This window comes from Streptomyces gottesmaniae, from assembly GCF_031845845.1.
In the GTDB taxonomy this organism is placed as follows: Bacteria; Actinomycetota; Actinomycetes; order Streptomycetales; family Streptomycetaceae; genus Streptomyces; species Streptomyces akebiae.
The window spans coordinates 57672-113683 of record NZ_JAVRFJ010000013.1; the positions used below are offsets into that span (position 1 = coordinate 57672).

At 71.8% G+C, this 56012-nt stretch carries 53 protein-coding genes (1 of these 53 only partly in view); 21 read left to right on the plus strand and 32 right to left on the minus strand.

Features of this window, described 5'->3' with window-relative positions; genetic code table 11:
* From RM704_RS16610 to RM704_RS16630, 5 genes are all read right to left on the minus strand, one after another.
* Positions 1-769, minus strand: the 5' portion of a protein-coding gene (locus RM704_RS16610; protein WP_033527170.1) for an NADH-quinone oxidoreductase subunit B family protein. 320 nt of this gene lie to the left of the window's left edge; 769 of the gene's 1089 nt are visible here — the first part of the coding sequence; its start codon is at positions 767-769; its stop codon lies off the left edge, out of view.
* Positions 770-832: 63 nt separating this feature from the next.
* Complete coding sequence (locus RM704_RS16615; protein ID WP_033527204.1) at positions 833-2674, minus strand: enoyl-CoA hydratase-related protein; 1842 nt, start codon at positions 2672-2674, stop codon at positions 833-835.
* A gap of 172 nt (positions 2675-2846) precedes the next feature.
* Positions 2847-3104, minus strand: a complete 258-nt coding sequence (locus tag RM704_RS16620; protein ID WP_033526075.1) for a hypothetical protein — start codon at positions 3102-3104, stop codon at positions 2847-2849.
* Positions 3091-3405: a DUF6400 family protein gene (locus RM704_RS16625; RefSeq protein WP_033526076.1), complete on the minus strand. Its 315-nt coding sequence runs from the start codon at positions 3403-3405 to the stop codon at positions 3091-3093. The genes RM704_RS16620 and RM704_RS16625 overlap by 14 nt, the downstream gene beginning before the upstream one ends.
* A 109-nt stretch (positions 3406-3514) precedes the next feature.
* Entirely contained in the window at positions 3515-4132 is a 618-nt protein-coding gene (locus RM704_RS16630) for a TOPRIM nucleotidyl transferase/hydrolase domain-containing protein (protein WP_033526077.1), read from the minus strand.
* Between the two features lie 161 nt (positions 4133-4293).
* On the opposite strand from RM704_RS16630, the gene RM704_RS16635 reads away from it, so the two are divergent.
* A complete protein-coding gene (locus tag RM704_RS16635) occupies positions 4294-4860 on the plus strand; it encodes a hypothetical protein (protein ID WP_157856666.1) in 567 nt (188 codons plus the stop codon).
* Here RM704_RS16635 and RM704_RS16640 read toward each other — a convergent pair.
* From RM704_RS16640 to RM704_RS16650, 3 genes are all read right to left on the minus strand, one after another.
* Positions 4855-5823 (minus strand): TIGR01777 family oxidoreductase, encoded by a 969-nt coding sequence (locus tag RM704_RS16640; RefSeq protein WP_033526079.1) that lies wholly within the window; start codon positions 5821-5823, stop codon positions 4855-4857. The genes RM704_RS16635 and RM704_RS16640 overlap by 6 nt on opposite strands.
* 133 nt (positions 5824-5956) lie before the next feature.
* Positions 5957-6406 carry a hypothetical protein gene (locus RM704_RS16645; protein WP_033526080.1) on the minus strand — a complete coding sequence of 150 codons (450 nt, stop codon included), beginning with the start codon at positions 6404-6406 and terminating at the stop codon, positions 5957-5959.
* A gap of 115 nt (positions 6407-6521) precedes the next feature.
* Positions 6522-7211, minus strand: a complete 690-nt coding sequence (locus tag RM704_RS16650) for a M24 family metallopeptidase (protein WP_033526081.1) — start codon at positions 7209-7211, stop codon at positions 6522-6524.
* A 254-nt stretch (positions 7212-7465) separates the two neighbouring features.
* Here RM704_RS16650 and RM704_RS16655 point away from each other — a divergent pair, with 254 nt between their 5' ends.
* Positions 7466-9316: a rhamnogalacturonan lyase family protein gene (locus RM704_RS16655; RefSeq protein ID WP_311590737.1), complete on the plus strand. Its 1851-nt coding sequence runs from the start codon at positions 7466-7468 to the stop codon at positions 9314-9316.
* Between the two features lie 35 nt (positions 9317-9351).
* Here the strand turns inward: RM704_RS16655 and RM704_RS16660 are convergent, their stop codons facing one another.
* Positions 9352-10317 carry a D-2-hydroxyacid dehydrogenase family protein gene (locus tag RM704_RS16660; protein WP_192829604.1) on the minus strand — a complete coding sequence of 322 codons (966 nt, stop codon included), beginning with the start codon at positions 10315-10317 and terminating at the stop codon, positions 9352-9354.
* 112 nt (positions 10318-10429) lie between these two features.
* Between RM704_RS16660 and RM704_RS16665 the strand changes: the two genes are divergently transcribed.
* Complete coding sequence (locus RM704_RS16665) at positions 10430-11653, plus strand: MFS transporter (protein ID WP_033526082.1); 1224 nt, start codon at positions 10430-10432, stop codon at positions 11651-11653.
* A 281-nt stretch (positions 11654-11934) separates the two neighbouring features.
* Here the strand turns inward: RM704_RS16665 and RM704_RS16675 are convergent, their stop codons facing one another.
* Positions 11935-12621 (minus strand): helix-turn-helix domain-containing protein, encoded by a 687-nt coding sequence (locus RM704_RS16675; RefSeq protein ID WP_311590738.1) that lies wholly within the window; start codon positions 12619-12621, stop codon positions 11935-11937.
* A gap of 63 nt (positions 12622-12684) precedes the next feature.
* Between RM704_RS16675 and RM704_RS16680 the strand changes: the two genes are divergently transcribed.
* Positions 12685-13488, plus strand: a complete 804-nt coding sequence (locus RM704_RS16680; RefSeq protein WP_033526084.1) for an NAD(P)H-binding protein — start codon at positions 12685-12687, stop codon at positions 13486-13488.
* A 197-nt stretch (positions 13489-13685) separates the two neighbouring features.
* Here the strand turns inward: RM704_RS16680 and RM704_RS16685 are convergent, their stop codons facing one another.
* Entirely contained in the window at positions 13686-15227 is a 1542-nt protein-coding gene (locus RM704_RS16685; protein ID WP_033526085.1) for an AMP-binding protein, read from the minus strand.
* Between the two features lie 410 nt (positions 15228-15637).
* On the opposite strand from RM704_RS16685, the gene RM704_RS16690 reads away from it, so the two are divergent.
* Together RM704_RS16690 and RM704_RS16695 are read left to right on the plus strand one after the other, a co-directional pair.
* Complete coding sequence (locus RM704_RS16690) at positions 15638-16747, plus strand: ligand-binding sensor domain-containing protein (RefSeq protein ID WP_078937016.1); 1110 nt, start codon at positions 15638-15640, stop codon at positions 16745-16747.
* Between the two features lie 224 nt (positions 16748-16971).
* The gene (locus tag RM704_RS16695; RefSeq protein ID WP_033526087.1) at positions 16972-17817 is read left to right on the plus strand and encodes a class I SAM-dependent methyltransferase; all 846 of its coding nucleotides are present in this window, start codon (positions 16972-16974) and stop codon (positions 17815-17817) included.
* A gap of 57 nt (positions 17818-17874) precedes the next feature.
* On the opposite strand, the gene RM704_RS16700 is transcribed toward RM704_RS16695, so the two are convergent.
* Together RM704_RS16700 and RM704_RS16705 are read right to left on the minus strand one after the other, a co-directional pair.
* A complete protein-coding gene (locus RM704_RS16700; RefSeq protein WP_033526193.1) occupies positions 17875-18402 on the minus strand; it encodes a GNAT family N-acetyltransferase in 528 nt (175 codons plus the stop codon).
* Between the two features lie 89 nt (positions 18403-18491).
* A complete protein-coding gene (locus RM704_RS16705) occupies positions 18492-19163 on the minus strand; it encodes a hypothetical protein (protein WP_033526088.1) in 672 nt (223 codons plus the stop codon).
* Between the two features lie 134 nt (positions 19164-19297).
* Here RM704_RS16705 and RM704_RS16710 point away from each other — a divergent pair, with 134 nt between their 5' ends.
* On the plus strand, positions 19298-20134 hold the full coding sequence (locus RM704_RS16710) for a hypothetical protein (RefSeq protein ID WP_033526089.1): 837 nt from the start codon (positions 19298-19300) through the stop codon (positions 20132-20134).
* A gap of 164 nt (positions 20135-20298) precedes the next feature.
* Here RM704_RS16710 and RM704_RS16715 read toward each other — a convergent pair whose 3' ends face one another.
* From RM704_RS16715 to RM704_RS16740, 7 genes are all read right to left on the minus strand, one after another.
* Positions 20299-20604, minus strand: a complete 306-nt coding sequence (locus RM704_RS16715; RefSeq protein WP_311590767.1) for an alpha-L-rhamnosidase N-terminal domain-containing protein — start codon at positions 20602-20604, stop codon at positions 20299-20301.
* Positions 20605-20747: 143 nt separating this feature from the next.
* Complete coding sequence (locus RM704_RS45700) at positions 20748-21035, minus strand: glycoside hydrolase family 78 protein (RefSeq protein WP_498076435.1); 288 nt, start codon at positions 21033-21035, stop codon at positions 20748-20750.
* On the minus strand, positions 20939-21355 hold the full coding sequence (locus RM704_RS45705; RefSeq protein ID WP_498076433.1) for a glycoside hydrolase family 78 protein: 417 nt from the start codon (positions 21353-21355) through the stop codon (positions 20939-20941). The genes RM704_RS45700 and RM704_RS45705 overlap by 97 nt, the downstream gene beginning before the upstream one ends.
* A 114-nt stretch (positions 21356-21469) precedes the next feature.
* Entirely contained in the window at positions 21470-24616 is a 3147-nt protein-coding gene (locus tag RM704_RS16725; RefSeq protein ID WP_033526090.1) for a family 78 glycoside hydrolase catalytic domain, read from the minus strand.
* Positions 24617-24713: 97 nt separating this feature from the next.
* Positions 24714-25985, minus strand: a complete 1272-nt coding sequence (locus RM704_RS16730; RefSeq protein WP_033526091.1) for an ABC transporter substrate-binding protein — start codon at positions 25983-25985, stop codon at positions 24714-24716.
* Positions 25986-26040: 55 nt separating this feature from the next.
* Positions 26041-26862, minus strand: a complete 822-nt coding sequence (locus RM704_RS16735; protein ID WP_033526092.1) for a carbohydrate ABC transporter permease — start codon at positions 26860-26862, stop codon at positions 26041-26043.
* Complete coding sequence (locus tag RM704_RS16740) at positions 26859-27806, minus strand: carbohydrate ABC transporter permease (RefSeq protein WP_033526093.1); 948 nt, start codon at positions 27804-27806, stop codon at positions 26859-26861. The genes RM704_RS16735 and RM704_RS16740 overlap by 4 nt, the downstream gene beginning before the upstream one ends.
* A gap of 379 nt (positions 27807-28185) precedes the next feature.
* Here RM704_RS16740 and RM704_RS16745 point away from each other — a divergent pair, with 379 nt between their 5' ends.
* On the plus strand, positions 28186-29229 hold the full coding sequence (locus RM704_RS16745; protein ID WP_033526094.1) for a LacI family DNA-binding transcriptional regulator: 1044 nt from the start codon (positions 28186-28188) through the stop codon (positions 29227-29229).
* Positions 29230-29457: 228 nt separating this feature from the next.
* On the plus strand, positions 29458-29952 hold the full coding sequence (locus RM704_RS16750) for a MarR family winged helix-turn-helix transcriptional regulator (protein ID WP_033526095.1): 495 nt from the start codon (positions 29458-29460) through the stop codon (positions 29950-29952).
* 31 nt (positions 29953-29983) lie between these two features.
* Here the strand turns inward: RM704_RS16750 and RM704_RS16755 are convergent, their stop codons facing one another.
* Positions 29984-31192, minus strand: coding sequence for a serine hydrolase domain-containing protein (locus RM704_RS16755; RefSeq protein ID WP_078937017.1), 1209 nt, complete (start codon positions 31190-31192; stop codon positions 29984-29986).
* Between the two features lie 122 nt (positions 31193-31314).
* On the opposite strand from RM704_RS16755, the gene RM704_RS16760 reads away from it, so the two are divergent.
* Positions 31315-31770 carry a hypothetical protein gene (locus RM704_RS16760; RefSeq protein ID WP_033526096.1) on the plus strand — a complete coding sequence of 152 codons (456 nt, stop codon included), beginning with the start codon at positions 31315-31317 and terminating at the stop codon, positions 31768-31770.
* 147 nt (positions 31771-31917) lie between these two features.
* Here RM704_RS16760 and RM704_RS16765 read toward each other — a convergent pair whose 3' ends face one another.
* Together RM704_RS16765 and RM704_RS16770 are read right to left on the minus strand one after the other, a co-directional pair.
* Positions 31918-32886: an alpha/beta hydrolase gene (locus RM704_RS16765; RefSeq protein WP_033526097.1), complete on the minus strand. Its 969-nt coding sequence runs from the start codon at positions 32884-32886 to the stop codon at positions 31918-31920.
* A 537-nt stretch (positions 32887-33423) separates the two neighbouring features.
* Complete coding sequence (locus tag RM704_RS16770; protein ID WP_033526098.1) at positions 33424-34443, minus strand: LacI family DNA-binding transcriptional regulator; 1020 nt, start codon at positions 34441-34443, stop codon at positions 33424-33426.
* Between the two features lie 259 nt (positions 34444-34702).
* Between RM704_RS16770 and RM704_RS16775 the strand changes: the two genes are divergently transcribed.
* From RM704_RS16775 to RM704_RS16785, 3 genes are read left to right on the plus strand one after another with little or no spacing between them, the layout of a single operon-like run.
* Positions 34703-35980: an MFS transporter gene (locus RM704_RS16775; protein ID WP_063774463.1), complete on the plus strand. Its 1278-nt coding sequence runs from the start codon at positions 34703-34705 to the stop codon at positions 35978-35980.
* Positions 35977-36750: an alpha/beta hydrolase family protein gene (locus RM704_RS16780; RefSeq protein ID WP_033526099.1), complete on the plus strand. Its 774-nt coding sequence runs from the start codon at positions 35977-35979 to the stop codon at positions 36748-36750. The genes RM704_RS16775 and RM704_RS16780 overlap by 4 nt, the downstream gene beginning before the upstream one ends.
* Positions 36747-39422 (plus strand): alpha-L-rhamnosidase, encoded by a 2676-nt coding sequence (locus tag RM704_RS16785; protein ID WP_033526100.1) that lies wholly within the window; start codon positions 36747-36749, stop codon positions 39420-39422. Before RM704_RS16780 ends, RM704_RS16785 begins: the two co-directional genes overlap by 4 nt.
* A gap of 6 nt (positions 39423-39428) precedes the next feature.
* On the opposite strand, the gene RM704_RS16790 is transcribed toward RM704_RS16785, so the two are convergent.
* Together RM704_RS16790 and RM704_RS16795 are read right to left on the minus strand one after the other, a co-directional pair.
* Entirely contained in the window at positions 39429-40427 is a 999-nt protein-coding gene (locus RM704_RS16790) for an alpha/beta hydrolase fold domain-containing protein (protein WP_078937019.1), read from the minus strand.
* A gap of 217 nt (positions 40428-40644) precedes the next feature.
* Entirely contained in the window at positions 40645-41646 is a 1002-nt protein-coding gene (locus RM704_RS16795) for a LacI family DNA-binding transcriptional regulator (protein WP_033526101.1), read from the minus strand.
* 161 nt (positions 41647-41807) lie between these two features.
* Between RM704_RS16795 and RM704_RS16800 the strand changes: the two genes are divergently transcribed.
* A complete protein-coding gene (locus RM704_RS16800; protein WP_438828924.1) occupies positions 41808-42128 on the plus strand; it encodes an oligopeptide/dipeptide ABC transporter ATP-binding protein in 321 nt (106 codons plus the stop codon).
* Positions 42125-42964, plus strand: coding sequence for an ATP-binding cassette domain-containing protein (locus RM704_RS16805; RefSeq protein WP_033526102.1), 840 nt, complete (start codon positions 42125-42127; stop codon positions 42962-42964). The genes RM704_RS16800 and RM704_RS16805 overlap by 4 nt, the downstream gene beginning before the upstream one ends.
* On the opposite strand, the gene RM704_RS16810 is transcribed toward RM704_RS16805, so the two are convergent.
* Both RM704_RS16810 and RM704_RS16815 read right to left on the minus strand, forming a co-directional pair.
* Positions 42943-44466 (minus strand): glycoside hydrolase family 43 protein, encoded by a 1524-nt coding sequence (locus RM704_RS16810; protein WP_033526103.1) that lies wholly within the window; start codon positions 44464-44466, stop codon positions 42943-42945. The two genes, RM704_RS16805 and RM704_RS16810, sit on opposite strands and share 22 nt — an antisense overlap.
* A gap of 88 nt (positions 44467-44554) precedes the next feature.
* Complete coding sequence (locus RM704_RS16815; RefSeq protein WP_192829605.1) at positions 44555-45622, minus strand: LacI family DNA-binding transcriptional regulator; 1068 nt, start codon at positions 45620-45622, stop codon at positions 44555-44557.
* 194 nt (positions 45623-45816) lie between these two features.
* Here RM704_RS16815 and RM704_RS16820 point away from each other — a divergent pair, with 194 nt between their 5' ends.
* Complete coding sequence (locus tag RM704_RS16820) at positions 45817-47520, plus strand: cellulase family glycosylhydrolase (protein ID WP_033526104.1); 1704 nt, start codon at positions 45817-45819, stop codon at positions 47518-47520.
* Here RM704_RS16820 and RM704_RS16825 read toward each other — a convergent pair.
* The 5 genes from RM704_RS16825 to RM704_RS16845 all read right to left on the minus strand — a co-directional run bounded on the left by RM704_RS16825 (position 47509) and on the right by RM704_RS16845 (position 50817).
* Entirely contained in the window at positions 47509-47964 is a 456-nt protein-coding gene (locus RM704_RS16825) for a PfkB family carbohydrate kinase (RefSeq protein ID WP_311590743.1), read from the minus strand. The genes RM704_RS16820 and RM704_RS16825 overlap by 12 nt on opposite strands.
* 88 nt (positions 47965-48052) lie before the next feature.
* Positions 48053-48445: a VOC family protein gene (locus tag RM704_RS16830; RefSeq protein WP_033526106.1), complete on the minus strand. Its 393-nt coding sequence runs from the start codon at positions 48443-48445 to the stop codon at positions 48053-48055.
* Entirely contained in the window at positions 48442-48747 is a 306-nt protein-coding gene (locus tag RM704_RS16835) for an ArsR/SmtB family transcription factor (protein ID WP_033526107.1), read from the minus strand. The genes RM704_RS16830 and RM704_RS16835 overlap by 4 nt, the downstream gene beginning before the upstream one ends.
* 21 nt (positions 48748-48768) lie before the next feature.
* Positions 48769-49137 (minus strand): amidohydrolase family protein, encoded by a 369-nt coding sequence (locus tag RM704_RS16840; RefSeq protein ID WP_078937021.1) that lies wholly within the window; start codon positions 49135-49137, stop codon positions 48769-48771.
* 216 nt (positions 49138-49353) lie between these two features.
* Positions 49354-50817, minus strand: coding sequence for an eCIS core domain-containing protein (locus RM704_RS16845; RefSeq protein WP_438828925.1), 1464 nt, complete (start codon positions 50815-50817; stop codon positions 49354-49356).
* 204 nt (positions 50818-51021) lie between these two features.
* Here RM704_RS16845 and RM704_RS16850 point away from each other — a divergent pair, with 204 nt between their 5' ends.
* The 5 genes from RM704_RS16850 to RM704_RS16870 all read left to right on the plus strand — a co-directional run bounded on the left by RM704_RS16850 (position 51022) and on the right by RM704_RS16870 (position 55933).
* Positions 51022-51558 (plus strand): SRPBCC family protein, encoded by a 537-nt coding sequence (locus tag RM704_RS16850; protein WP_033526109.1) that lies wholly within the window; start codon positions 51022-51024, stop codon positions 51556-51558.
* The gene (locus tag RM704_RS16855; protein WP_033526110.1) at positions 51551-53182 is read left to right on the plus strand and encodes a phytoene desaturase family protein; all 1632 of its coding nucleotides are present in this window, start codon (positions 51551-51553) and stop codon (positions 53180-53182) included. The genes RM704_RS16850 and RM704_RS16855 overlap by 8 nt, the downstream gene beginning before the upstream one ends.
* Before the next feature lie 96 nt (positions 53183-53278).
* Positions 53279-54145 carry an SDR family oxidoreductase gene (locus RM704_RS16860; RefSeq protein ID WP_033526111.1) on the plus strand — a complete coding sequence of 289 codons (867 nt, stop codon included), beginning with the start codon at positions 53279-53281 and terminating at the stop codon, positions 54143-54145.
* Positions 54146-54237: 92 nt separating this feature from the next.
* A complete protein-coding gene (locus tag RM704_RS16865; RefSeq protein WP_311590745.1) occupies positions 54238-54882 on the plus strand; it encodes a nucleoside deaminase in 645 nt (214 codons plus the stop codon).
* A 70-nt stretch (positions 54883-54952) separates the two neighbouring features.
* Entirely contained in the window at positions 54953-55933 is a 981-nt protein-coding gene (locus tag RM704_RS16870) for a coiled-coil domain-containing protein (RefSeq protein ID WP_311590746.1), read from the plus strand.
* Positions 55934-56012 lie beyond the last annotated feature (79 nt).

Below are 56012 nucleotides of genomic sequence, written 5' to 3' on the forward strand. Positions count from 1 at the left end.
AGTCGTACGACATCGCGAACTGGCCCTGCTCGTAGTAGCCGGCGCGGTCGCAGCCCTCGTGCACGGTGGCCCCGAACAGCCACGTGGGGCGCAGCTTGTCGTCCAGCGGGATCATGGGGGCGGCGCCGGCCGCCTGGTAGAGCAGGTAGGTGAGCGTCTCGGAGAAGTTGTCCGGCTGGATCGGACAGCCCGGGACGCACACGATGGGGATGCCGGCGTGGGACTTCCAGTCCCAGCCGAGGTAGTCCGGTACGCCCATGGCGCCGGTGGGGTTGCCCGCCATGGCGTGGATGCCGCCGTACGTGGCGCACGTGCCGATGGCGACGACCGCCAGCGCCTTGGGCGCGAGCCGGTCGATCCACTCGCTGGTGGTGATCGGCTGACCGGTCTCCGGATTGTCGCCGAAGCCGCACCAGTAGCCCTCGGGCTTGATCGACTCGTTGGGGATGGAGCCTTCGACGACCAGTACGAACGGGTCGATCTCGCCCCGCTCGCCCTTGAAGAACCACTCGATGAACGTGTCCGAGCCACCGACGGGGCCGCATTCGAAGTCGATGAGCGGCCAGTGCACGGCGACCTTGGGAAGCCCGGGCAGCACACCGAGCACGATCTCCTCGATGCTGGGCTGCATGGCCGCCGTCAACGCGACCGAGTCGCCGTCGCAGCTCAGGCCCGCGTTGATCCAGAGGATGTGGATCGTGGGCGTTTCGTCTGCGGGCGTGGCGCCCGCGTCAGCGGCATCGAGCGTGCCCGGCGTCGCCTCAGTCATGGGACCGCCTCCTGGGGAGGGAAGGGATGAAAGCCTGTATTTCGACCGTCGCTCTTCTTCGTATCAGCCGTTCGACCGGGACGGGACGCCAGCGGGGGCCGTTCCGGTGACGATCGCGCCGGAGGGCATCGGAGCGCTTCGCGCAACCCGGGCCGGACCGAGGTGCGGCGGGGTGTGCGCGGGCCGTTCCTTGCGGACGAAGGAACGGCGCAGCGCGTGGTACGCGGCGTCCGGGTCGTCGAAGGTCCGGCGCATCCGGGTCAGCTCCCGCTCACGGAAGCCGGCCAGCGGGGTCGTGCTCTCCAGCCGGTCCAGCTCCGTCTTCTTGGCGGAGATCCGTGCCGCCGTCGCCGGAAGGGCGGCCAGCCGCGCCGCCAGGCCGGCGACCTCCCCCGCGAAGGCGTCGGGGCAGCGGTCCACGACCCGGTCGACGAGCCCGAGGCGCAGCGCCCTCGCCGAGCTCACCGGCAGCGCCTCGGCCATGAGCCGGTCGGCCGTCGCGGGCCCCACTCTGCGCGGCAGGGTGTATGTCCAGTACTCCGAGCCGTACAGGCCCATCAGCCGGTAGTGCGGGTTCAGCACGGCGCCCGAGCGGCACCACACCTCGTCGGCCGCCAGCGCGAGCATCACGCCGCCCGCGGCGGCGTTGCCCGCGACCGCCGAGACCACCAGCCGGTCGGTCGTCGTCAGGACCGCCTCGACCAGGTCGTCGATGGCGTTGATGTTCGCCCAGGACTCGGCCGCGGGGTCGTCGGCGGCCTCGATGACGTTGAGGTGGATCCCGTTGGAGAAGAAGTCCCGCTCACCGCCCAGCACCAGGACCGTGGTGGGCCGTGCGCACGCCTCCCGGTAGGCGTCCAGGAGGCGGCGGCACTGCTCCGTGCTCATGGCGCCGCCGGGGAAGGAGAACGCGAGGTGCCCGACGCTCCCGTCCTCCCGGTAGCGGATGTCCGACCAGGTCCCGTGCGGGTTCTCGGGCAGGCGGGGCAGGGCGTGCTCGGGCAGCGGTGGCAGCCGGTCGCCCAGGGCGCGTACGGCGGGCAGCTTGAAGGTGGGCGGCTGTCCGGGCAGCCGCCGGGGCCGCAGTTCGGGGATCCACACGGCGCCGTCCCTGGTGGCCCGGCAGATCGCCCCGGCGCGGGTGCCCAGCAGTTCCCCCGGCCGCCCGCGCAGCACGCCCTCGGCATGGCCTCCGTGCAGGTACCACTCGCCGCCGAGCAGCACGTCCAGCACCCCGGGCTGGGAGTCCGCCGCCCTCAGCTTGCGCAGGACGTCCTCGGTCGCGTCCTCGGCCCAGTCGACGCGCCGGACGCTCTGGTCGAGGTAGGGACGTGTGCGGAGGCACGGGGGTGGGGCGACCTCGGCATCGACGTCCGCACCGGCATGGGCATGGGCATCGGCCTCCGCGTCGGCGGTGCCCGCCCCGTCCTGCTTCAGCGGTACGTAGGCCCCGTCGGCGAAGCGCTCCACCGCGAGCAGCACGGCCTCGATCGCGGCGTCGGCGATCTCGCCCCGGTACAGCTCGCTCTTGGACACCGGAGGGACCCGGCACGGCACGCAGGCCCAGACGTCGCCGGCGTCCATCTCCGCGTCGGCCTGGAGGACGGTGACGCCCCACCGGTCGGCGCCCTCGTGGATCGCCCAGTCCAGGGAGGACGGTCCCCGGTCGCCCACGGGCCCGGGGTGGACGATGAGACAGGTGTACGCCGACCACACCTCCTCGGGGATCGCCGTCCTGAGCATCGGCGACACGATGAGTTCCGGCGCGTGGCGTCGTACGGCCTCCGGCAGGGGGCTGCCCGGCAGGGCCAGTTCGACCGCCACGGTGTGGCCCCGGTCGCGCAGCTCGGCGTGTGTGCGCTGGGTGAGGCTGTTGAACGCGCTGGCTAGGAGCAGGATGTGCACGGCTGCCTCCGGGCGGACGAACGGCAGGCAGGGATGACCGCCGACCGAGATCCTCGGCCACGGCCGCCCGCCGTCCCCGGCGACAGACGGTGAGGTCATCCGAAAGCGGGCGCCGATGCGCCGTCCGGCCTCACCGGGCCGGCCCTCCCGCCTGCTCAGCGGCGGGGGCCGGTCACCGTCGTCGCAGGCCGCTGGTGATGCGCTCCCAGGGGGTGCGCGTGGCGCCGAAGTGGGTCTCGTGGGCCCAGATGTGGGTGCACGACGGGCACTGCAGGTGCAGCAGGCTGCCGACGTTGGAGAGCAGGTAGCGCCAGTGCTCGGAGCAGGTACGGCCCTGCCCGCAGGTGGCGCATCCCTGGTGGTCGGCGCAGTTGGGGCAGGCCACCCAGGCGCGGCGCCCGATGTCGGCCTGCGGGTCAAGCGGCAGCATGACCGCCGCCTCCGCCGGGCAGCACACCGGCCGCGACCAGTTCGTCGTAGACCCGCCGCTGTTCCGCGTCGAGGCCGGAGTACAGGAGGCGGTACGCCGCCTGCTCGTCGCGCAGGGCCGCGACGGGGTCCCAGTCGTCGCCGAGGGCGTCCAGGACATGAGCGCGCCGGAGCATCTCGTGCGAGGTCAGGTCGAGGTCCAGATCGACCGTCGGGGAGGTGTCGAAGCCGCCCGTGGCGGGATCGCTCGCCGCCTCGGGCTCGTCCGGTCCGCCGGGAAGGGCGCGGTCATGGGAGGACATGCGACCGAACGTAGGTAAGCGCCGCATGCTCCGGCAAGGGCAGGTGGGGGAAGTCACAGCAGGTCCGGGGCGCGCGAGCGGTCGTGGGCCGGCCCGCGCCGCCCCGGCCTCACAGGCCGGCGAAGAGGTCGTCCAGGGGGGCGGGCACCTGTTCGGGGGCGAGGGCCTCGACCAGGAGGCGGCCGTAGCGGATCTTGCGGCCCTTCCTGGTGCTCATGAAGCGCCGCAGCTGCTGGTCCCGGGGGCGGCCGTGCTGGGCGGGCTGCTGCAGGAAGGTCTGCCAGGGGCGCGACTCGTCCTCGTCGTGGACGATCTGCTCGACCCGCGGGGTGCCCAGCGCACGGATGAGCTCGTCCTCCAGGTCCGCCGAGCAGACGAAGACGGCGTGGCGCGGGGTCGAGGACGGGGCGAGGCTCCGGTCGAAGAACGGCTTCTCGCGCTCGTCGCACAGACCGACGAGACGCAGGCCGAGGCCGGACGGTCCGAGCAGCGCGGTGTAGCGGCCGACGCTCATCGCGCCGCCCATCGACAGGACGCACACCCCCTCGGCGGCCAGGTCACGGCCCCGCCTCTCGGCCAGTGCCTCGACGGCCGCGAGGTCGCTCAGCCCTTCCAGCAGGACGACCGTGCGCACCCCGAGCAGTTCCGCCAGTTCCCTCGCCGACCCGCCGGGGTCTCCGCCGGCCCGGCGGTTGACCTCGTCCCGGAACATGCGCATGTCCACCATGCCTGGGAGTCTGCTACGCCCGCCTGGGCTGGCGCACTCGATATTCGGCGGCGCGCGCCTTCATCAGGGACGAATCGGCGGGGAGTTGACGGGATCGGCCCCCACGGACGCGGGGCGGTCGGCATGCTGATCACGTGGTGGCAGGGGGCGAGGGGAGGGCCGTGCAGACGGAGATGTGGGTGGGGCTGATCGGTTTCGGCGGAGCCGTGGTGGGCGCCGGCGGGGCTCTGGTGGGCGGCTGGCTCCAGCAACGGCATCAGGCGGCGGTGCTGCGGGAGCAGCAGGAGGCGGCTCGGACCGGTCTGCTGGAGGAGCGCGGCAGGGCCGCGGGCGAGAAGGCCCTGTCCGAGCTGTACGTCCTTCGCCGCCACTTGAAGGACTGCGAGCTGAGGCCCGTGCCCGAGGAGTTGCAGCCCTGGCGCGGCATCGCGCGGACCTTCATCGACGACGCCGAACTGGCGGTCATGTTGATGCCGAACGCCGCCGAGGTCCAGTCCCGCGTCGCGGACGCCGCCGGGCTGATCACGGAGACCCTGATGATCGGACGGGAGGAGGCGCGGATGATGACGGACGGGGAGCATCGCACGCACGTCAACCTCTGTCTCGCCGGGACCCTGGAGGCCATCGGGGTGCTGTCCGCCTTCATGCGAGGCGATCCGCTTCCGGGTCGCGGTCGCCTGGTCAGCAGGCACCTTGGGCGGAACCAGCGGCCCACGAGCCCGTCATGACACCCCGCGGGGCACGGCGGACCGCGCCGACCGGGCCCGTTGCACGAGGGATGTCGCGGCGCTCTCCCAGTCGGGGTGCGCGAAGGAGAAGCCGGCGGCGCGCAACCGGCCGGGCACCACGCGGCGGCTCTTGAACAGCAGTTCCGTGTCCGAGCGCAGGGCGAACGCCCCCAGCTCGGCCATCCAGCGGGTCGCCGGCAGTCCCACCGGGACGTTCCAGGCCGTGCGCAGTGCGCGCATGAACGCGCGGTGCGACAGGGGGTCGGGGGAGGCGAGGTTCACCGGCCCGTCGAGGTCGTCCCGGGCGATCAGGAACTCCACGGCCCGCACGAAGTCCTCGTCCTGGATCCAGGAGACGTACTGCGCGCCGCCGGCGACCGGGCCGCCGAGTCCGAGGCGCACCAACCGGGACAGCACGTCGAACACGCCGCCCCGGTCGGGGCTCATGACCATCGCCGAGCGCAGGGCCACCTTGCGGGTGTCGGGAGTGGGTGCCTCGGCCTGCGCCCGCTCCCAGTTCTTCGCGATCTCGACGCTGTACGCCCAGTAGTCAGGCACCCCGGCCTCCGAGCCGCCGATGACCCCGGTCGTCTCGTCGTGGGGCGCGTCGAAGCGGTGGGCGTAGACCGTCGCCGTGCTCATCTGGAGCCAGACGCGCGGCGGCCGCGCGGCGGCCGCGATCGCCTCGCCGACGACCCGCGTCGAATCGACCCGGGAGTCCATCATGGCCCGCAGGTTCTCGGCGGTGTAGCGGCAGGAGACGCTGCGTCCGGCCAGGTTGATCACGACGTCACAGCCGTCGATCGCGGTGGCCCAGCGCCCGAGCGTGGCCCCGTCCCAGCCGACGTCGTGCGCCCGCGTGGGCCGCCGCGTCACCACCGTGACCTCGTGGCCGGCCGCTGTCAGCGCACGGTCGAGAATCGCACCGACCTGTCCGGTTCCCCCGGGCAGCACCACCTTCATCGAACCCCCTCGGTTGGCTCGACCTCAGGGTAGCGCCTTTTTGAACGCGTTCAACACAGTGCCGTGAGTTCCCGCGCCAGGTGCGTCTCACGAGGAGGCGGCGCGGGAACTCACGGCCGGGTGACGGGCCGGATCAGCGGATCTCGGTGACCCGGTGTTCCTTCAGCGAACCGCAGTTGGAGTTCTCCACCGACACGTACACGTTGTCGATGCTGCCGCCCCAGCTCACGCAGAAGCCCTTGCCGTAGACGTAGGCCGGCCCTGCGTAGGAGGAGTAGCTGTCGGAGTCGCCCGCGTACTCGTCCGTCGCGGGGACGTAGACCCACGTGGACATGGGCTTGAGCGTGCCCGGGTTCTTGCGGATGGTCGCGACGCAGTTCTCGCCGTTCGAGGAGTTGTAGGTCAGGTAGACGGTGCCCAACGAGCCCACGGGCGCCGAGTTCACGGTCTTGTAGGCGCTGCCGCAGACACCCTGCGGGGTGACGTTGGGTGCGGCGGAGGCCGTCGTGGCGAAGGCGGTCGAGGCGCCCACCGCGAGTGCGGCTAAGGCCCCCATCGTCACGATATTACGTGCCTTTCTCATATTTCCCCCTTGTAGCCATGAGAGCGTCTTTGCTCTCACAGGATGTGACCCACGAGGGAGACGGATGGTTGCCCCGGTCTTCCACCGAGGTTCGCGAGAGGATGCGCGGCCCTGGTCAGAGGGTGAGAAGTTCTTCATGGAAACCGCCGAACTCACGCTCGGTGTCGATGAGATGGATCTCCAGGATCCAGTGGCAGCGGCGCCCGGCCTTGTCGGTGCGGCGCAGCGGTGTGGTGTTGGCCGGGGTGATGTACGACTCCACGTCCGCGCCCTCGATCCACTCGTGCGGGAACTCGCCGACCAGGTGACCGGCGTGCCAGCCGCCCAGCTCCCACCCCGCCTCCTCGGCCAGGCTCTCCACCTCCGCGTACAGCCGCGCTCCGGTGATGTCCGGGTGGGCCTCGAAGAACCTTCGGCCCGCCGCGAAGACGCGTGACAGGTCGTCGCGGAGCCGGTGCTTGACCGGGTCGTCGCCGAGGACGAAGGTCCGGCCGAAGTCGGCCTCGTACTCCTCGAAGATCGGACCGAAGTCGGCGAACACGATGTCGTCCGCGGCGATCACCCGGTCCGGCGGGTTCTCCCGGTAGGGCTTCAGCGTGTTCGGGCCGGAGCGCACGATCCTCTTGTGCCAGTGCCGGGTGGTGCCGAACAGTTCGTTCGCCAGGTCACGGACCCGGTCGCTGACCGCGCGCTCCCCCTCGCCGGGGGCGACGAGACCGCGCTCCTCCATCTCGGCGAAGAGCCGTACGGCCTTCGCCTGGGCATCCAGCAGCCGTGCCGCGCGCGTGGGTTCGTCGTCCGCCATGCGCCGACCGTAGTGACGGAGATCGCTTCCGGCAACGGGATTTCACCGACCGGCCCCGGCATACATTCTGAAAGCGTTTCCAGGCGGCGCCGACGGGGTGAATCGGACACGCCAATGGCCGTGAACTCCATGGATGTTGACGCCCCGTGAGCCTTGACGCTCGTGTCCGGCGGTGCTTCGATCACAGGCGTGTAAACGGTTTAAGTCCCACCCGGTTCGCTTGGTTCACGGTTTCCCGCCCGACGGAGGTTGTCATGCGCATGACTTTCACCCTGTCCGTCTGTGCCGCGCTGGCCGTCGGGGCCACGAGCCTCACCTCTCCCGGCGCGGCCACGGCCGTGACCGGCGAGGCACCGACGGTGCGGGCCGCGCGAGTGATGGAGAACCTCGGGCGGGGGGTCGTGGCCGTGCGCTCCGGGCCCGCCCAAGTGCTGGTCTCCTGGCGGCTGCTGGGGCTCGACCCGGACGGCATCGGCTTCCACGTCCACCGCTCCACCGGCGGTGGCGCCTTCGTCAAGCTCACCGCGAGCGCCCTGACGGGCGGGACCAACTACGTCGACTCCACGGCCGACCTGACGCGCTCCCACAGCTACCGGGTCGTTCCGGTGGTGGGCGGGCAGGAGCAGCCGCCCAGCGCGTCCTTCACCTTGACGGCCGATCACGCCACGGAGCCGGTGGTCCGCGTGCCGATGCGCGCCGGCGGTCCGGTGAAGTTCGTCTGGGTCGGCGATCTCGACGGCGACGGCGAGTACGACTACGTGGTGGACCGGCAGACCTCCCCGCAGAAGCTGGAGGCGTACAGCGGCCGGGGCCAGTTCCTGTGGGACGTCGACCTGGGCCCGAACAGCCAGAACCAGGACAACATCGAACCGGGGTCGTCCGCGATCGACGTGGGCCACTGGGACGGCGTCACCGTGTACGACTTCGACAGCGACGGCCGTGCCGAGGTCGCCCTGAAGATCGCCGACGGCGTCAGGTTCGGCGACGGCACGACCTGGACGCACGCGGACGACGCGCGTCAGTTCATGGCGGTCCTCGACGGCCGGACCGGAGCGCTCCGCAACTGGTCCGCGGTGCCGACCACCTACCTCGGCGACGGTCCGATGGGCGCGCGGCTCGGCGTCGCGTATCTCGACGGCACCACGCCGAGCCTGGTGGCGTACATGAAGAACCGGCGCGACGACGGGACCTTCAACCTGATGATGGCCGCCTGGCGGTTCACCGGCAGCGCGCTGCGGCAGGAGTGGACGTGGCTGCGCGGCGGCCAGAACGCCCCCGACGGGCACAACACCCGTGCCGTCGACGTCGACGGGGACGGCACGGACGAGGTCGCCGAGATCGGCTTCGTCCTCGACGGCGACGGCTCCCTGCGCTACTCGATGGCACCGCAGGGCATCATCCACGGCGACCGTTTCCACCTCGCCGACATGGACCCCGGCCGCCCCGGGCTGGAGGGCTACGGCGTGCAGCAGGACAATCCGAGCGGCCTGCTGGAGTACTACTACGACGCCGCCACCGGCTCCGTCCTCTGGAAGCACGGCGGCGGCCCCGCCGACATAGGGCGGGGCATGGCCGGTGACGTGGACCCGCGCTTCCCGGGCATGGAGGTCTGGTCCTTCTCCGGCCTCTACAACGCGCCCTCGGACAGGCTCACCGAACCGAACACCTCACTGCGTCCGTGGCCGCAGTTGGGACTGTGGTGGGACGGCGACCTCACTGTGGAACTGCTCAACGACGGCAAGATCGAGAAGTGGGATCCGGCCCGCCCGACGCCGACGGGCAGCCTGCCCCGGCTGGTCAGCACCTGGAACCACGGCGCCGTCACCGCCGCGCAGGGCGGCCCCACCCTCGTCGGTGACATCCTCGGCGACTGGCGGGAGGAGGCCGTCTACACTAACGCCTCCCACGACGAGCTGATCGTCTTCACCACCGACCGGCCCACCGCCACCCGGCTCTACACACCGGCCCACAATCCCGCCTACCGCAACGCCATGACCTTCAAGGGCTATATGCAGTCCCATCACGTCGACTACTTCCTCGGCGCCGGCATGGCCCGGCCGCCCCGGCCGAACATCGCCTACGCGGGAGGCGGTTCCCTCTCGTAGTCCCGCCCCACGGACCTGCTCGACGCCGCAGGCGGCTACCCGCCCGCCAGCTGCCGGACGGGAGCGCCGGCGAGGAAGGCGGTGATGTCCTCCACCGCTTCCGCGTAGAAGGTGCGGTAGTTGCGCTCGGTGACATAGCCGAGGTGCGGGGTGGCGAGGACGTTGGGGAGGGTGCGGAAGGGGTCGTCCGCGGGAAGGGGCTCGCTGTCGAAGACGTCGAGGCCCGCGCCGGCGATCCAGCCCTCGCGCAGGGCGCGCAGCAGTGCCGTCCGGTCGACGATGGCGGCGCGGGAGGTGTTGACGAGGTGGGCGTGCGGGCGCATGGCGCGCAGTTCCGGCTCGCCCAGCAGGCCCCGGGTGCGGTCGGACAGCACGAGGTGGACGGAGACGAAGTCGCTGCGGGCGAGCAGGTCCTTCTTGTCCGTGGCAAGTCGAGCACCTGACTCCGCCGCGCGCTCGGCGGTGAGGTTCTCGCTCCAGGCCAGGACCTCCATGCCGAAGGCGGTGGCGACGCGTGCCACCCGGCTGCCGATCTTGCCGAGTCCGAGCAGGCCCAGGGTGCGGCCGTGCAGGTCCTGGCCCACGGTGGACTGCCAGGGACCGCCCTCGCGCAGGGCGCGGTTCTCGGCGGTGAGCTGCCGGGCGAGGCCGAGGAGGAGCGCCCAGGTCAGTTCGACGGGCGGGGTGGGACTGCTCGCCGTGCCGCAGACCGTCACGCCCTGGGCCCGCGCCGCCGCGAGGTCGATGGAGGCGTTGCGCATGCCGGTGGTGATCAGCAGGCGCAGCCGGGGCAGCCGACGCAGGAGGTCGGCGTCCAAGGGGGTGCGCTCCCGCATGGCCACGACGATCTCGCAGTCGGCGAGCTCGGCCACGAGTCGATCCCGGTCGGTGATGTGCTCGCGGAGCGTGCGCACCTCGACCTGGTCGGCGAGCGGGCTCCAGTCCGCCAGGGTCAGGGCGGCGTCCTGATAGTCGTCCAGCACGGTGCAGTGGAGGGTCATGCGGACAGTCTGCCGTTCATCGGTCGGCGCCTGTGGTGCGGGTGGGAGGGAGGCGGAGGCGGGAGCCCCTGTCGGGGCGCGTGCCGCGGTGGGTGAGGTTACCGTCGGCGGTATGGACGGTGATCTTGGGCGCTGGCGCCGGTGCATCCTCGGTGGGGCGGTGTTCGCCGTGTGCATGGCCGGCACGACGCTGCCGACCCCGCTGTACGGCCTCTACCAGGACAAGTTCGGTTTCTCGGAGCTCACGGTCACCGTGGTCTACGCCGTCTACGCCTTCGGGGTCATCGGTGTGCTGCTCCTGGCGGGGAACGCCTCGGACGCCGTGGGCAGGCGACCGGTGCTGTTGTGGGGTCTGGGCTTCGCGGCGGCGAGCGCCGTCTGTTTCCTGTGCGCCACCGCGCTGGGCTGGCTGTACGTGGGGCGGCTGTTGTCGGGGCTGTCGGCCGGGCTGTTCACCGGGGCCGCCACGGCGTACGTGATGGAGCTGGCACCGCGCGGCGATGCCTCGCGGGCCACGTTCGTGGCGACCGCCGCGAACATGGGCGGGCTCGGCTGCGGTCCACTGCTCGCCGGGGTGCTCGCGCAGTACGCCCAGTGGCCGCTGTATCTGCCCTTCGCCGTCCACCTCGCCCTGGTGGCCTGCTCGGCGGCCGTGCTGCTGGGGCTCCCGGAAACCGTGCGGGAGCGGCGGCCGCTGACCACCGTACGACCGCGGCGGCCCAGTCTGCCGCCTTCGGTGCGGGTGGTCTTCGGGCCCGCAGCGGCCGCCTCCTTCGTGGGGTTCGCCCTGTTCGGGGTCTTCACCTCGGTCAGCCCGGCCTTCCTCGCCGAGTCCCTGGACGTGCGCAACCACGCGGTAGGCGGGCTGATCGTCGCGTTGGCCTTCTTCGCCTCCACGGGCGGGCAGTTGGCCGTCGGACGGGTCGGTGTGCGTCGGTCGCTGCCACTGGGCTGCGCCGGGCTCCTGGCCGGGCTGGCGCTGCTGGCGGGCGCGCTGCACTGGGAACTGCTGGCGCTGGTGGTGCTGAGCGCCGTCGTGGGCGGGGCCGCGCAGGGACTGGCGTTCCGCGCGGCGCTGTCCGCCGTGGCGGCCGCGTCGGCGGCGGACCGACGGGCGGCCGTGATCTCCGCATTGTTCGTGGTGGCCTACACGGGAATCTCGGTACCGGTCATCGGTGTCGGGCTCTTGGCGGAGCCGATGGGCCTGGAAGGCGCCGGGCTCGTGTTCATCGCGTGCATGGCCGTGTTGGTGTCGGCCGCGGGCGTGTATCTGCTCCGACGTCCGGTTACGGCTCCGGAGTCGGACCGGGAGTCGCAGCCGCGGTCGCAGGGGTAGTGACAGTCGTGGAACTCGCGCAGGCAGGCCCGATGGGGCACCTCTGAAGTCAAAGAGGAACAGGCCCTGGCGACCATGGAGTTGCGGCTTGTGATCATCGGGAGACCTGTGCCTGCCTCGCCGTCATGGCTGACCGAACCCCTGGGGCACCCATGCGCGGCGCTGCTGCCGCAGCGGCCGTCTACGATCCAACTCACCCGCTGGGCCGCCGCCGCACGCGGAACAGCGACCGGACGGTCTTCGACGAGCCGCCGCAACTCCTCCGTTGCCGGTCCTGGAACTCAGGCAGTGCACGGAGTCGCGGCGGGGCGCCGCCCTGCGGTGAACGCGGCGGGCGGGACACCCATGAAGTGGCGGAACTCTGCCGTCATGTGGGACTGGTCGTAGTACCCCGCCGTCGCGGCGATGTCCGACCACCGGCCGGCATCGGCCGCGAGCACGGTGCGAACGCGGTCGATGCGTGCGAAGTGCTTGGGGGACAAGCCGGTGCCGGCGGTGAACAAGGTGTGCAGGCGGCGCTCACTGATGTGCAACCGGGCCGCGGTCGTGGCGACAGTGCCGCCGACCAGAAGGTGTGCCGCCTCTTCGAGCCGCTCCGGCGGCTCCGGCCAATCGGCCATTGCTGCTTCCAGAGCGGCGATCGGATCGGCGGCGAGCTGGTCGACGTCCAGGCCCGGTAGTTCGCGGAGCGGCAGGGCCCGGTCGGCGAGATCACGCAGCGGACGGCCGAGCAGGGCCTGGGCACGCCCCGGCCGCATGCGAACCCGCACGCACGCGCGCCCGGGCGCGCCGACGTGATAGGCGGCTCGGGTGCGGGGCCCCAGGGCGATCAGCTCACGCTTGTCGATGCGCAGGAGAAGTGTGGTGGCGTGATCCGGCACGTCGACCGCCGCCGAACCAGCCGCCGTCGCGACATCGATCCCGGACACCCAACGCAGAAGGGGAGGCGGCACGACGAGAGAGTTCACGCAGCTCACGATAGTGCCGAAACTTCCTATCAAGCGGCGCGAGAGCGATGCGATCGTCGGGACATGATTCTTGTTACCGGTGCTACAGGCACCGTCGGTGGTCACGTCGTCCGTCTGCTCACCGAACGGGGCGTGCCTTTCCGGGCGATGTCCCGCCGCGAACGGCCGGGAGGGGTGCGGGCCGACTTCGACGACCCGGCGTCTCTGACGCGCGCGGTGGCCGACGTCGACACGGTCTTCCTCGTGACCGTGCCCCCCGCGCCGACCGCGGACCATGACATCGCCCTGATCACGGCCGCGCTGGCGGCGGGCGTCCGTAAGATCGTCAAGCTGTCCGCCATCGGCAGCGGTGAGCGGTTCGACGGGGCGACCGTCGGCGCGTGGCACCTCGCCGCGGAGGAGGCGATCGAGGCCAGCGGTCTCGTGTGGACGATGCTCCGCCCGCCGAGCTTCGCCTCCAACTTCTTGTGGTATCGGGCGCTGATCCAGGCCGGAGAGACGATCCCGAACCTGGTCGGCGCCTCCCGGCAGGCCGTCGTCGACCCGAGGGACGTGGCAGCGGTCGCCGTCGCCGCCATGACCAGCGACGCGCACGACGGACAACGGTACGACCTGACCGGGCCGGAGTTGCTGACATTCGCAGACCAGGCGGCGATCCTGGAGCGCGTGCTGGAACGGCCGGTGAAGATCACCGACACGAGTGCGCTCGACCAGTTGCCGACCGGGATGATCACTGGCATCGGCTGGGCGCGCGCCGGCGGTGCGGCCTACATCACCGACCACGTGCCGCGGGTGCTCGGCCGACCGGCGGGCACGTTCGAGCAGTGGGCACGCGACCACCGGGAGAGATTCGCGGCTATGCCGTAAGCCACCCTCACCGACGGCCGCCAGGCTCTCGAGCCAGAGGCCCTCATAGCCTCGGGAACCGGAGGGCGGCGCGATCACCGGCCGGCACCTCGTCCAGTGCGCCCGGGCGTCCCTCTGCCGCACCCGTGGGGCGGGGCGGACGCGGGGCCTTCCTCCGCCCCGCCCCACGACAGCGCCTCGCCGGCAGCCGCGCCCGGTCAGTTGACCCGCCGGTCCTGCCCGGCCCAGTACGGCTCCCGCAGCTTGAACTTCTGGACCTTCCCGGTCGCCGTCCGCGGGATGGCTTCCCGGAACTCCACAGTCGTCGGCGCCTTGTACCCGGCGAGCCGCTCCTTGCAGTACGCGATGATCTCGGCCTCGCTCACGGCCGATCCCTCGGCCCGCACGACCAGCGCCTTGATCGTCTCGCCCCACCTGGGGTCCGGCACCCCGATGACCGCGACCTCGGCGACCCCGGGGTGGCTGAAGACCGTGTCCTCCACCTCGATCGACGACACGTTCTCACCGCCGGTGATGATGACGTCCTTCTTCCGGTCCGAGATCGTCAGATGCCCGTCCTCGGGGTCGATCGTCCCGCCGTCACCTGTGTGGAACCAGCCGTCCTCCAGCACGGCGGCGGTCTCCTCGGGCTTCTCCCAGTAGCCGTCGAGGACCACGTTCGAGCGCGCCAACACCTCACCGGATTCCGCCACTCGCAGCTTCACCCCGAGTGCCGGAAGACCGGCCCGCGACAGCTTCCGCGCCCGCTCCTCGCCCCGCAGGGCATCGTCCTCGGGCCGCGCGCGGTTGAACGTCAGGAGAGGTGAGGTCTCCGTCAGACCGTAGATCTGGGTGAACTCCCAGCCCAGTTCCTCCTCGACGCGCTGGATCATCCGGCTCGGCGGCGGCGCTCCCGCGCACACGATCCGCACCCGGTCGCGCCCCGGCACCGGCCCCGCCCAGCCGGTCGCCGCGTCGAGAACCGCGTTCCACACCGCCGGCGCGCCGCACATCAACGTCACCCCGTGTTCGTCCACCCGACGCAGGATCTCGGCGCCGTCGACCTTGCGCAGCACCACCTGCTTCGCGCCGAGACCGGCCATCACGAACGGCATTCCCCATCCGTTGCAGTGGAACATCGGCAACGTGTGCAGGTACACGTCCCGCTCCCATGCCCGGGTGTGCAGCCCGAAGGTCAGCCCGTTCACCCAGATGTTGCGGTGCGTGAGCTGAACTCCCTTGGGGCGCACGGTCGTTCCCGAGGTGTAGTTGATCGTCGCGGTCGCGTCCTCGTCCGGGTCGGCCCAGGGCCTCGGCTCCACCCCGAACCGCATCAGCTCGGTGTCCGTCTGCTCCCCCAGCGTGAACCGGTGCGCCACCTTGACGTCGGCGACCGTGTCCCGCACCTCGGGGTCGACCAGCAGCACCGAGGCGCCGCTCTGACGTACCACGTACTCGATCTCCTCCGCCTTCAGACGGAAGTTGACCGGCACACAGACCCGCCCGCTCATCGGCACCGCGAACAGCAGCTCCAGCAGACGGGCCGAGTTGTGGCTGACCACCGCCACCCGCTCGCCCTCGCCCACCCCGAGCGCGTCCAGTCCCGCCTGCCAGGCCCGCACCCGCTCGCCCAGCCGCCGGTACGTCGACGGCGCCACCGGCGCCGCGGGCTGACTCGGCTCGTCGATCACCCCGGGGCTGTCGGCGAAACCCGACTCCGCCCGGTCCAGGAAGTCGGCCACCGTCATCGGAACACGCATCTGTCTCCCCACTCGCCCTGTCCGCACGCCGCATACGCCACGCCTCGTGCCTCGTGCTTCGCGCCTCTTGTCTTGCTGCGCCTCTTGTCTTGCTGCGCCTCATGTCTTGCGTGCCTTGTGTCTGCGCGCCTTGTGTCTGCGCGCACGCTTGTGTCTCGTGCTCCGCACCTCGCGCTTCGCACCGCATGGCTCGTGCCTCGTTCCAGTTGTTCCTCCCACACCGGGCACGCACGCCCCTGATCGGTCACCCGATCGGGTAAGGCCGGTCCCGGGCGGCACCGTCGCCGGGCAGCGGGCTCGCGCGATTTGTCATATGGGTGGCTAGAACTCCGCGGTGCGCTGGTTCACGGTGGTTCCTCCTGACCGCCCCATCCGCCTGGAGGGATCCAGCAGTGAGACGTAGGCGATTTGTGGCAGGCACCATCGGCGCCCTCGCGGGGGCGGCGCTCGGCCCGTCCGCGTCCCGGGCCGACGTGCCGACGCCCCGTACGCGGGACTGGCAGGCCGTGCCCGCGCCCGGCAGCGTTCCCGCCGCGCAACTTCGGCGCATCGCCGCCGCCGGGCCGCGACTGGCCTGGGCCGTGGGCGAGGAGGACCTGGGCGTGCAGACCCAGCAGCGGGCCCTGGCCATGGTGTGGAACGGCGACGTATGGGCGAAGACCGACCTGTCGCACCTCGCGCACACGAGGATCGTCGATGTCGCCGGTGTCCGCTCCTCCGCGGCGTGGGGCGTGGGCCATCCCACCGGCGACGCCAGTCCCCTGCTGCGCTGGGACGGAACCACCTGGCGCGAGGCCGACTTCCCCGGCAGGGGTGAGCCGGACGTCCGGCTCACCTCGGTGGCGGTCGGCCGCGACCGGCAGGTGTGGGTCTGCGGCGTCCGGGACGGCGCCGCCCGTCTGCTGCACGGCGACGGGCGGCGCTGGCGCTGGCTGGACCCACTGCCGGTCGAGAGCGTGAACCTCTACCGGGTCGTCCTGCGTCGGCCGGGCGAGGTATGGGTCTGTGGGGACCGTTCGAACGGCGGCGGTTGGTCCGGCCTCGTGGCCCGTTGGGACGGCGCGTGGACAGCACTCCCCCCGGTGGCGGGCCTGCGGCTCGGCCTCGCCGACGTGCATGCCGCCGGTCCGGACGACGTATGGGCGGTGGGCACCGAGGCCGGCGCGGGCGGGCCGATCGGCCGCCCCGGCAACCCCGCCCTGAGCCACTGGGACGGCACGGCCTGGACCCGGCTGGAAGCCGGCTTCACCCTCGGGTCGCTCACCGGGATAGCGGGAGACGCGCGGGGGCGCGCCGCGTGGATCTCGGGCTGGAACTTCTCGGACCAGAGCCGCAGTACGTATCTGCGCCGGGACGGCGACACCTGGACCGTCGCCCGGGGCCCGGCGGGTACGGCTCCGGCGCCGTACCTCAACGACGTGACGTCCGTTCCGGGCACCAGGGGCTTCTTGTCGGTGGGCATGACACGCCCCGCCCCGTATCCGCCGACCGAGGCCTACAGCGAACATCTCGGGGGCTGAGTCTCGGCGGGCTTCGGGGACTGAGTCTCGGCGGGCTTCGGGGACTGAGTCTCGGCGGGCTGCCGATCGTGCCGCGCGGCAGCCGGACATTGCGACCGGGTTCGAACGGCTGAGGGCGCGGCGCGCCTCGGGCCGGTGGGGTGGGGGCCGGGGAGGATCGGGTGGGGCTGCCACCTCGTGGGGAGCCGCCCCGCGCCCTGTCCCTCGTGCGAAGAGGTTCGCTCATGACCGCGTTCGACGGTCCGCCGGGCGGTAGGTCCCACGGCGGGCGCTACGGCGAAGCCGTCTTCCGTCCCGAACAGGCGGGCGAGGGCTCACGGATCGACTTCGGTGCCCTCGCCTACGACGACATCACCCTGGCGCGGCTACGGGAACTGGGGGCCGGCCCGGGGTGGCGCTGCCTCGACGTGGGTGCCGGTACGGGCACCGTCTCCCGCCGACTGCTGGAGGAGGCCGGGGTCACGAGCGTCCTGGCCGTGGACCGCGACGTACGGTTCCTCGAAGCTCGGCCGGTACCCGGTCTCGATGTCCTCGCGGCCGACATCTCGGCCCCGTCCTTCTCCCCCGGACGCTTCCGACTCGTCCACGCGCGCTTCGTGCTGATGCACCTTCCCGAGCGCGACCGCCTGATCACGGCGCTGGCCGAACTCGTCGAGCCAGGTGGTGTGTTGGTGCTCAGCGACGCGATCGACCTGACGAACGACCGGACGCCCGACACTCCGTACAGCGTGACGATGCGGGCGATGTGGGAGGGGCTGCGGGCCACCATCGGCACGGACGTCTCCTGGGTGCCGTCGTACCCACGGCTGCTGCGGGACGCGGGGCTCGGGTCCGTCGCCGCCGAGGTGCATGTGCCGCCGCTGATCCCGGGCAGCCCCATCAGCCGCTTCTGGACGGACACTTGGGAACGGAGCCGGGCGGCCATGGTCGCCACCGGCCTGGTGGACGACACGGCCGTCGACGCGGCGATCCGCTCCCTCGATGAGGACGGGTGCGCGGCGCTGTCGGCCGGCATGCTCACCGTCTGGGGACGGAAACCGGCGAGCGGTCCGGCCGCGGCGCCCGCGTAGTCGTGCGCCGTGGTCCGAGTCCGAGGTCCGAGGTCCGAGGTCCGAGTCCTAGGGCCGTCACCGGGTAGCGCCGCGCAGGTCCCGGAGGTACCAGTCGAGCCGCGTGCCGTCGCTGCTCCGTGTCCGTCCGCCCGGGGCGAATCCGGCCCGTCGTGCCACGGCGGCCGACGCGGTGTTCTCCGGCTCCACCCGGATCACCGCCTCCTTCCCGCCCATGGTGGCGGCATATCCGCAGGCCAGAAGGACGGCGCGGGTCGCCAGTCCGCGTCCTCTCCCGGACGGGTAGAGGCCGTAGGCCACATTCACCTGGCCGGGAGCCAGCCCCTCTACCGAGACGCGCAGGTCGATCGTCCCCACGAGCTCCTCGTCGACGCCCACCCGGATACCGAAGGCGCGCAACGGGCCGGCCGTCTCCCACTGTTCCCGGCAGTGCCGCAGGTACGCTTCGACGCCCTCAGGTGTGCTCGGTCCGCCGCTGAGCCAGCGAACCAGTGCGTCGTCCTCACCTGCGAGGTGGGCCTCCGCGTCGTCCGGGCGCAGCGGGGACAGAGCGATGGTCCCGTCGGACAGTTCCACGTCAGGCATCAGGCGATTCTGGGTGGCCGGGGCGCGTCGCGCCACGGGATTACGTGGCACACGCCGGAGCGGGGAGGCCGTCGACGCGGTTCCCCCCGTCAGTGTCCCGGTCGCTTGATGTGGGCGTAGGGCGGATACGGCTTGAAGCAGATCAGCACTTCGAGGGGGTGCCCGCCGCCGGGGGGTTGGGCCAGTGTCGGGAGCGCCGTCATCAGAGCCGAGTGGCCCTTGGCCACGCCTTCCTGGTGGGGTCCCCAGCCCGCCGCGTGGGCGAAGTACGTGGCGGTCTCGGCGAAGACGTCCCGGCTGCCGAAGAGGAAGAACGTCCTGGCGTGGGTGGCGTGCCTCAACTCGTCCCGGAAGTCGGCCCGTTCCCAGCGTTCGCTCCAGGACGCGGCGTCCCGTAGGGTGCGGGCCTCGTCGGTGCGGACGGTCAGCGGAGTGCCGTTGACCAGCCTGCGCCGCAGGTCGGGCCACTTGCTGGGGCGCAGGCCGAGCGTGTGGTGGGCCAGCACCAGGTCCACCCGCTCGCCGACACCCTCGTCCGGTGGAAGACCGTCACGCAAAGGCACATGGACGATCGTGTGGCGGGAGTAGGCGGCGAAGGAGAACAGGCCCGCCAGCCGGTTCAGCCCTTCGTGGTCGCCGAACAGGAATCCGATGGGGTCGGGGGCGCGCAACGATGTGTGGCGAAGCGTCTGTCGGGGCTGGACGACACGATGCTCGTACGGCCCGGTCCGGGGCCTGAACTGGCGCAGCCTCAGCCGCATACGGATTTCCTCATCCCCTCAGGATGGTGGGCGGCCAGGTACCGGGGCAACCGGGATTCGCCCACCGCCGACTTATCGCCGATGGGTGAGTACCATCCGCACACATCATGTTCGTTGTCGGGAAGGGAACCGCCATGACCGAGACGCCATCAGAGTCGACCGACCTCAAGACGCAGTACACCGCCCAGGTCGCCGCCGACCTCGAGCGCAACGCCAAGGAACAGGAGCGTCTCATCGGGGAGATCGACGCGCTGCAGGAGCAACTCCTGGGTCTGCGGCAGGACCACGCGGTGCTGGTGCACATGCAGGAGGCTCTCGGCATCGCGGCGCCGGAGCCCGCGCCCGTGGCCGACGAGGTCGCGACCCCTTCAGTGCCCCGGCAGAAGGCCGCCCCCGCCCCGGAAGCGGGCAAGCGGACCCGGGCGAAGAAGGCCGAGCCCCCGCAGGACGGCAAGCGGACGAAGAGGCCGACCGCCACGAAGACCGCCAGCACGAAGACCGCTGCCACGAAGACCGCTGCCAATAAGGCGGCGAGCGCGCAGACCACGAGTGCGAAGTCCACCAGCACGAAGGCCACGACGGCCACCAAGGCCACGACCGCGAAGACCGGGACCGCCAAGACCGCAGACGGCAAGGCCACGACCGCCAAGACGGCCGGCACCAAGGCTGCGACCACCAAGTCCGCATCCACCGAGAAGGCTCAGCCCACCCTCGTCGAGCTCATCCGCCGCCACCTCACCGAACAGAGCGAACCCCGCTCCGCGGCCGAGGTCGCCACCGCGCTCACCCAGGCCCACCCGGACCGCCGTATCCAGACCAACGTCGTGCGCACCACCCTCGAAGGACTCGTCGCCAAGAGCAACGCCCAGCGCGTCAAGCAGGGCTCCTCCGTGTACTACACCGGTCCCGACGCACCGGAGCCGACCGCCCCGCCGCAGCCCTCCTCCGAGCCCGCGCAGGCGACCGACTGAGGCCGGGGCAGGCGAGCCCCGGGCGACTCGATGGCGTGGACGAGGAGCCGGATGCCCCCGCGTGCCGGCTCGTCGTGAGGGGTGCCCCGCGATGGTCGGCATCGACCGTACGGGCGGGGCCCACCACGACGCGCGCCCGGCGTTGGGGCTGTCGTCCTGTCCGGTCACTGGTGGCGACGGTGACGGACCACGGCCGCCGGTCCCAGTGGTCGACGAAGCGCGCGCTCCGCGGGGTAGGCGAGCAGCCGCACGTCGGGGTACCTGTCCTCGAAGGCGACGCGTTCGACGTCCGACCACGTGGTGTCGTCGAATCCGGGCGCGGTCCAGCCCGTCAGTTCCCGGCGGGCGTCGTAGGTCTGGCCGTCGTAGAGGTCGTCGGCCCGGTGGGGGCCGGTGTCGGTGGCCCTCCAGCCGTCGTCCGTACGGGTGACGACGGTCTGCGTCGTCCCGTCGGTGTACTCGATCAGCAGCTTCGCCTTGACCGCGAGGGCGTTGCCGTCCGTGGAGTGGTAGGTGCTGCCGTCGGAGACTCGGCCGTTGTGTCAGCCGTTGCCCAGGACGACCGCGAGCGTGACCTCGGAGGCGTGGCGCAGGAGGTGGGTGATGTCGTAGGTCAGGTAGCGCCGTGGGCCTCGTACACGCCGAGGGCCGAGAGGTACAGCCGTGCCGCGCGCACCCGCCGAGGGCCGCCGGCCTTGAGGGCTTCCTCCTTGCGCAGCCTGGGCGCGCCGGCCGAGCCGGGGGCCTTCCCCTTCATCCCGATCCACTGCGCACCGTCCCATCCGGCCACACCGTCGCCGCTCATCAGGCCGGTCTCGAAGGCGGAGGTCGCGGTGCCCGCCCGGCGGCCCTCGGCGTCCCGGACGGTGACGGACCAGTGGTAACGGGTCGAGGGCCGCAGCGGCTCGCCCCCGTAGGGGACCGCGACGGAGTCGTCGGAGCGGAGTCGTCGGAGCGGACCCGTCCGCTGTCCCAGACGTCGGCGCGTTCGGCGGTCGGGCGGGCCGCGGAACTGGCGACGAGGATCCGGTAGGGCTCCTGCCGCCAGCCCCGGGTGGCGGACGGTGTGTGCCACCCGAAGCGTGGGGGGTCGGCGTCCACACCGAGGGGTTCGGGTGCGGTGTTCCACTGTCGGGCCCCGTACGGGGCCCCCGTGCGGGCGGAGGACGCTGTGGCCGCCGCGCTCGTTTCCTCGCCCACGGCACTGGCTCCTGTCGACATAACACCGGCTGTCGCCGCGAGCACGGTGCGGCGGCGTGACGCCGGTCCGCCGTCTTGTGCGTTGCGCCCCTCATGGCTCACGCCTCGGGGTCCTCTCGGTCTCTCAGGTTCCGGTCATGGGGCGGGGCTGGTGAACGTGTGCCGACCTGAACCGACGACCCGGGTGGGGTTGCCCGGTGCGGGCAGCCGGATCTCCGCCGTGGTGTTCGGCGGGAGCTCCACGTCGAGCCGGAAGCGCCCGTTCTCGCGGGTCCAGCGGGCGGACACCACGCCGTACGGGGTGCGGTAGCTGCCCTCCGCATGGGTGAGGTCGCCGACCGGGCGGGGGTCGATGACCAGTTCGCGGTATCCAGCGCCGCCGCGCGCCTGGCGGATGCCGACGACACCGCTGTGGAACCACTCCTCGATCTGCAGCAGGATCATGTGGTTCTTGGAGTTGCCGATGCCCCACTCCTCCGGAACGGTCGTCAGGCCCCGGGGGTTGCCGGTGGTGGGTGCCATGAAGTGGCCGTAGCTCGGGCGGGTGTCCTCCTGGAGGACGTCCCACAGGAGGTCGTCGTGACCGCCCTCGTGCAAGGCCCTGATGATCGGGGCGAGCCCGATGGTGCCACCGCTGAAGTGCGGTCCGCCGCCGAACGGACGGTACGCGTGGACCAGTTCGACCAGCGCCTGAAGGACCCTGCCGCGCTCGCCGTCGGGTACGAGACCCTCGTCGAGCGCGAGCGCCTGCGCCGCCTGTGTGGCGCCGGCGGTACCCCCGTCGCCGTCGGCGGTGTACCGGCCGAGGGCCGTGTTGTAGAAGGCGTCGTTGAACGCGTCCTTGATGTTGTCGGCGAGGCTGCGGTACTCGGCCGCGTCGGCGTCGCGCCCGATCAGGGCCGCCATCCGGGCCATGCGGTCGGCGACCTGGTGGTAGCCCCAGGTTCCGGTGATACGGCCCGAGGTGTTCTCGGCGGCGATCCAGTCGGCCAGGGCCGCGTCGACGAGGTGGGCGTCGGCGCCGGTGCCCGCCTTTCTGGTCCGGATGTAGTTCAGGAACTCCCGCATCCGCGGGTAGTGGCGGCGCATCGTCTGTGTGTCGCCGTACGTCTCGTACGCCAGCCAGGGCACCAGGACGATGCCGTTGCCCCAGTTGATCTCGTCGCCGAAGCGGCCGGTGTACCCCCAGTCGTACACGGGGGCCTTCAGCGCCACGTTGCCGATGTTGTCACCGGCCCGGGACTGGCCCTCGACGAGGTGGCGCTGCATGGTGCGCAGGTAGGCCGCGTACCCGAAGGTGCGGTGCACGGCTCCGAAGGGCTGGACGTAGTCGGCGGGGTAGGCGAGCTTCTCCCGGCCGGGGCAGTCCGTGAAGGTGGACATGACGTTGCTCATGATCGAGTAACGGGACATGCGGTGGACGCGGTTGATCCGCTCGTCGGAGGTGCACAGGGAGCCGGCGTCCGGGACGTCCGCGTGGATCTGGAGCCCCGTCACGGTGTCCGGGGTGGGGACATATCCCTCCGGCAGACCGGTCACCTGGAGCCACTGCATGCCGAAGTAGTGGAACTGCGGATGCCAGCGCTCGCCGCGCTCGTCGCCGTACGTGGTGTAGGCGGCGAACAGGTCGGTGCCGCGGCCGGGACCGCCGCCCATGAGCGACGCCTGGTCGACGGTGCCGTCGGCCTTCAGCGACTCGGCGGGGTACATCTTGACCGTGGTCCCGGCCGGGAGCGGGCCGTCGAGGTCGAGCAGCGGCCAGCCGGCGAAGTTCTGTCCGAAGTCGAAGACCCAGACGCCGGAACGCGCCTGGGTGACAGCGACGGGACGGATCCTGTCGACGATCCTGAGCGGTTCGGCCGCCCGCCACACCAGTGCGGTGGTCAGGTTGGGCGGCGGTGCGATGCCCGCGTCGGTCCATCCCATGGCCGTGCCGTCGCGCCGCCGTGCCGACCCGCCGAGGTCCGCGCCGGGCGCGGTCCAGCCGGGCTGTTCGCGGCGGGCGTCGTAGTCGGAGCCGGAGTACCAGTTGGCGGTGACGGTCGGGCCGAGTGCCGCCCGCCACGAGCGGTCGCTGACGACGGTCTCGGCCGTGCCGTCGGCCTTCGTGAGTTCCAGGCGGGCGATCAGCCGTGGCGGGACGGCGGCGCCCGCGCTGGGGTCGATGCCGGCCAGGGAGTTGCCGGAGCCGACGACGGTGGCACCGCTGTCGTGCGCGGCGGAGAGACCGGGCTCGAAGGTGATGCCGGTGCCGTCGGGGCCCGCCGTGCCGATCGCGGTGATCGTCCGGGACTCCAGACGCTCGCCGCCGTCGCCGGTGTCGATGCTGATGGTTCCGCCCACGTGGAAGTTGGCGACGCTGCTGACCCTGACCGTGCCGGCACCCCGCGCGACGGGCGCAGCGAGGGTGGCGGCGCCCTTGGGCTGGCTCTGCCACCAGCTGTACGGGGCGGTGCGGCCGGTGGCGGGGTGGGTGACGGACCGGGTGACGAGGGCGGTGCCGTGCCCCAGTTCGACGCCGAGGGTGTTGTCCCCGGAGCGGATGAGGCGGGTGACGTCGTAGGCCCGGTATTCCGTGGAGAGCTGGTGGTTGGAGTTGCCCGGGGCGAGCACCTCGTCGGTGACGGGTTCGTCGTTGAGGCGTGCCACGTGCAGTCCGATGCCGGACAGGTACAGCCTCGCCCGGACGACCTTTCCCCCTCTCGGGCTCACCCGGAAGGCGCGTGCGAAGACGGGCAGGGGCTGGTCCGGGGTGCGGCCCGGGTGCTCGATCCACCGGGCCTCGCCCCAGTCGGAGCGCTTGAGGAGGCCCGTCTCCCAGGCGCCGGGGCGGCTCCACCGTGTCGCGTGGCCGTCGGTGCTCCAGACCCGCACCTGCCACACCACCCGCTCGCGGGAGGCGGGTGCGGGTCCGTGCCAGGCGATGTCGGTCTGGTCGGCGGAGCGGACCTTGCCGCTGTCCCAGATCAGGTGCCCCCGGTCCAGATCCTTCTCGGAGCGCGCCGCGCGAACGCGGTACGCCGCCTGGGTCCAGCCGGCGTGGGCTCCGGTCACCCGCCAGCTCAGCCGCGGGGCGGGGTCGTCGACGCCGAGCGGGCTGTCCTCTCGGCCGTCGACGGCGAGCCCGGTGACTCTCGCCCCACGGCGGTCGTCCTCCGCGTCGGCGCGGGCCGTCGCCGCGGGCAGCGCGGGAACGACGGGCGAGGCCAGCCCCGCCGCGGAGGCCGCCATCGTGCCGACCACCTGTCTACGGCTCAACGCCTCACTCGGGACGTCGGACATACCGAACCTCCGATCCATTGTTCGATGCCGGTTTGAACGTTTCATTCAGTCGGCGGAGAGAGCCGTCGGCCGCGTCCGGCGGCCGACGGCTGGTCGGTCAGCTGCCGGACTTGTAGTCGGCGTCCATCTCGTCGAGGAGCTTCTCGGGCGTGGACTGGCCGCTGAAGATCTCCTGGAGGCCGCTGAGCATGGTCTGCTGGACCTTGGGGTTGGGCCAGAGCTGGTCCATGAAGGGCACCGTGCGGTCGGACGTGATGAACTCCGAGAGTTCGGCGAGCGAGGGGTCCGCCGCGAAGCCGGTGTCGGGCAGGGACGGCAGTCCGCCCTGCTTCGCGACGAAGGTGTTCATGCCCTTGGCCGACATCACGAAGTCCACGAACTTCAGGGCCAGTTCCTCGTTCTTCGCCTTCGCGTTGACGGCGTACCCGGCACCCGCGGCGGCGGGTATCAGGGTCTTGGACGGGTCGTCGGTGGCCGGGAGCGCCTTGAGCGTGAACGTGCCCTTCGGGTTCTTCTGCTTGAGGAGGGCGATCACCCAGTTGCCCTGCACGATGCCGAGGGTCTTGCCGGTGGCGGCGAGCTGCTGGCTGGCCTCGTAGTTGGTGCCCAGCGGGTTCTTCTGGAAGCAGCCGGTCTTCTCCATCGTCATGTACTTGTCGAGTGCGGTGGTCCAGGGCGACTTCGCGAACGTGGCCTCGCCGGCCTGCATCTTCTTGTCGAAGTCCGGGTCCTCGCCGTAGACGGTCGTGGCGACCAGGGCGTACTGCACGAGCTGGGTCACCCAGTTGTCCTGGTTGCCGAGCGCGAAGGCGGGGGTGCCCTTGGCCTTCGCGGCCTCGCAGAAGGCCAGCAGGTCCTTCCAGGTGTCGGGCGCGGTGAGGCCTGCCTTCTTCAGGGCCTCCTCGTTGTAGACGGCGCCGATGCCGTTCTGCCCGAAGACCGCGTTGTACGTCTTGCCCTCGTACTGGGCGACGGACTTCATCGCGTCCGGCAGCTTCGCGGCCCACGGCCGGTCCGACAGGTCGCGCAGATAGCCGGGCTCGGCGAGCACGTACGTGGCGGCCGGGTTGCCGTTCCCGGGCCAGACCGACATCACGTCGGGCGCGGTGCCCGAGGACAGCTGCGTGCGGATCTGCTGCTGGTACTGGTCGGCGCCGCTGGTGGTGTACCGGACCTTGACGCCCGGGTTGGCCTTCTCGAACGCCTTGACGACATCCTCGATCGAGCCCTGGTCGACCGAGGCGACGGTCAGCGTCTTCGAGCCGCCCTGGCCGCTGTCGGAGCCCGCCTCGGTGCCGCCGCTGCAGGCGGCGAGCACCGCCGTGGACGTGACCGCGGCGATCACGACCGGGAGTGTGCGTGTTCTCATGAGATCCCCCTCGGGGAAGGTGCCACCGGACTTGAGGGACGGTCGGGCGTCGGGGTCATCCCTTCAGCCCTCCCGCGAAGCCGTTGATGATGCTGCGCTGCAGCAGGAAGTAGACGAGCAGGACGGGCAGGATGCTGATCACCAGCGCGGCGAAGATGAGGTTCCAGTCGGTGACGTACTGGCCGACGAAGCCCGCGATCGCGACCGGCAGCGTCTGCTGGGCGCTGCCGCTGAGGTACAGCAACGGGGTGAAGAAGTCGTTCCACACGGCGACCGTGTTGAGCACGAGGGCCGTGACGGTGATGGGTTTGAGCATCGGCAGGACCACGTACCGGAAGCTCTGCAGGGGTGTGCAGCCGTCGATCAGGGCCGCGTCCTCGAAGTCGCCGGGCAGGGCGCGCAGGAAGCCGACGTAGAGGAAGACGGTGAACGGCACCTGGAGGCCGGCGTAGAAGAGGACCAGCGCCCAGGGGGTGCCGAGCAGGCCCAGGTCGCGCATGGTCTGGTACAGCGGCAGGGAGGCGAGCTGGAAGGGGAGGGCGAGGCCGAGCAGGATCGTCAGATACGTCCCCCGGGACCAGCGGGCGGTGATCCGGGCCAGCGGGTACGCGGCGAGCGACGACACGGCCAGCACGACCACGACGCTGCACACCGTCACCAGCAGGCTGTTCGCCAACGCCCCGCCCAGCGCTCCCTGTTGCCAGGCCTGGGTGAAGTTGTCGAGGGTCGGTGAGGTGGTCGGACTGATCGGCGAGGAGGTGTCCGACGTGGGGCGCACGGCGAGGTTGACCAGGACGTACACCGGGAAGCCCACGAACAGGGCGGCGGCGATCATCGCCAGTTCCAGCGCCAGGGTGCGGCGGCCGTAGCGGTTCATGACGCGGCCCTCTCGTTGCGGGACAGGGCGGCGTACTGACCGGCCGAGACGACCGCCACGATGATCGTGAGGACGACGGCGAGCGCGATGCTGTAGCCGAACTCACCGAGGGTGAAGGCGTCCTTGTAGATGAGCGTCGAGATGGTGTCGGTCGCGTGTCCGGGCCCGCCGCCCGTCAACGCGTAGACCTGGTCGAAGAGTTTGATGCCGCCGATGATCGACAGCATCAGGTTGATGGTGAGGGCCGGGGCGAGCAGGGGCCTGGTCACCGACCAGAAGCGGCGCACCGGTCCCGCCCCGTCCATGGACGCCGCCTCGTGGATCTCCTTGGGCACCGACTGGAGCCCGGCCAGGAAGATGACCATGGAGTAGCCCGCGTACTGCCACACCGTCACGCCGACCACCGACCACAGCGCCAGCTCCGGGTCGCCGAGCCAGTCCTGCCGCGCTCCGCCCAGCCCCACCGCGCCGAGCAGGCTGTTGACGGCGCCGTCCGGGCCGAGCAGGTTCCGCCACAGATAGGCCGTCACGATGGGGGTGATCACGGCGGGCGCGAACAGGAACACCCGCAGGACGTTGCGGGACCTGATGGCGGAGTTGACTCCCAGGGCCAGCAGCAGCCCCACCGCGTTCTGGATGACCGTGATCGCCACCGCGATCAGCAGGGTGTGCCAGACGGCCTGCTTGGCATCGGGGTCGCCGAGCATGTCGGCGAAGTTGTCCAGGCCGACGAAGGAGAAGTCGGGGTCGAGCCCGTCCCAGTCGGTGAAGGCGTAGTACACGCCGCGGACGCTCGGCACCAGGACGACGAAGGCGAACAGCAGCATCGCCGGCAGGGCGAACCACCACGGCGGGGTCGTGCGCGCGGGCCGGGGCCGCGGATCCGGTGCCGTGACCGGAGGCCTGTCCTTGTCGACGAGCCGCTCGTGCGGGGCCAGAGCCACCGACGAACCCCCTTTCTTGAAACGATTCACATCATGTGCTGCGTCGATCCGCCGATCCGCGCCGCGTGGGGACGCGCCCGGCTCTCCTGACGGTGTTCAGTGCTGAATGGAGGAGCCGGCCCGCTGTCGGGCCACGGGAATCGCTACGGCTTTGGGTAACGTTTCCCAAGGGGTGTGGCCAGACCCTAGGGAGCGTCCCGCGTGACGTCAAGATGTCGCGCACATCGCCGCGGCGTCACACGGTCCGCGCCGCCCGCACCTCCCGGCGTTCTCGGCCCAAGAGAACCGGAAGAGAACCGGAAGAGAACCGGACCCTCGTTCGACCTGCGCGTTCCGGCCTACACTTCGGCCGGACGATCTCCCGAGAGGCAAGGACCGGATGGAGCCGACAGCACCGCAGCGCAGGGTCACCATCGTGGACGTCGCGCGTCACGCCCGGGTCTCCGTCACCTCGGTGTCCAAGGTGCTGCGCAACGCCTACGGGGCCAGCCCCGAGATGCAGACCAAGGTGCGCCGGGCGATCGAGGAGTTGGGCTACCGGCCGCACGCGGGCGCCCGGGGCCTGCGCGGGCAGACCTACACGATCGGTGTGATGCTGCCCGACATCCGCAACCCGTTCTTCCCCGAGATCCTCGACGGCGTCACCGACTCACTCGAGGAGACCGACTACCAGGTGTTCCTGGGGCCGGGCTGCAACGGGGAGAAGGCCGAGGCCCGGGTCACCGAGGCGATGATCGACCGCGGCATGGACGGTCTCGTCCTGGTCGCCCCGGTCTCGTCACGCGCCCACCTGGAACATGTCGCCGGCGCGGTCCCCACCGTCGTCGTCGGCCGCCACGGCTCCTCGCCGGCGTACGACACCGTGGCCGACGACGACACCGAGGGCGCGGCCCTGGTCGTCCGGCATCTCGTCGGCCTCGGGCATCGCCGGATCGCCCACATCGAGCACCACGAGACCGATCCGACACGTCTCGCGGAGATGCCCAACGCACGGCGTGCGGACGGATACCGGCAGGCCATGCGGGTGCACGGGCTGGAGGAGTTCATCGACGTGATCTCCACCAGTTACAGCCAGGAGGGCGGCCACCGGGCGGCGCGGGAGTTGCTGGGCCGCCCCACCGCGACCAGGCCCACGGCCGTCTTCGCCGGGGCCGACATCGCCGCGATGGGCGTGCTCGACGCGGTGGCCGAGGCCGGCCTGTCCGTGCCCGGCGACCTCTCGGTGGCCGGATACGACAACACCACGTTCGCCGCCTACGGCCCGATCTCGCTCACCAGCGTCGACCAGTGCGGCCAGGAGATGGGGCGCAACGCCGTACGCCTGCTCCTGGAGCGGATCGCCGACCGCGCTCGCCCGTCCACCAAGGTCATCCTCTCCCCCAGGCTGGTGGCACGCCGGTCCACGGCCCGCTCCGCCGAGTGAACCGTCGCCGCCGCCGTGTAAGTTTGAGAAACGTTGCCCAACACCTGGGGCGAGATCCGGGGAGACACCGATCACAGGTGACGGATGACGGATGACGGATGGCAGCGGAACGACGGACGTACGACGACCGTGGCCCGAGCAGGGCACCGGGTCTGCTCCGCCCCTCTCACCCGGCATGATCGGTACGGTGGCTGTCGGGATCGGAATCGGGAGAGGGGCGGCGCGGCCGTGAGTGAGCAGGCAGGCATCAGTACGGCGAAGGAGGCGGCCGACCACGAACTCGTCCTCGCGTTCGGACGGCTGCAGGGTGCGGCCAACCGGCTGGAGTACATCCTCGGGCGGGCACTCGAAGTCGAATGCGGCATCAGCCACCTGATGTTCGAGGTGCTGCTGATCCTCGGGCGGGCGGGTGAACCGGGGCTGTCCATGCGAGCCGTCGCCCAGGAACAGGTCCTCACCACCGGCGGCGCAACCCGGCTGGTGGACCGCATGGAGGCGGCGGGGCTGGTGACCCGGGCGGAGTCCCCCTCCGACCGGCGCGGAAAGCTGGTACGGCTGACCCCGCTGGGCGAGGAGACGACGGTGCGGGCCGCCCTGGTCCACGTCGAGAACATCAGGAAGTACTTCCTGGCCCCGCTCCCGGAGGCGGACCGCGCGCGGTTCGCGGAGGATCTTCGCATCCTCAGCCACACCGCCCGGGACGTACTCCCCCGGCTGCCCTGACCCCACGACGCGACGCGGATGATCCGGCCGGTCAGGCGCCCTCCGCGCGGACGCGGCTCGCGATGCCCGTGGTCAGTGTCTCCGCCTGCTCCTCAAGGTTCCACCGACCGTCGCGGTAGGCGTGGTTGCTGATCCAGAACACGAGGACGCCGTCGCGCAGGGACCGGCTCAGGAGCCCCAGGGACCAGTCGTTGCCGCCGTCGTGCCAGGCGAGCCGGCCGTCCGGGGTGTCGCGCAGGCTCCAGCCGTATCCGTACGAGTTCTCCGATTCCGGCTCCGGCGCGCGAGGTGCGAAGAGCTTGTCCCTGGCCCGCGCCGGCAGGATCTCGTCCCCCAGGAGCGCACGGTGCCACCGGAACATGTCGTGGGCGGTGGAGAGCATGCCGCCGTTGCCGCGCAGGTTCCAGTACGGCCCGTCGGCGGCCCAGGGGTGGTCGAAGGGCCTGCCCTGGGCGCGCCCCTCGTTGTCGTACTCCACCGCGACCAGGTGCCGAGGCCAGCGGGGCAGCACGTAGCCGGTCTGTTCCATTCCGGCCGGCCGGAACAGGTGCCGGGCCAGGAACCGTTCGTACGCCTCGCCGGACGCCTCCTCCACGATCGCGGCGAGCAGGCTGTAGCCGGTGTTGGAGTAGTGGAACTCCTTGCCCGGGGCGGACCGCAGCCTCGACGAGAGGGCCCGGCGCACCAACTCCTCCCGCGACACCGGGTCGTAGTCGTCGCCGAGCCCCTCGACCAGCCCCGAGGTGTGCGTGAGCAGGTGCTCGATCGTGATGCCGCGCTTGTCCTCGGGCACTGCCTGTTCTCCTCCGAGGAACCGGCTGATCGGATCGCTCACCCGGAGCCGGCCCAGCACCTCCAGTTTCACGATCGCGGTCGCGGTGAACTGCTTGGTGATCGACATGACGTCGTACACGGTCCGGCAGCTCGCGGGAGTGCCCGCGGCGCGGTCCGCCGCTCCGAACCCGCCGCAGTGCACGAGCCGGTCGCCGCGGGCGGCCACCACGGTGCCCCCGGGCCCGGCGGGCAGCGTACGGCGGAGGAAGTCGGCGACCGACTCCCCGTCGGGGTGCCGGGACTTCGTGGAGCGCCCCCGCGACTCGTCGGCACCGGGCCCTTCGTCGCCGGGCCCTTCGGCGCACGCGGCGAGCACCAGCAGCGCGGCCAAGGCAGTGCTGATGGCGTGACGACGGCGGTGGCGGTGCGTGTGGCGGTGGCGGTGGTGAGACGGGGTGCTGCCCATGTGACCTCCAACTTCCGGAATCCGTCCCGAGGTTGGCCATCGCTCCAGCCGCTTCTCAAGCCATGATGGTGTTCGAGCTTGTGCGAGCCCGTGTACGTCCAGGTCAACAGGGGGAATCACGAATGACCACAGCACCGCCCACACCGCCGGACACCGACGCGGCCGCCTTCGTGGCGGCGCTCCGCCGCCTCAAGGCGTGGTCGGGCCTCAGCTACCGCCAGCTGGAACGCCGCGCGACGGAGGCGGGCCACACCCTGCCCTACTCCACGGCGGCGACCATGCTCGGCAGGGACCGTCTGCCCCGGGGGGAGTTGGTCGCCGCGTTCGTGGCGGCCTGCGGAGTGCGGGCGGACGAGGCGGAGGCGTGGCTGGACGCGCGCGTGGCCATCGCGTGCGGGCCACCCGCCGAGACCCCGCCCGTGCCTCGGAACAGTCGGTCGCGGCCGCGCCGTCGGACGCTCGCGATGGCCGTGGCAGTCGCCACCGCGCTCCTCGGCGGCGTGACGGCGACCGGCACCTTCACCGACGACGTGGAGGTCGAACAGACACGGACGTCGCTTCACCTGCCGCGCTCCTGATCAATGCCCGGCGGCTCGACCCACTTGTCGGCGGGGGCGACGCGAGCCGGCCGGCTCGACGCGGCGGGCACCCGCGACGGGAGGACGAGCGGTGTCGACGCCCCGACAGGCCGCTCGGTACGGCTCAGGGATGAGGAGGACCGTCACTCACTCCCCCAGGAGCCGCCGAAGCCAGCGCAGCCGGGCCTCCCGGGCGTCGACCGAGAGCGCGGCCTGCGGCACGAGGCCGTCGAAGCCGTGGAAACCGCCCGGCCACACGTGCAGTTCGGCGCGTCCTCCGGCCTGCCAGATCCTGGAGGCGTAGGTGACGTCCTCGTCCCGGAAGGTCTCGGCGGAGCCGACGTCGATGAAGGCCGGAGGGAGATCCGAGAGGTCGACCGCGCGTGCGGGAGCGGCGTACGGCGGGACGTCGTCGGTGCCGCGCGCCTCACCCAACAGGGCGTTCCAGCCCGTCTCGTTGGCGGTTCGGTCCCATACGCCGAGCCCGGCCATCTGGTGGGCGGACCAGGTGTCGTTGCGGTCGTCGAGCATCGGGCACATCAGCAACTGACCTATGGCACGGGGGCCCTCGCGGTCCCGGGCGAGGAGGGCGAGGGCCGCGGCGAGTCCACCGCCGGCGCTGCCTCCCGCCAGCACGATGCGGTCCGGATCGCCACCGATCTCCTCGGCGTGGGCCGACGTCCACAGCAGGCCCGCGTAGCAGTCCTCGACCGGTGCCGGGTGCGGATGTTCGGGGGCGAGCCGGTACTCCACCGACACCACCACCAGGCCCAGTTCCTCGGCCCAGTCCAGCGGCAGTCCCAGCCGGTTGGTGCCCACGATCATGCCGCCGGGGTGCGTGAAGTAGACGATCGGGCGGGGACCGGGCACGGACGTGGGCCGGCAGACGAGCAACGAGACGTCCGGCGCACCCGGTGGGCCGGGCACGGACCGCTCGTGGACCTCGAAGAGTCCGCCACAGCTCAGTTCGTCGTTCGTCAGGAGGGGGACGTCGCCGTTGAGCCGCTCCCTTGCCGCGGGGATGTCGTCCGGGGTCGCGCTGGTCGGCGCCTGATCGCCCAGTTCCACGAGCGCGGCGGCCAGCTCCGGGTCGAAGGGCGGAGGGGGTGTGGTCATCTGAACCTCCTGGAAGTTGATCGTCTAGGTGACCGCGGTTCCGGCGAGACTGGGTGCCGCCGTGGGGCGACAGCGCGGTTCGGCCGAGGTGGAGGGGCCGGGGCCCCGGAGCTGCGGCTCGACGGGCCGCGGACCCGAGAGGGCAGCTCGGGTGCCCGGCTCTGCGAGCGGCAGGCCCTGAGATCGGAGGATCTGAGATCGGAGGACCGGAACGGGATGGTCACGGCGAGAGCGCGTGTGCGCCTTCTCCGACGGGGCGAGCGGCCTCACTGCTGCCGCTTTCGTTCACGGTGCCGGCCCCTCCGGTCGCGGTGCGGGCCCGTCCAGTCGTGGTGCCGACCCGTGCCCCACCCGTCCCGACCCGGGCCCGGAACACCTCGCGCCGCGTGACGGGCGGAACGGTAACCGGCTGTCCGGTCCACCGTCCAGCCCCTCGGCGAGCGCGCCCTCCAACTGCTCACGGAGCCCGACGATCCAGCTGCGCGGACACCGGCTCCGAGAACGGCACGCCTCGGCTCCGCCGCCGCGGGCACCCCCTCAGGTCGAGTCCCGGTGCTCGATGCCGAGCGGGTCCTCGATCCGTGCGGCGGGCGTCGCCTTCCCGTCGAGTGCGTCGACGACACGGCGGGCCAGACCCCGCGCGAGGGTGTCGGTGTCGCGGACGACCGTGGTCAGGGACGGTCGTAGGAGGGCGGAGCTGGGGATGTCGTCGACGCCGATCACCGCGAGGTCCCCCGGGACGTCCAGCCCGAGAGCCTGCGCGCCCAGCAGCACGGCCATGGCGATGTCGTCGTTGAAGGCGCAGATGCCCGTCACCGGCGGGTCGGCTGCCAGCCAGGCCTTCACGGCTTCCGTGGCACCGTCCAGCTCCAGCGGGACACTGCGGACGACGGGTTCGGGGAGACCGCGCTCCTCACAGACCTGCCGGACGCCGTCCAGCCGCGGCTGGGCGAGGACGTCGAGGCGTGGCAGGTCCGGGTAGGCGTAGCCGAGGCGACGGTGCGAGTCGGCGAGATGGCGGGCCTGGAGCGCGCCGATCGGTTCCTCGGACACCAGCGGGGCCGCCAGCGGGGCGCTGACGTCCTCCGAGGGCGCGCCGTGCATCGCCATGACGACCTCGATGCCGACCGCGCGCATGGCCTCGGCCTCGCTCTCGGGGAACCGGTTCAGCGCGAGGACCGCGGCCGGTGTCAGGGCCTTCCAGACCTCCCGCAGGGGCCGGGCGGGCTGCGCCGAGGAGTGCACGAGGAAAGTGAGCTGGTGTTCGGCGAAGGCGTGGGTCAGCTGCTGGATGAGCCGTCCGAGCACATGGTGGATCGGCCAGTCCGGCAGCACCCCGAGCACGATGTCGGAACGTCCCGTACGCAGCGCGCGTGCCGCCGCCGAGGGCGCGTAGCCGAGCCGGGCCGCGGCCTCCCACACCCGCTTACGGGTCGCCTCGGCAATCTTCTGGTGCGGGCTGTCGTTGAGGACGTAGCTGACCGTCGCCCGCGAGACCCCCGCCTCCTTCGCAACGTCCCCGCTCGTCACCCGTCTGCCTCTGGACGTCCCGGCCATGCATCCCCCTCCGACAGACCCCTTGCCAAAGCCCGTGATCGCGGGCTAGCTTACCCGCTCAGTCAACCTACACGTTTAAGTGGCGCGTTTAAGTAACACTCCGTAGCCATCACTCGTAGCCGCATGCGGGCACACCCGTAGCCGCATGCGGCACTGGCACTCCCCCACACGCGCAGTCTCCGGTACTCAGCGAAGAGGACCCATGTCTGGCCCCACACACCCCACGAGTAATCCCTGGAAGACAGCGACGCTCGCCGGCATGGCCTCCTATCTGGACTCCGCCGCCCTGGTGACGTCGGGGATCGCCATCGGCGGCTACTACGCCGCACCGCTGCAACTCGCCCCCGAGACCATCGGATCCCTGCTGGGACTGCAGACCCTGGCGTTCGCCGCCGGTGCGCTGTTCGGCGGCCGGCTCGGCGACCGGTTCGGCCGCCGGACGGTCTTCACCTGCTCGCTCGTCCTGTACGCGGCCGGTGTCCTGCTGCTGTTGGTGGCGGCGAGCCCCGCGCTGCTGTTCGCGGGTGTGATCGCCACCGGTCTCGCCATCGGCGCGGACCTCCCCGTGTCGCTCGCGCTCGTCAACGAGGAGGCGCCCGAGGGCAGGAAGGGCACCATGGTGGTGTTCTCCAGCATGCTCTGGCTCGCCGGCATCGTGGCCGTCCTGCTGCTCAGCTCCTTCATGGGAGCGCAAGGCATGCTCGGCGGCCGCGTCCTCTTCGCCCATCTGCTGGTCGTGGCCGTCGTCGTCCTGCTCCTGCGGCTCACCCTCAGCGAGTCGGCCGAGTGGGCCGCCGCGCGCCGGGCCGCCGACACCCACCCCAACTCCCCTGCGGAGAAGGTCGAGTTCGGCCGCATCCGGGATCTCTTCCGGGCCCCGACCGGGTACGCCCTGCTCGCGACGGGCCTCTACTACGCCACCTGGAACCTCGGGGCGAACACCCTCGGTCAGTTCGGCACCTTCCTGTGGACCGCTCTGGCCGAGGGCGAGGTCGCGCGGTACTCGCAGCTGACGCTCCTCGGGCTCCCGATGGGTTTCGTCGCGGGACTGGTGTTCATGCGCGTGGTCGACCGGCCCGCCCGGCAGGCCTGGTTCGCCGCCGGGACCGCCCTGATCGTCATCGCCTGGGCCCTGCCCGCGCTGTTCGGACCCGGCGAATTCACCCTGGTCGCCGTCATGCTCGTCTCCGGCCTGGGCAACGCCTTCGCCGGTGAGTCCATCTACAAGATCTGGTCCCAGGAACTCTTCCCCACCCTGCTGCGGGCCACCGCGACCGGCGTGACCATGGCCTTCACCCGCGCTCTCGCCGGACTGGCCGCCCTGGGCACACCCGCTCTCGCGCTGGGCCACACCGGGCTGTTCTTCGGCCTGCTCCTCGGCGTCACCGTGCTCTCCGCGGTCATCGGTCTGGTCTGGGTGCCACGCCTGGCCCGGACCGCCCGGTCCGAGGAGCGTGCCGACGCCGTCCAGCGCGTGGAGCCCGCCGACCCGAGCGGCGCTCCCACCCCCGACACGACCGAGAAGGCTGTGCCTTGATCCGCCACCACGATTTCGCTCACGCAGGCCTGACGCTGCGCTCCACACTGCACATCCCCGAAGGCCCGCCAAAGACCCGCCACCCCACGGTGGTGTTCGTCCACGGCTTCACCTCCAACCGGATCGAACTGCCGAACTTCGTCGCCATGTCACGGCTGCTGGCGGCCGAGGGCATCGCGTCCGTGCGGTTCGACCTCTCGGGCCACGGGGAGAGCGACGGTGACTTCTTCGACGTGACCATCACGGGCGAGATCGCCGAGACGCGCGCCGTCCTGGGCGCGGTCCGCACCCTGGACTTCGTGGACCCGGGCCGTGTCGGCCTGGTCGGCATGAGCATGGGCGGCGTGGTCGCCGGGATCACGGCCGCCGAGGAGCCCCGGATCGCCGCGCTGTGCCTGTGGTCCCCGGCCGCGGTCGCCCCCTTCGAGATCGGCAGCGGGTACCTCAAGGGCCGTGAACTCGCCCCCGAGATCGCGGAGAAGGGCTACGTCGACGCCGACGGCCACCGGATGAGCGCCGCGCTCGTCGAGGACATCGCGGGCCTCGACGTCTACGGCCGGTCCGGCGCGTACACCGGGCCGGTCCGCATCCTGCACGGTGACAAGGACGTCGTCGCACCCCTGGAGTACGCACGCCGCTACCTGGACCACTACGGCCCGAACGCCGAGCTGGAGATCGTCGAAGGCGCGGACCACGCCTGGGGAAGCGTCCCCCACCGCACCGCACTGCACGGCTCCACGCTCAGCTTCTTCCGGAGGCACCTCCGGTGACGAACACCTCCGGTCCCACGGCACCGCACACGACGGACACCACGGCCTCGGTGACGGGCCTGCGTACGGCGGACGACTCCGGTCTCGTCGCCACCGCGCACCCCATGCCACGCCTGTCCTGGTCGCTCACCGGCGAACGGCCGGGCATCCTCCAACAGGCCTACGAGATCGAGGTGTCGACCGACCCGTCCTTCGAGGACGCCACGTCCAGTGGGCAGGTCGGGGCCGACACGGTGACCGATCACCCGTGGCCGGCCCAACCGCTGGCCAGTCGCGAGGTCCGGTACTGGCGCGTCCGGGTCCGCACCGACCTCGGCTGGACACGGTGGAGCGACCGCGCCCGGGTGGAGGCCGCGCTGCTCGACGACGTGGACTGGGCGGCCCGCCCCGTCCACCTGCCCGATGACCGGGGCCGTACCTCCCCCGGCCCGGTGCCGTTGCTCCGCCGGGAGTTCCACCTCCCGGCGGAGCCGGTGTCCGCGCGGCTGTACGTCACCTCGCTCGGGGTGCACCGCACCGCCGTCAACGGCCGCACCGTCTCCGACGACCTGCTGGAACCGGGCTGGACCAGCTACCCCAACCGGCTGCTCTACGCCACCTACGACGTCACCGGCCTGCTCCGACCCGGCGCGAACGCGCTGTCGGCCGCGATCGGCGACGGCTGGGTCCGCGGCCACCTCACCTGGCACAAGAACCGCGACGTCTACGGCGACACGACGGCGCTGCTCGCCCAGCTCGAAGTGGACCTGGCCGACGGGACCAGGGTCACGGTCACCACCGACCGCCACTGGAAGGGCGGTTACGGCGATCTGCTGGCGGCGGACCTGTACGACGGCTGCGAACGCGACCTGCGCCACGAGCCCGACGGCTGGCGCCTGCCGGGCTTCGTCGACGCCGGCTGGGAACCCGTCGCCGTCCTGCCCCTGCCGAAGGGGCTGGCACAACGGGCTCATCCGCCCGTGCGGGTCGTCCAGGTCGTCCGGCCCGAGCGGCGGACCCTGCCCGACGGCACGATCGCCGTCGACGCGGGCGAGAACCTGACCGGCTGGCTGCGCCTGCGCGTCGACGGCCCCCGGGGCGGCACCGTCACCGTCCGGCACGCCGAGGTCCTCGACACCGACGGCCGTCTGCTGACGAGCATCCTGCGCGGCGCCCGCGCCACCGACCAGTACACGCTGGCCGGCGGCAACGCCGAACTGGCGCCGGAGTTCACCTTCCACGGCTTCCGGTACGCCGAGATCGTCGCCTCCCCGGGGGTGGACGTCGAGGCGGTCGAGGTCGAGGTCGTATCCAGCGACCTGCGGCGCATCGGCGAGTTCCGGTGCTCCGACGAACGGGTGAACACCCTGTACGCCAACGTCGTACGCTCCCAGCGCGGCAACTTCCTCGCCGTGCCGACGGACTGCCCGCAGCGGGACGAGCGGCTCGGCTGGACCGGCGACATCATGGCCTTCGCCCCGACGGCCTGCGCCACGTTCGACAGCGCCTCCTTCCTCGACAGCTGGCTGACCGACCTCCGCATCGAGCAGGGGCCGGACGGCGCGGTCCCGATGGTGGTCCCCGACGTACCGCTCGGTGAACTGCCGCCCGCCGAGCTGCCGTTCGCGGGAGCCGCCGCCGGCTGGGGCGACGCCGCCACGGTCGTGCCGGCCGCCCTCTTCGAGGCGTACGGCCGCCCCGGCATGCTGGAGCGCCACTACCCGGCGATGCGCGCCTGGGTCGAGTTCACCGTCGCCCACCTGGACGACGACGGGACGTGGAGCGGCAACGCGCAACTCGGTGACTGGCTCGACCCGGCCGCGCCCCCGCAGGACCCGGCGCGCGCCACCACCGACTCCGGCTACGTCGCCACCGCCTTCGTCGCGCACAGCGCCCGGCTGCTCGCCGACGCCGCCCGCGTACTGGACCGCCCGGACGACGTCGAACGGTACGCGGCCCTGCACCGGCTTACCGCCGAGGCCGCCTGGCACAAGTGGGGAGACCACGCCCGCACGACCCAGACGGGCTGCGCGCTCGCCCTGTGCTTCGACATCGCGCCCGCCGGCGAGCGCGCCGACGTCGGCAAGGCCCTGGCCGCCCTGGTGCGCGCCAACGGCGGCCGGATCGCGACCGGGTTCCTGGGCACGCCGTTCGTGCTGCCCGCCCTCGGGGACACCGGTCATGTGGCCGAGGCGTACGAGCTGTTGCTCAACCCCGAGTGTCCGGGCTGGCTCTACCAGGTCGCCCGTGGGGCCACGACCATGTGGGAGCGGTGGGACGCGATCCGTCCGGACGGCACCATCGACGTCGAGAACGCCGGCACGATGCTGTCGTTCAACCACTACGCCTACGGCGCCGTCGCCACCTGGCTCTACCGGTCCGTGGCGGGGCTACGGCCCGTCTCCCCCGGCTACCGCACGATGGAGTTCGCGCCCCGTCCCGGCGCCACGCTCACCTCCGCCGAGGCCTCGATCGTCACCCCGTACGGCACCGCGTCCGTCGCCTGGTCGATCAGTGGCGACACCCTCACGGTGCGGGCCGTGCTGCCGCCCGGCACCACCGGACGGTTCAGCGCTCCCGAGGGCTGGCATCCCGACGAGCCCGTCGGTGAACTCGCTTCCGGCAGCCACCTGTTGTCCCTCCGCTCGGAGTCGCCCCCGGCAGCCGCGCACTCCGGGAGCCCGCCGGCCTAGGCTCCCTCACGCCCGGTTCGAGACCGGGCCCGCACACGGGCGGCCCGCTGCTCCCTGACACGCGGCGGGCCGCTCTTCCCTGTCTCGGCGCAGGGCGTCGGCGAAGAAGTCGAGCGACCGGTCGACCTCGGCGAGCGCCGGGGTCCGGTTGAGGTGGCCGTGCGGCATGCCCGCGGCCAGGTAGGTCGTGACGGCGACGTCGGACGCGGTCAACTGCCGTGCCAGCAGCTCGGCCGAGGGCCGCAGGTCGTCGTACTCGGAGACCAGGACGCGGACGGGCGGGAGGCCGTGCAGCGGGGCGGCACCCGGCAGCGCCTCGCGCGGGAGGTCGGTGAGCCGGCCGACGTAGTTCTCCACCATGAACTCGATGTCCGCCGTGGTGAACCGCATCACCGGAGGCAGGCCCGCCATCTCGGCGACGGTTTCGCTGTCCAGGGCCGGCACGGGGAAGTGCGCGAACGGGTAGGCCAGCAGCAGCAGATCGGCCGGCCGCAGCGACTCGTCCCGGTCCCGCAGCGCGGCGGACAGCGCCAGCGCCGCGCCCCCGCTCGCCCCGCCGAGGGCCACCAGCTCGGCGTCGGCGGCCTGTTCGGTCCTCAGCCACCGCCACGCGGCGTGGACGTCGTCCGGCGGAACAGGGTGGCGGACCCCGCCCGTCGCCAGCCGGTAGTCGACGGAGACGACCAGGGCCCCGGCCCGTGCCGCCAGTTCGGCCGCGACGACGTGCGCCTCGGGCATGTCGAGGTCGCCGCCGGCGAAACCGCCGCCGTGCGCCCACAGGACGGCCCTGGTGGCGGGGTGCGCGGGCGTGTACGTCCGTACCGGCACGGGGCCGTGCGGTCCGGGTATCTCGCGGTCCTCGACGGCGACGTCGGGCTGCTTCCATTCCGCCGGATCCCGCATGAACGCGCCGAACCTCGACCGCGCGTCCGGGTCGGCGAGATCGGGGAAGGTGAGGCCGGCGAGCAGGTGCAGTCTCTCCGCGAGGTAGGGGTCCAGGGGCATGGTGACCTCTTTCGGTGGTGTCAGGTGGGCGTGGGGCCCGGTCCGGGCGGGCACGCCGAGGGAGGGGGTGGCCGGGCGCACCGAAGGACGGGGGACGGGCAGTGGACGCGGCCGGCGGCGGGTCGGGCGGGGACCGCGCGGGGACCCAGGTCCTGGGCACCCGTCCAGGTTCCCCTGGCGCCCGCCCCTCCGGCAGGCCGGGTGACGGCCCGGCCCGTCAGGCCGAGCCGCGGATCTCCAGCCTGACGTGCGGTTCCATGGGGACCCCGGCGGCCTGAGTGCCGTCGAGCGCGGCCCGCACGGAGTCCGCGTACAGTTCGGCGATCCCGGGGAGGTCCTGGACGACGGTGGTCAGCGGTGGCGAGGACACCGCCGCGGCAGGGGTGTTGTCGACGCCGACCACCGCCATGTCCCGGGGGGCTTCGAGGCCGAGCTGTCGCAGACCGGCCAGCACGCTCATGGCCACGTCGTCGTTGAAGGCGCAGATGCCGGTGACCGGGGGATCGGCGGCGAGCCAGGACCGTACCGCCTCGGCGGCGGCGCCCGGTGCCAGCGGGACGGTCCGGACCTCGGGGGCGGGCAGCCCCAGTTCCGCGCAGACCTTGCGGACGCCGTCCAGGCGCGGCCTGGCGAAGACGTCGACCCGCTCGTCGTCGGGGTAGGCGTACCCCAGGCGCCGGTGGGAGGCAGCCAGGTGGCGAGCCTGGACGGCACCGATGGCGTTCGCACTCGTGATGCCCTCCTCCTCCCCGAGCCCCGTGTCCTCGTACAGGGCGGCGATCACTTCGGTGCCCGCGGTCCTCATCGCCGCGTGGTCGGCCTCGGAGAACGGCGCGAAGGCCAGTACGGCGGCCGGAGTGAGGGCCTTCCAGATCTCGCCCAGTGGGCGGGCGCCCCGGATGCTGGAGTGGACGACGAAGGTGAGATCGCGCTTCGCGAACGCGACGGTCAGCTCCTGGACTAGGAGACCGGTGGCGTGGCCGAGCGGCCAGTCGGGCAGCAGGCCGAGCACCACGTCGGAGCGTCCGTAGCGGAGGGTCCGCGCCGCGGCGGAGGGGGCATAGCCGAGCTTGCGGGCAGCGTCCAGCACCCGCTGCCGGGTCGCGTCGGTGATCTTCTGGTGTGCCGTGTTGTTGAGGACGAAGCTCACCGTCGCCCGCGACACACCGGCCTCGCGCGCCACGTCCGCACTCGTCACTCTCGCGCCTCGCGGTGCCATCGTCGACCACCTTCCACGTTTACGGGCATCAATTTTAACGTGTTAGCGACACGTTGAAGCTACTCCGAGTAGCGATGACGCGGGGTTTCGCAATGGGACGCCCAACCACTCATCCGATCGCCGTCATTGAAGCAGACGCCCCGCGGCGCCCACGAGACGGAGTGACCCTCCAGGTACGCCGCGGCGGACTCTCCGGCGGCATGCTCCAGCGCGTCGTCATCGCCATGGCGCTGGCCGGGTCGCCCAAGGTGCTGATCGCCGACGAACCCAGCACGGCACTGGACGTGACCGTGCAGGCGGGGATCCTGGACCTGCTGCGGTCGCTGCGCGACGAGCACGGCATGGCGATCGTGATGGAGCAGGGCCGGATCGTGGAGGAGGGCTCGGTCGAGGACATCTTCTACCGGCCCCGGCACCCGTACACGAAGAAGCTCATCGAGAGCACCCCCAGCATCGCTCGCACCGAGGGCAGGATCGCGTGACCGGAACTCCCGTACTCCAGATCGACGGCCTCGCGGTGCGCTACCCGGGCCGTGGTTTCCGCAAGCCCCCGACCACCGTCATCGAGGAGGTGTCGTTCGAGGTCGGTCGCGCCGAGACCGTGGCGCTCGTGGGCGAGTCCGGCTCGGGGAAGACCACCATCGGCCGAGCGGTGCTGGGACTCACCCCCGTCAGCGGCGGACGCGTCCTGCTCGACGGCCGGGACATCACCCGGCTCACCGGGCGGGCCCGCCGGCTGCTCGCCCCCGACCTCCAGGCGATCTTCCAGAACCCGTACGGATCGCTCAACCCGGCGCTGCCGGTGGGCCGGACGCTGGCGGAGCCGCTGCTGGCCGGTTCGTCCCGGCCCCCCGGCGAGGTCCGCCAGGACATCGCCGAGCTGCTGCGCAGGGTCGGGCTGCCGGAGGACGCGGCGGACCGGTATCCGGCGCAGTTCAGCGGAGGGCAGCGCCAGCGCATCGCCATCGCCCGGGCGGTCGCCCGAAAGCCGAAGCTGATCATCTGCGACGAGCCGACCAGCGCCCTCGACGTCACCACCCAGGCGGCCGCGCTGAGCCTGCTCTCCGAACTCCAGTCCACGCTCGGCTGCGCGTATCTGTTCATCACGCACGACCTCGCCGTCGTCAGGGAGTTCGCGGACCGCACCCTGGTCCTGCAGAACGGGCGCATCGTGGAGGAGGGAGACAGCGTCGACGTGTGCGACCGGCCCCGGCACGAGTACACCCGCCGTCTGGTGGCGGCCGCACCCGTGCCCGATCCGGACCTGCAGCGGCAGCGCCGGGAGCAGCGGTCGCTTCAGCTCTCCAGCGGCTCGTAGTCGAACCAGTCGAAGTGCGCGGAGGCCGCGGAGGCGAACATGCCGAACACCCGGCCGGTGAAGCCTCCGGCGACCTCCGTGGACAGGTACCGGCCGTCCAGCGAGGCGAGTTCGACGTAGGTGCCGTCGGGTTCCTCGAAGCCGAGCGAGACGAGGTCGGGACCGGTCCGCGCGTCGACCATCGGCGCGGGGGCCGTCCCGGCACGGAGGACCACGGGCCCCGGGGGTACGGGCCGGGACGCCACGACCGTGCTCAACGGGCCGATGCGGGCGCGGACCCGCACCTGTCCGGCGCTCGTCTCGACCGAGTAGTGGTGCAGTTCGTCGAGGCGTACGGCGAGGCCGCCCCGCCCCTGCCCCTCCGTCACGTCCACCAGGGTGCGCACCCGGCACGACGGATGTTGCTGGCGTCGTCCCACGAACGTCACGTCGGCGTCGTCGAGCGACTCGCCACGGGCACGCAGGGTCAGCGAACCGGGCCGTTCCTGGGTGGTGCAGTCCTCCGGGGGACGCCGGCGCAGCGAGATCCACTGCGGCGCCAGCTCGGCGGCGTCGAAGTCGTCCCGGAGCTCCGGCGCGACGGCGGGTGGGCTGAGGGGCCAGGGCGGTGCGGCCATGTCGGTCGACAGTTCACCGACGACGGGCCAGCCGTCGACCCACTCGACCGGCACCAGGTAGGTCTCCCGGCCCATCACGTGCCAGCCGGGGGTGCCGCCGCCGGGCCGTACGCCGAGCAGCACCATCCACCACGAACCGTCGGGCCCCTGCACGAGGTCGGCGTGGCCGGTGTTCTGGACGGGGTGGTCCATGCCTCGGTGGCTGAGGATCGGGTTGGCCGGGCAGGGCTCGAAGGGGCCCGTGGGGGTGCTGCCCCGGGCTATCGAGACGCCGTGGCCCCGCTCGGTGCCGCCTTCGGCGATGAGCAGGTACCAGTGGTCGCCGATGTGGTAGAGGTGCGGTGCTTCGGGGGCCTTGACGCCGGGCGCTCCGGACCACAGCTGTCGACGGGTGCCGGACGTCTCCCCGGTGTGGGGGTCGAGGCGGATCTGTCCGACTCCGGCGGTGGTGCACCAGCAGGTGCCGTCGTCGTCCCAGGCGATGTCGGGGTCGATGCCGTGCACCCCGGGCAGCCGGATCGGGTCGGACCAGGGGCCGGCCGGGTCGGTGGCGGTGAACAGCAGGTTGCCGTCGCCGCTGACGTTGGTGACGATCAGCCAGAATCGGCCGTCGTGGTGGCGCAGGGTGGGCGCGTAGATCCCGCCGGAGGAGGCGGTGTCCGGCGGCAGCCGCAATTGGCTCGGGCGGTCGAGGGCGTTGCCGATCTGGGTCCAGTGCACCAGGTCCCGGCTGTGGAAGAGGGGGACGCCCGGGAAGTACTCGAAGCTGGAACAGGCGAGGTAGTAGTCGTCGCCCGCGCGGCAGACGGAGGGATCGGGGAAGAAGCCGGGGATCACCGGATTGCTGACGGTGGGGTCCGTCTCGGACACGCTGGTCACCCTCAGGGTCCTTTCGCAGTTACAACAGTTACGAAAGTTTCTCTGCTGCTTATAGAAAGTATCTTGGGCAGGCTAGTGAGGGCCGTTCGAGCGGTCAATGGTCTCGCCGGCCGGCTTCCGGGGGCGGAGCGGTGCTGGCCCGGACCGTCAGGGTCGTCGCGATCTCCAGCCCTGCCTGGGGGGCGGCCTCACCCCGTCCGAGCGTGAGCGCCAGTTCGGTCGCGGCCACGGCCATCTCCGTCAGGGGCTGGTGCACGGTCGTCAGGGGCGGGTCGATCCAGGCCACGACCGGCAGGTCGTCGAACCCGACGACGCTCAGGTCGTCGGGGATCCGCAGGCCCGCCTCGCGTGCCGCCTGGTAGACGCCGAGCGCCTGGAGGTCGTTGGTGGTGAAGATCGCCGTCGGACGGTCGGGCAGGGCCAGCAGTGAGCGTGCCGCCCGCTGCCCGTCCTCACCCGTGAGGGGCGCGTACACGACGAGTTCCGGGTCGACCGGCAGACCTGCCGCCCCCATCGCGGAGCGGTATCCGTCCAGACGGGCGCAGCAGTACAGCTGGTCCCGCGGGCCGGCGATCATGGCGATGCGGCGGTGGCCGAGTTCGGTGAGGTGGCGGGTCGCGGCCCGGCCGCCGGACCAGTTGGTGGCGCCGACGAACGGGACGTCGTCGGGCAGTTCCGTGGCGGGGTCGAAGACGACGAACGGGATGCCCTTGGCCCTGAGTTGCTCCCGCTCGGTCTCGGAGAGCTGGGCCACGGACAGGACGCAGTTCGGCCGCCGGGAGACGGTGTCGTCCCAGGTGAGCGGGTCCGAGTCGTGCAGTCCGAACTCGGACACCATGACGCCCACGCGGTGGCGGCGGGCGACCCGCTCGACGCCCCGGATGATCTCGGCCGCCCACAGATGCTCCAGCTCGCGGAACACGAGCTCCACGACGTTGTTGCGCTGTGCGCCCGTGGGCTTGCGGTAGCCGTACCGGTCGACCAGTTCCTCGACGCGGGCGCGGGTGTCCGCGGAGACGCCGGACCTGCCGTTGATCACCTTGGAGACGGTGGGGACCGACACGCCCGCCGACTCGGCGATGAACGCGATCGTGACCGGCCGGGAGGTGTCGCCCTGTCCGTCGTCGCTGTCCGGCGGCCCGTCGGCCGTGTGCTCCGCCAAGATCGCCCGCCCGTCTGCTGGTTCGGTCCCCGGTTCATTCTGGCATCTGGTGTCGCCACGACTGTGGCCTCCGACGCCTGCCCATGTTAATTTCTCCGCCGCCGAGAGAGAAACTTTCCTTCTTCGAGTTCGCATCTCCCGGCCTCCGGGCCGATCCCACGCGTCGCACACCCCCACTTCAGAAGGTGCACGTGATGACGAGAAGACTCGCAAGCGGACTGACGGCGCTGCTCCTGGCACTCGTCCTGCTCCCGCTGACGGCCGCCACCTCACGGGCCGCCGATCCCCCCGTCCCCCCGGCCAGTTCACCGGCCGCCCGCAGCGCGGTGGCGGCCATGCAGCCCGGATGGAACCTGGGCAACACCTACGACGCCATCCCCGACGAGACGTCCTGGGGCAATCCTCCGGTGACCCGGGCCCTCTTCCAGAAGGTGAGGTCGCAGGGCTTCAAGAGCATCCGCCTGCCCGTCACCTGGGGCATCCACCAGGGCGGCGCACCCGACTACACGATCGACGCGGCCTGGATGGCGAAGGTGCGCCAGGTCGTCGACCTGGCGCTGGACGAGAACCTGTACGTGCTGCTGAACATGCACCACGACTCCTGGATGTGGGTCAACACCCTCTCCACGGACCACGACACCGTCCTCGCCCGCTACCGCGCCACCTGGACGCAGATAGCGGCGGAGTTCCGCGACAGGTCGCCCCGGCTGGCGCTGGAGAGCATCAACGAGCCCACGTTCTCCGACACTTCGGGCGACGACGAGAACTACCGGCTGCTGGCCGAGCTCAACAGGGTCTTCCACCGGATCGTCCGCGACTCCGGCGGCGGCAACGCGAACCGACTGCTCGTGCTGCCCACCCTGTACACCAACGCCGACCAGGGCCGCCTCGACGCGCTGGCCACCGAACTGGCGGAGCTGCGTGACCCCATGGTGGCCACGACGGTCCACTTCTACGGCTGGTGGCCGTTCAGTGTGAACATCGCCGGGTACACCCGGTTCGACGCCACCTCGGAGCAGGACCTCACCGCCACCTTCGACCGCGTGCACGCCGCGTTCACCGCGCGCGGCATCCCCGTCGTCATCGGCGAGTACGCCCTGCTGGCCTACGACCACAACCGTCCGGGAATCATCCAACGGGGAGAGCAGCGCAAGTACTTCGAGTTCCTGGGCGACCACGCCCGCCGTCGGAGTTTCACCACCATGCTGTGGGACGCCGGTCAGTTCCTGAACCGCACCACGCTCCAGTGGCGCGACGCGGAGCTGTTCGGGCAGATCAAGTCGAGCTGGACCACCCGTTCCGGGACCGCCTCCAGCGACGAGGTGTTCCTGCCGCGGTCGAGTGCCATCACCGCCGAGGACCTCACCCTCAACCCGAACGGAACCGACTTCCAGGGCCTGCGCCACGGCTCCCGCAACCTCGTCCAGGGCAGGGACTACACGCTCTCCGGCAACCGGCTCACCCTGACGGCCACCGCGCTGACCGAACTGGCCGGCGATCGGGCGTACGGGGTCAACTCGACGCTGGAGGCGCGGTTCTCCCGCGGCGTGCCGTGGCGGATCGATGTGATCACCGCCGACAGCCCGGTGCTGACGGCCACCTCCGGGAGCACCACCGGCCTGGCGATCCCGACCCGGTTCCGGGGCGACCGGCTCGCCACCATGGAGGCCCGCTACGACGACGGGAGCAACGCGGGCCCGGCGAGCTGGACCTCGTACCAGCAGTGGGACACCGCCTTCTCGGCCTACACCGACGACTCCATCAAGTTGACCGCCGAGTTCTTCACGTCCCTGCGGGAGAACTCCAGGGTGACGCTCACCTTCCACTTCTGGAGCGGTGCGACGGCGACCTACCACGTCACCAAGTCGGGCGGCACCGTGACCGGTTCACCCGCCTGAGCCCGCCGGTTCAGCGGACGATCGTGCCGTCGGGCTCGTCCCCCAGGTCGAGCTCCTCCCCCGTGGCGGGCCCTCCCGGTCGCCGCGGGTGGCGACGGCGAAGGCCGCGGTGGTGACGGCACGGCCGAGACGGGCGGGGCGATCGGGGCGGTCGGCGCGGTCGGCGCGGTGGAGGATGCCGGACAGGTGTCCGGCCACGAAGGCGTCGCCCGCCCCGACCACGTCGACGGCCTCGCGCCGCCGGTCCGCCCGGTCGGTCAGACCGTCGGAGGCGATGAGCCTCGACGTCGAGGCAGACGGTGTTGCCCGCGTCCCGTGCGGCTTCGACGGCGGCCCATGGCGGCCTCGACGGCGAGACGCCCGAGCACCGGGGTGATGCCGGTCAGGTGCGGGATGCGGCTTTGTCGGCCGACGTGGGCAGACGTCCGGTTCCACCAGGTCCATGGAGCGGGCTCTCCCGGGGCGTGGTGGTGCGAGGCCCCCTGATGGTGTCGCCTCGGCGTACGCCGGAGTTGTTCCGGGGCAAGGCCCGCTACTGCGGCTCCGTCGCGATCTGGATCAGGTTGCCGCAGGTGTCGTCGAAGACGGCGGTGGTGACGGGGCCCATCTCCAAGGGTTCCTGGACGAAGCGCACGCCGAGGCCGCGCAGCCGCTCGTACTCCGCGCCCACATCGTCCACGGCGAACTGGGCGAGCGGGATGCCGTCCTCGACGAGGGCGTCCCGGTAGGTCCTGGCGGCCGGATGACCGGCGGGTTCCAGGAGCAGTTCGGTGCCGTGGGGCTCGTCGGGTGAGACGACGGTCAGCCATCGGTCCTTCTCGCCCACCGGGACGTCGTGCTTCTTCACGAAGCCCAGGATCTCGGTGTAGAAGTGCTCGGCCTTGGCCTGGTCGTCGACGAAGACGCTGGTCAGATGGATCTTCATGGGGTGTTCTCCTGCTGCGGTCCGGGCGTGTCGGTCATCTGCCACCGCTCGGCTATCTGCCGCAGTGGGGCCGTGTTGAGGTCGTGGAACTTGTAGCGGCCCTCCCGTCTGGTCTCGACGAGCCCCGCGGACTCCAGCACGGCGAGGTGCTGGGAGACCGCCTGCCGCGAGATCCCGAGCTGATGCTTCATGCTCAGTCGGGAACAGATCTCGAACAGTGTCTGCCCGGACTTCTCGGTGAGCTCGTCGAGAATGATCCGGCGCGTGGGGTCGGCCAGGGCTTTGAACAGGTCGTCGGCCACACCCCCAGCATAGGCAAGTCGTCACTTGCATATCAAGGGGGCGTGGAGCTGGTGCGCGTACGGGTAGGGCAGGTTGGGGAAGTCGGAGCCGAGGAGGACACGGTCGCCGAGGGCAGCCAGCCGGGGCAGGGGCCGGCGGGGGAACGGCATGAAGCCCTCGCTGAAGTCGGTGAACGCCATCGTGGTGTCCAGCCGCACCTGCCCGTACCGCTCGGCGAGACCGAGGAACTCCTCGTACTCGGGCATTCCCATGTGGGCGACGACCAGGCGCAGCCGGGGTGCCGCGCCGGCACCCGAGCGATCGGCTCGGGGCCGGTGTGTCTGCCCGCGGCGGCCCCGGTACCACAGTGGATCACCACGGGAACCCCGGCATCGGCCAGCAACCCCCAGGCGGGATCGAGGAGTTCGTCGGCGGGGTCATACGCCTTCGGCTGGGCGGCCCGTTCGACCTCCTCGTGCCGATAGGTGATCGGCCACTCCATCCCACCGGTCAGCGGTCCGAGCCCGTCGAAGTACTCCCACACCTTGCGCAGGACACACTCGGGCATGAAGTGCGTGTGGACGTCGATGAGCCCGGGCGGGGAGAGGGATACCTCACGGGCCGCACTACACGTTCTTCTCGCCCTTCACCGCTTTCACATCCTCCACGAACAGCTGGAAGAGCAGGCGCGTGATGTCGCTGTCCCCGAGGGAGAGGCTGAACGGCTCCTTGGCCTCGGGCTTGAGTCCGATGAATCCGGGAAGTTTTCCCTCACCGCCCGCGGCCGTCGGGAATGTGCTCCCCGTTTCCTCCTCGCGGGTCTTCCTGATGTGATAGGGAGTTCCCTTGTCTCCGGATATCGCCATGTATTGCGGGTGGAAGAGGAGTTCGTGCGCGCCTTCCTTGAGCGTGAACTCGACCATCACCTGCTTGTCCTCGTCATGGAAATACTCGGCCGCCTGACCGGCGTCACCCAGGTGGTTGCTGACGGGCATGACTCCGACGTCTCCGCTGCCACGCGCCTCCGCCTCACGGAAACGCTTCGCGATCCCGTCGGCGTCCTTGCTCTCGGTCTTCAGCCAGTCCTCCGTGGCCGCGGCCTTTCCCTTCCATGCCATGATCTGGCTGGCCTCGCTCGCGAACATGGTGCGGTAGAGCTTCAGACGGCCGTGCCCCTTGTCGCCCAGATCGGCCAGTTCGGCCAGGAGCTGGGGTCCGACGGTATGGAGAATGTCCTCCAGTTTCCGCTTCGGGGCCGCCCCGGCCTTGCCCTTCTTCTTCGCCTTGGGCGGAAGAAGAGCGTGGCCCGCGGCCGTCATCTTGTCCTTCCAGTACTTCTCCTGGAGCAGGGCCTGCGGATCGTCGAGCGTCCGCTGGACCGCGTTCGCGGAACGAGGTTCACGCGCGGAGCCCGCCGAGAGCCGCCCCGGGTCGGCCGTCCGCTGCACCTCGGTCCGGGCAGGGCCTGACATCACCCGGCGCGCGTTGGCCTCGGCGGCCTGCTCGAACCGGTCGGAGGGGTCGGAGACCCGCAGCCCGCCGCCGTTGTCGGTACCGGCGACCGGCCCCTGGCGCTGCTGGATGACATGGGTGAGTTCATGGGCGAGCGTGTGCTTGTCGGCGCCGCCGTCCCCGATGACCACATGACTGCCGGAGGTGTAGGCGCGGGCGCCGACCTCGGCGGCGGACGCCCTCGCCGCGCTGTCGTCGTGGATCCGGACGTCCGAGAAGTCGGCGCCGAGCCGTGCCTCCATGTCCGTACGGGTGGCGTCGTCGAGGGGTTGGCCGGGCGCGCGCAGGACGTCATGGACGGCCGAGCGCTGCACGGTGGGCTCCGCGGCGCCCCGGTGCCCGCAGTCGGCGCTGTGCCGGTGCTCCTCCTGGGCCCAGGAATGACCGGCGCGGCGAAGCAGCTGGACGACCGCCGCGTTGCCCGTGGCGTTCTGCAGTGCGAGCAGTCCCTGCGGCGACGACAGATCCGGGTGCTGCCGCGCGGGTGCCGCCGCCGTGACGGCCGAGCCCCGGTTCTCCTTCCTGTCGTCGCCTGCCTTGTCGCTCCTGCGTGTCCGCACCGACAGCCCTCTCCCCATGACCAACTCGTGAGATTCCTTGCTACACCGGCATCGCCCTGTTCGACGAGGTCCGCAGGGGCAGACCTCTGCATCCGATCGGGCAACTCCGTGGGATGCCGGCCGTCGGCCGGCCGGCGTCCGCGCGGTGCGCGTGCCTGGTGTGGTTCGGCCCTGGCCGGGCACTCGGCCGTCGACCGGGACGGGACGGACTGGAGGTGCGCGATGGCGGTTCGGCATCGTCTGATCAAGGTGAGCCCGCAGGTGGTGTGGGACGTGCTCGCGGACGGGAGCCGGTACGCGGAGTGGGTGGTGGGGACCTCCGCCTCCGAGCCGGTGCGGGGGCAGTGGCCGCAGGTGGGTTCGGCGATCGCCTACGAGATCCGGGTGGGCCCCGTGCGCCTTTCCAACGAGACGGTCGTCCGGTACTGCGACGAGGGCTCCGAGCTGGGCCTGGAGGCCCGGGCAGGCGTGCTGGGGACGGCGCGGATCTCCGTGGAGCTGCGCCCCTGGGGGCCGTACTGCCTGGTGATCGCGGACGAGCACCCCTTGCAGGGAGTGGGCGGAAAGCTGCACAACGTGGGCGTGGAGGCGGTGATCCAACTGCGGCACCGCACGATGCTCGCCCGCCTGGCCCGTCTCTGCGAGGCCCAGGGCGCGCCCGAGCAGGAGACCCGGGACGAGGCCGGGGCTGGACGGCCCGCGGGCCCGCGCGGGCCGCACGGGGCCGCGGCGCACGGCGGCACCGTCGGCCATGCCTGACGCCGTCGTCATCGGGGCGGGCCCCAACGGGCTGGTGGCCGCCAATCTGCTGGCCGATGCCGGATGGAGCGTCGAGGTCCTGGAGGAGCAGCCCGAGCCCGGCGGCGCGGTGCGCCACGACCGGGAGGTCGACCCCGCTTTCGTCAACGACCTCTTCAGCTCCTTCTATCCCCTCGCCGCCGCGTCACCGATCCTCGCCGGCCTGCGTCTGGACGAGCACGGCCTGCGCTGGAGCCACGCCCCGCACGTCCTGGCCCACCCCCTCGGCGACGACAGGTGCGCGGTGCTCTCCCGCGACATCGACGTCACCGCCGAATCCCTCGACTCCTTCCACCCGGGCGACGGGGACGCCTGGAGACACCTGCACGCCACCTGGGAGCGCCTCGGCCCCGACATCGTGGACGCGCTGTTCACCCCTTTCCCGCCGCTGCGTGCCACGGCCCGCCTCGCCCTCCGGCTGAGGGCGGCCGGGGGCCTGCGGATGGCGCGCACCCTGGTGACACCGGTGCGCCGGATGGGCGACGAGGAGTTCCGCGGGGAGGGCGGCAGGCTTCTGCTGGCCGGGAACGCCCAGCACGCCGACCTCGCGCCGGAGGCCGCGGGCAGCGGTGGCTACGGCTGGCTCCTGTGCATGCTCGGACAGACGTACGGTTTCCCCGTGCCGGCCGGCGGCGCCGGAGCCCTGACAGCAGCCCTCGTGAGCCGGCTGCGGGCGCGCGGCGGCAGCCTCCGGTGCGGGCAGCGCGTCCACCGGGTCCTGGTGCGCGACGGACGGGCCGCCGGAGTGCTCACCGCCGAGGGCGAGACCGTGACCGCCCACAACGCCGTCCTCGCGGACGTGTCCGCACCGGCCCTCTACGGCGAACTCGTCGGCCCGGAACACCTTCCCTCCCAGGTGCTGGCCGACCTCAGGCGCTTCCAGTGGGACTTCGCCACGTTCAAGGTCGACTGGGCCTGTGACGGGCCGGTGCCCTGGCGGGCCGAGGCGGCGGCGGGGGCCGGAACCGTCCACCTGGCCGACGGGGTCGACGAACTCACCCGCTGTGCCGCACAGATCGCCATGGGCCAGGTACCCGACCGTCCCTTCGCCCTGTTCGGGCAGATGACGACCGCGGACCCCTCCCGCTCGGCCCCGGGCACCGAAGCCGCCTGGGCCTACACCCACGTGCCGCACGTCATCAAGTCCGACGCGGGCGACGAAGGACTCACGGGCGCGTGGAACCGTACGGAGCAGGAGCTGATGGCCGATCGCGTCGAACGCCAGGTCGAGCGCTTCGCGCCGGGTTTCCGCTCCCGCATCCGTGCCCGGAGGGTGCTGGCCCCGCCCACCCTCCAGTCCCTCGACCGCAACCTCCACGGCGGCGCCCTCAACGGCGGCACCGCCGCCCTGCACCAACAGCTCGTCTTCCGGCCCGCCCCCGGCACCGGCCGGCCCGAGACCCCGGTGGACGGTCTCTACCTCGCCTCCGCCTCCGCCCATCCCGGCGGCGGGGTCCACGGCGCCCCCGGCGCCAACGCGGCCCGTGCCGCACTGCGTCGGCACCGGCTGCCCGGCCTGACCCGCGCCCAACGCGTCCTCGCCCACCGGGACCGCACCGGTCGAAAACCCGGGCTCCGCCGCTGACGCCCGCTCCCGTACGGCAGCCGAGCGGTGCGGGGAGCCCACGGCGCCCCGCACGACGAACGGAACCGCACGAGGAAGACAGAAGGAGGGCCCGCCGTGGACGACAGCCCACTCAAGGACCGGACCGTCGTGGTGACCGGGGCGGCACGCGGCATCGGAGCGGCGCTGGCCGACCGGCTCGCCCGCCGGGGCGCCCGCCTGGCCCTCCTCGACCACGACGGACCGGCGCTGGAGGCGACCGCCGCCGCCCTCCCCGGCACGACGCTGGCGCTGCGGGTCGACGTCACCGACGGCGCGGCTCTCGACGAGGCCGCCGCGATCGTCCGCGGGCGCCTCGGCCCGCCCTCGGTCGTCGTCGCCAACGCGGGAATCGCCGAAGGCGGCCCCTTCGCCCGGTCGGACCCCGCCACCTGGCGCCGGGTGATCGACGTCAACCTGATCGGCAGCGCCCAGACGGCCCGGACGTTCCTGCCGGACCTGATACGGACCGCCGGCTACCACCTGCAGATCGCCTCCCTCGCCTCCATCGGCGCCGCGCCCATGATGAGCGCGTACTGCGCCTCCAAGTCCGGGGTCGAGGCGTTCGCCCACACCCTGCGCGCCGAGACGGCACACCACGGTATGGCCGTCGGCATCGCCTACCTCGGCTGGACCGACACGGAACTGATCCGCGACGCCGACCGGTACACGGCGGTGCGGGAGATCCGCGCTCACATGCCGCCTCCCGCCGGGCACGTCCAGCCCGTCGAGATCGTGGCGACCCGCCTGACGCACGCGGTCGAACAGCGCAGCACCGCCGTCTACATCCCCCGCTGGCTCCGCCTGACCCAGCTGACCCGGGCCGCGATCCCACCCCTCGTCCTCCGCGCGACCCGCCGCGCCCTCTCCGGCCTCGAATCCGAAGACCCCCTGCGCCACACGGGCCTCCTCGGCCCCGGCGGCCACTCCGACGCCAGGTCCTGACGGCGCGGCGCGGGCCACCACTCCGATATGACTACACAGAGGAACGGAACAGATACTCTCCGAGATCGTCGGCCCGACGTGAGGAGAGACGCATGGATGCGGACAGGCGACAGTTTCTCGGCAGGTGGGGAGCCGTGGTGGCGGGAGCCGCGGCGCCCGTCATGCTCCCCCCGCCCCTGCTCCAGGAGAGCCACGCCCGACCTGTCGACCCGATCGCCCGCGGGGAGCACGAGCGATTCATGGAGCTCGCCATCGAGCAGGCACGCCGGAACCCCGAGTGGCCGTTCGGTGCCGTGATCGTCGACAGCCGCACCGGCGAGGTGCTGGGCAGCGGGGTCAACGAAGGGGCGGAAAGCCCGCTGCTGCACGGCGAGGTGGTCGCCATGAACGACTACGTACGGCGGCAGGGCAACCAGGGCTGGTCCGGGACCACGCTGTACACGACGGGTGAGCCCTGCTCGATGTGCATGAGCGCGCTGGCGTGGGCGGATGTGCGGCGCGTCGTCTGGGCAAGCTCCATCGACGCGATCCGCCGTACCGGCGTCATCCAGATCGCCCTGTCCGCACGGCAGGTGGCCGCCGCCGCACGGTCCTTCTACACCCCCGAGCTGCTCCTCGGCGGCGTCCTGTCCTGCCGGACCGACCGCCTCTTCCGGGAGGCCCAACGGCTGCGCCAGGACATGGCCGCCGCCGAGGAGACCTCGCGGCGGCGGACCGAGGGCCGGCAGCCGGTCTGAGCCGGTCGACCCGAGCGCCGGGCGCGCCTTCGAGGTGCGCCGCGGCCCGGCCCGGGCGAACCTGACGATCATGCGGCGCGGCGGCGAACGAGACGATGACGGCGAAGCGGCGGAAACGGCGCTCGACGAGCTCTACGTCACGCCGCCGCCCGGGTTCGTCTCACGCCGTGAGGGCCTGGCGGCCGAGGCCAGAGCGGCCCGACGGACGGCGGACGCCCGCCGGATCCGTGCCGCCCGCCGCCCCTCGCTCGCTGCCTGGGCGTCGAACCTGTTGCTGCGCTCCCGGCCGGAGGAGACCCGGGCGTTCCTGGACCTCGGGCGAGCGCTGCGCGACGCCTTCCAGAGCCTGGACGCCGAGGGGATCAAGGAACTGTCCGAGCGGCGCAGAAGCGTCGTCTCCGCGATGTCCCGGCAGGCCGCCGAACTCGCCGCCGAGGCCGGGCACCGGCTGTCGGACCCGGTACTGCGAGAGGTCGAGGCGACCTTGCGGGCGGTGCTCGCCGATCAGGACGCGGCCGACCGGTGGGCGACCGGCCGACTGGAGAGCGCCCTGACCCCTCCCTCGGACTTTCCCGGCCCGTCGACCGTGCGGACCGACCGGCGCCGGAGTCCGGCCGGAGCGGCGACCGCGTCGCCTGACGCGCGGACGCGGGCGCGTGCGCGGGACGAGGTCGCCGAACGGCGCCGCCAGAAGCAGGAGCAGGAGCAACTGGCTCAGGAGAAGCGAGAACGCCTCGCCCGGGAGAAGCAGGAGCGCCTCGCCCAGGAGAAGCAGGAGCAGCTCGCCCGGGAGAAGCGAGAGCGCCTCGCCCAGGAGAAGCGGGAACGCCTCGCCCAGGAGAGACGGGAACGCCTCGGCCGGGCGCGCGAGGCGGTTCGGGCCGCCGATGGGCGATTGCGCCAGGCACGTGAGGACCTCAGGCGTGCCGAGCGGCAACAGCGGGCGGCGGAGAAACAGCGTGCGGAGGCCGCCGACGCCGTCTCCCGGGCCGAACGGGCGGCTCGCGACGCCGCTTCCGAGGTGGAGCGGCTGTCCGGGCGCACCCCATAGCGGACCGGTCCACGACAAGAGGTGCGGCCTCGCGGCCAAGGGGGCGGTTGGGGCCTCCCCTGGCGTGAGCGTCCACCAT

Excerpts from the sequence above, each read along its gene's own strand:
- RM704_RS16620 (WP_033526075.1), bottom strand. The coding sequence starts at position 3,104 with ATGCTGCCGCTTGACCCGCAGGCCGACATCGGGCGCCGCGCCTGGGTG.
- RM704_RS16625 (WP_033526076.1), bottom strand. The coding sequence starts at position 3,405 with ATGTCCTCCCATGACCGCGCCCTTCCCGGCGGACCGGACGAGCCCGAG.
- RM704_RS16630 (WP_033526077.1), bottom strand. The coding sequence starts at position 4,132 with ATGGTGGACATGCGCATGTTCCGGGACGAGGTCAACCGCCGGGCCGGC.
- RM704_RS16640 (WP_033526079.1), bottom strand. The coding sequence starts at position 5,823 with ATGAAGGTGGTGCTGCCCGGGGGAACCGGACAGGTCGGTGCGATTCTC.
- RM704_RS16645 (WP_033526080.1), bottom strand. The coding sequence starts at position 6,406 with ATGAGAAAGGCACGTAATATCGTGACGATGGGGGCCTTAGCCGCACTC.
- RM704_RS16650 (WP_033526081.1), bottom strand. The coding sequence starts at position 7,211 with ATGGCGGACGACGAACCCACGCGCGCGGCACGGCTGCTGGATGCCCAG.
- RM704_RS16655 (WP_311590737.1), top strand. The coding sequence starts at position 7,466 with ATGCGCATGACTTTCACCCTGTCCGTCTGTGCCGCGCTGGCCGTCGGG.
- RM704_RS16660 (WP_192829604.1), bottom strand. The coding sequence starts at position 10,317 with ATGACCCTCCACTGCACCGTGCTGGACGACTATCAGGACGCCGCCCTG.
- RM704_RS16665 (WP_033526082.1), top strand. The coding sequence starts at position 10,430 with ATGGACGGTGATCTTGGGCGCTGGCGCCGGTGCATCCTCGGTGGGGCG.
- RM704_RS16680 (WP_033526084.1), top strand. The coding sequence starts at position 12,685 with ATGATTCTTGTTACCGGTGCTACAGGCACCGTCGGTGGTCACGTCGTC.
- RM704_RS16685 (WP_033526085.1), bottom strand. The coding sequence starts at position 15,227 with ATGCGTGTTCCGATGACGGTGGCCGACTTCCTGGACCGGGCGGAGTCG.
- RM704_RS16695 (WP_033526087.1), top strand. The coding sequence starts at position 16,972 with ATGACCGCGTTCGACGGTCCGCCGGGCGGTAGGTCCCACGGCGGGCGC.
- RM704_RS16700 (WP_033526193.1), bottom strand. The coding sequence starts at position 18,402 with ATGCCTGACGTGGAACTGTCCGACGGGACCATCGCTCTGTCCCCGCTG.
- RM704_RS16705 (WP_033526088.1), bottom strand. The coding sequence starts at position 19,163 with ATGCGGCTGAGGCTGCGCCAGTTCAGGCCCCGGACCGGGCCGTACGAG.
- RM704_RS16710 (WP_033526089.1), top strand. The coding sequence starts at position 19,298 with ATGACCGAGACGCCATCAGAGTCGACCGACCTCAAGACGCAGTACACC.
- RM704_RS45705 (WP_498076433.1), bottom strand. The coding sequence starts at position 21,355 with ATGTCGACAGGAGCCAGTGCCGTGGGCGAGGAAACGAGCGCGGCGGCC.
- RM704_RS16725 (WP_033526090.1), bottom strand. The coding sequence starts at position 24,616 with ATGTCCGACGTCCCGAGTGAGGCGTTGAGCCGTAGACAGGTGGTCGGC.
- RM704_RS16730 (WP_033526091.1), bottom strand. The coding sequence starts at position 25,985 with ATGAGAACACGCACACTCCCGGTCGTGATCGCCGCGGTCACGTCCACG.
- RM704_RS16735 (WP_033526092.1), bottom strand. The coding sequence starts at position 26,862 with ATGAACCGCTACGGCCGCCGCACCCTGGCGCTGGAACTGGCGATGATC.
- RM704_RS16745 (WP_033526094.1), top strand. The coding sequence starts at position 28,186 with ATGGAGCCGACAGCACCGCAGCGCAGGGTCACCATCGTGGACGTCGCG.
- RM704_RS16755 (WP_078937017.1), bottom strand. The coding sequence starts at position 31,192 with ATGGGCAGCACCCCGTCTCACCACCGCCACCGCCACACGCACCGCCAC.
- RM704_RS16760 (WP_033526096.1), top strand. The coding sequence starts at position 31,315 with ATGACCACAGCACCGCCCACACCGCCGGACACCGACGCGGCCGCCTTC.
- RM704_RS16765 (WP_033526097.1), bottom strand. The coding sequence starts at position 32,886 with ATGACCACACCCCCTCCGCCCTTCGACCCGGAGCTGGCCGCCGCGCTC.
- RM704_RS16770 (WP_033526098.1), bottom strand. The coding sequence starts at position 34,443 with ATGGCCGGGACGTCCAGAGGCAGACGGGTGACGAGCGGGGACGTTGCG.
- RM704_RS16775 (WP_063774463.1), top strand. The coding sequence starts at position 34,703 with ATGGCCTCCTATCTGGACTCCGCCGCCCTGGTGACGTCGGGGATCGCC.
- RM704_RS16790 (WP_078937019.1), bottom strand. The coding sequence starts at position 40,427 with ATGCCCCTGGACCCCTACCTCGCGGAGAGACTGCACCTGCTCGCCGGC.
- RM704_RS16795 (WP_033526101.1), bottom strand. The coding sequence starts at position 41,646 with ATGGCACCGCGAGGCGCGAGAGTGACGAGTGCGGACGTGGCGCGCGAG.
- RM704_RS16820 (WP_033526104.1), top strand. The coding sequence starts at position 45,817 with ATGACGAGAAGACTCGCAAGCGGACTGACGGCGCTGCTCCTGGCACTC.
- RM704_RS16825 (WP_311590743.1), bottom strand. The coding sequence starts at position 47,964 with ATGGACCTGGTGGAACCGGACGTCTGCCCACGTCGGCCGACAAAGCCG.
- RM704_RS16830 (WP_033526106.1), bottom strand. The coding sequence starts at position 48,445 with ATGAAGATCCATCTGACCAGCGTCTTCGTCGACGACCAGGCCAAGGCC.
- RM704_RS16845 (WP_438828925.1), bottom strand. The coding sequence starts at position 50,817 with ATGGGGAGAGGGCTGTCGGTGCGGACACGCAGGAGCGACAAGGCAGGC.
- RM704_RS16850 (WP_033526109.1), top strand. The coding sequence starts at position 51,022 with ATGGCGGTTCGGCATCGTCTGATCAAGGTGAGCCCGCAGGTGGTGTGG.
- RM704_RS16855 (WP_033526110.1), top strand. The coding sequence starts at position 51,551 with ATGCCTGACGCCGTCGTCATCGGGGCGGGCCCCAACGGGCTGGTGGCC.
- RM704_RS16865 (WP_311590745.1), top strand. The coding sequence starts at position 54,238 with ATGGATGCGGACAGGCGACAGTTTCTCGGCAGGTGGGGAGCCGTGGTG.
- RM704_RS16870 (WP_311590746.1), top strand. The coding sequence starts at position 54,953 with ATGCGGCGCGGCGGCGAACGAGACGATGACGGCGAAGCGGCGGAAACG.